Here is a 55,442-nt window from a genome sequence, read left to right as displayed (position 1 = left end):
GCGCGCCCAGCATCAGCACCTTGGTGCTGTGCTGCTCTATTTCGGGATGGCTCGATTGGTCGACGGGTTCTGCCTCAGCACCATTGGCAAGGGCCATGGACGACACTCCGATAAAACGCGCGGTGCTCTACGCTTGCTGCGGTGCAATATCAAGTGCCCCCACGTAAGGGCTCCCCTGCCGCCGACGCAGGGCTTTCAATATACGGTACGCGCAGGCTTCTTCATCCGGCGTAGATCGAGGCTATCAGATCGCTACCTGCGTGCCGATCTCCACGACACGCCCCGTCGGGATCTGGAAATACTCGGTCGCATCCGCGGCCGAGCGCGCCAGGCTGATGAACAGCCGGTCCTGCCAGACCGGCATGCCGGAATTGGGCGAAGCCTTCAGCGAGCGCCGCGACAGGAAGAACGACGTCGTCATGATGTCGAACTTCCAGCCCTGCTTGCGGCAAATGGCCAGGGCGCGCGGAATGTTGGGCTGTTCCATGTAGCCGAAGGTCAGCGTCACCCGCATGAACAGCTCGTTGACCGTCTCCATCTTGACGCGCTCGCTGTCGGGCACCACCGGTTGCGGCGCCGTCACCACCGAGAGGATGACGTTCTTTTCGTGCAGCACCTTGTAGTGCTTCAGGCTGTGCATCAGCGCCGTCGGAGCGCTCAGCGGATCGCTGGTCAGGAACACGGCGGTGCCTGAGACCAGCTGCGGCTTTTTCTTCAGGAGATTTGCCGCCAGGAAGTCGAGCGGTATCTCGTTGCGGCGCGTCTTGTCGAAAAGGTAGCGGGTTCCGCGGATCCAGGTCCACATGATCAGGCCCATGAGGCAGGCGACGGTGATCGACACCCAGCCGCCTTCGACGATCTTGACGACATTGGCCGAGAAGAAGCCGAGATCGATGACGCCAAACAGCATTGCCAGCGCCAAAGCGGCGGCAACCTGCCATTTCCACAGCCAGCGCATCACCACGAACAAAAGGATCGTCGTCATCAGCATCTCGCCGGTGACGGAAATACCGTAAGCGGAGGCAAGCGCGCTCGAGCTGCCGAAACCGACGACCAGAAGCATCACGCCGAGCGCCACCATGAGATTGACCCTCGGCATGTAGATCTGGCCGCTCTGCATCTCGGATGTGTGCTGCACCTCGATGCGAGGCAGAAGGTTGAGCTGCACGGCCTGCCTTGTCAGCGAGAAGGCGCCGGAAATGACAGCCTGGCTGGCGATGACGGTGGCCGCCGTCGCCAGGCCGACCATCGGCATCAGCGCCCACTCGGGCAGCATCTGGAAGAACGGGTTGGTGGGCTTGCCGCCATGCGACAGCACGAACGCCCCCTGGCCGAAATAGTTGAGCAAAAGGCACGGGAAAACGATCGCGAACCAGGCCATCACGATCGGTTTGCGGCCGAAATGGCCGAGGTCGACATAGAGAGCCTCAGCGCCGGTAACCGCCAGGAAGACCGCACCGACGGTGACGAAAGCGCCCGTCGGCGTGGTGGCGAGGTAATAGAGCGCGTAGTACGGATTGATCGCCAGGAAAACCGATGGATCGTCGACGATGTGGTAGAGGCCCGCCGCGCCGATCGCTACGAACCATGTCGCCGTCACAGGTCCGAACACCGCCGCCACTTTGCCCGTACCGAAGCGTTGCACGGAGAAAAGCACGGCCAGGATGACCAGCGTGATCGGAACCACATACGCGTCGAGCGCCGGCGTGACCACTTCCAGGCCCTCGACCGCCGAAAGCACGGAGATCGCCGGCGTGATGATCGAATCGCCGAAGAACAGCGCCGCGCCGCAAAGGCCGATCACTAGGATGAGCTTGGAACCCGGCGGGTAGGCGCTGCGCGCCAGCGACATCAGCGACAGGGTGCCGCCCTCGCCCTTGTTGTCGGCCCTGAGCACGAAGGCGACATATTTGATCGTGACGATGATGGTGAGCGCCCAGACGATCAACGAAAGCACGCCCAGCACGTCATGGCGGGCAACCGAGTTGGACGAAGCATGCAGCGCCTCGCGGAACGCGTAGATCGGGCTAGTGCCGATGTCGCCATAGACGACGCCGAGCGCGCCAAGCATGAGAACCTTGGTGCTGTGCTGCCGCTCGGTTTCGGCGTGGCCCGAGCGTTCGAGGGATTCCGTCTCGCTGGCGTTGGCTAGCACCATGAGCCCCATTTCACCGGATTCGTCACGCTCCGAGGTCGCCGCAACGCGCGGGACACGGGAAAACTGCCGAAACTACGCAAGGCGTCCTACCATCCGCAGGCCCTCAAGAACCGCCCGACCGTTCCGGCCATGCCATACTCCAGCGCATCGGCTGTCAACCCATGTCCGATCGATACTTCGGCCAATGCCGGGATACGCTTGGCCAATGCCGGCAGGTTCTTCACGGTCAGATCGTGGCCGGCATTGACGCCAAGCCCGGCCGCGAAGGCGGCGTCAGCGGTTTTTCCAAGTCTTTCCAGCTCCTTGGCCGCCTTTTCGGAATCGGAATGAAAGCCGCCATAGGGGCCGGTATAGAGCTCGATGCGGTCGGCGCCGGTATCGCGTGCCGCGTTCACCCCGTCAGGATCGGCGTCGGAAAACAGCGACACGCGGAACCCTCCCTTCTTCAGCCGCTTGACGATCGGTGTCAGGAACGCCGCCTGGGCGGCGAAGTTCCAGCCATGGTCCGAGGTTGCCTGCGCCGGGTCGTCCGGCACAAGCGTCACCTGTTCGGGCTGGTTCTTTTCGACAAGCGCCAGGAAATCCTCGGTCGGATAGCCCTCGATGTTGAACTCCGCGGCCGGAAATTCGTCGTCGATCAGCGCCCTGATCTCAGGCAGGTCGGAATGCCTGGTGTGCCGCTCATCGGGCCTCGGGTGCACCGTCAGCCCATGCGCGCCGGCGGCAAGTGCGATGCGGCCAAGTCCGGTCACGCTCGGCCATGGCAGGTCGCGGCGGTTGCGCAGCATGGCGACGGCGTTGAGATTGACCGAAAGCTTGGCGGGCATGAACTGGGGTCCAGTGGATCGGCGGGCATCTATAACGCCTTTAAGGGGAACAGATAGAGGGTTTCGGGTGTTCCAGGGGATAGATGGAGGCTAACATAAGGATTTGCCATTGAATTTCCTCGAAGCTGTGCCGGCGATCCGCCGCATCGAAACCAACCGCGACGCGCTTTTCGCCATCGACGTCGTCGGCGATGTCTCGCCGGCCGATGCGGAAAATCTGTTCGGCCTGCTGGAGGCCGCCTACGCGCTGCATCCGAGGATCGACGTGCTGGTCAGGCTGACCGACGAGGAAAGCGTGGACTGGGCCAATATCTCGCAGGACACGCTTCGCCAGGGCGTCGCCGACGCGATGCAACATGTCGTGCGCTGCGCGGCCATCGGCGAGCCGAGCTGGGCTTCTCTCGTCACGGGCATTTTCCCCAAGGCGCTGCCCTTCGAATTCAGGCGCTTCGATGTCGACGATGAGGAAGCCGCCTGGCAATGGCTTGGCGCGCGGCCGACATGACATTTACAGGCGTCAGCGCACCACCGTCAGCCGCTCGGCGGCGCGGGTGATGGCGGTATAGAGCCAGCGCTGCCGGGTCTCCTTGAAGGCCCAGCTCTCGTCGAACAGCACGACGTCGTTCCACTGCGAGCCCTGCGCCTTGTGCACGGTCAGCGCATAGCCATAGTCGAAATCGTCGAAGCGCTTCTTCTGCTGCCAGGGAATCTCGGCATCCGGGTCCTCGAACGCCGCCTTGAGCAGCTTGATCTTGGCGACGCCGCGATCGGGGTCGTCTTCCTCCGGCGAAACCAGAAGGTTGATGCCAGGCTTCACCGTCTCGCGCGACGAGGTCATCACCTTCCACAACGACCCGTTGAGCAGCCCCTTGGCCGGATCGTTGCGCAGGCAGACCAGCTTGTCGCCGGCCTGCGGGAAGTCCGCGTTGAATCCCTTCAACTCGCGCAGCCTTTGATTGTAGCGCCGACGCGTTCGGTTGGTCCCGACCAGCACCTGGTCGGCCTTGAGCACCAGCTCCTGGTTGACGCCTTCCCTGCCGATCACCTGCGCCGTGCCGTAGTCGCCATGCATGAATTCCCGGCCCTCGCGCACGTCGAGCGCCAGCCGGATGATGGGATTGTCGCGCGCCTGGCGGTGGATCTCCGTCAGCAACACGTCCGGCTCGTGTTCGGTGAAGAAGCCGCCGCCCGAGATCGGCGGCAGCTGGGCCGGATCGCCAAGCACGAGGATCGGTGTGCCAAAGCTCTGCAGGTCGCGGCCGAGCTGTTCGTCGACCATCGAGCATTCGTCGATGACGACGAGCTTGGCACGCGCGATCGGACTTTGCCGGTTGAGCGAGAATGTCGGCGACATCGAGGTCTTGCCGGTCACCTCGTCCTCGACCGATTCCTCGCCCTTCGGCCTATAGATCAGCGAATGGATGGTACGGGCATTGGTCGCCCCCTTGGAGCGCAGCACCTGCGCCGCCTTGCCGGTGAAGGCGGCGAACTGCACCTGCCCATCGACATGCTCGGCGAAATAGCGCGCCAGCGTCGTCTTGCCGGTGCCGGCATAGCCGAACAGGCGGAAGACCTGCGGCCGGCCCTCTTTGAGCCAGCGCCCGACCGCTTTCAAAGCCTCATCCTGTTGCGGAGAGAATTCCATCAGCGCGAGAGACCGGATTCGCAAGGGAAAGACAAGACAGCCGCTCCATCACTCGTATCGCCGGTGATGACCTCATTTGCCACAACCCCGCCACGCTAGCAGGCGCAAACGAGAACGTAAAGGGAACAAGCCTTTTTGAATTTGGCTTACCTTACAGATCCGGGTCATTCTCCAACATGATCGGCTTGCCATGCGGCGTGGCGTGCGCGGCGCGTTCCCAGGCGGCCGCCAACTCGTCCACCTCGCCTTTGCCAGCGATCCCCTTTCGCGACAAAAGCTTTTCCAGCGCCGCCAGCCAGTGCTCATAATAATCGTGCCCGTCGCTCGCGGCGCCCGGCTGCTTGACCTCTGCCGACAAGGCCTCCGCCCACTCGCTCCACGAAAACAGGCCCTTGCCGTGCAGCGCAACCGTCAGGGCGAAGGCTTCGGCCTGCCATGGCTCGGCGAAAGCCGGCTCTTCAAAACCAGCCGGCAACTTACTGTCATGCCGGCTCAAGATAGCTCTCCCAGGCATCGATCGAGACGCTGAGCGTGGGATCGGCGCCCTCGCCCCAGATCTCCGCCCCGTCGAACATCACTGTGTAGACCCATTGCGGGTTCTCGCCCTTGCCATGCGCATTGCTGTCGGGAAAGACGAAGCCGTCGCGAACGGCCTCGATCGTCCCGTTCTTGCCGCGCGCATAGCGCGGCAGGCGCGTATGGCCGGTCGGGTTGAAATTCTTGGTGCGCACCCGATCGCCCGCGCGAAAACGCGCCGGCGTGGCGACCGGCCGGTCGCACGGGCCGCCCTTGGCAAGCACAGTCGGCACATCCGCAGCTTTCAGCACCCGTTTTGGCGTCGCGGCGGCATCGACCGCCTTGCCGGCGGCAAGGTCACGCTCGGTGACGAAGCCATGGCGCTTCAGCAGCGCCTCCAGCGCCTTGATCCAGATCTGGTAGTAGCTCGACGAATAATAATCGGCGGGATGCAGCGATTCCCGCGCATGCCGGCTCTCGTCGATGTTCCAGGCGCCCATGCCGCCTGCGGTGAGCGTGACGCCGAGCGCCCGCCTTTCCCATGCGGCGTGGAAATAAGGCTCGTCCGTCTCGGGCGCGACCGGCCCGAAACCCATCTGCCCGCCGAGATCCTGCGGCCCGTTCATGCGGGTTCCTTCGCGACCGCCGTGCCGATCATCGCATCGCGGCTTACCAGCCCGCCGAGCTGTTCCTCGCTCCAGCCTTCCGTTCCCTTGGGCCGCATCGGCACCACGAGGTAGCGAAGCTCGGCCGTCGAATCCCAGACACGGATCTTCTTCTGCGCCGGCAGCGTCAATCCGAACTCCTCAAGCACGCCGCGCGGATCGATCACCGCCCGCGAACGGTAGGGCGGCGCCTTGTACCAGACCGGAGGCAGGCCGAGCACCGACCACGGATAGCAGGAGCAGAGCGTGCAGACGACGAGGTTGTGCGTCTCCTCGGTGTTGAACACGGCCTGCATGTGCTCGCCCTGGCGGCCGGTATAGGAGAGCGATTCGATCGCCGCGGTCGCGTCGCGCTTCAGCCAATCGGCGTAAGCCGGATCGCTCCAGGCCTTTGCCACCACCCGCGCGCCGTTGCGCGGACCGACCTTGGTCTCATAGGTGTCGACGATGACGTCGATGGCCGCGGGATCGATCAGGCCTTTTTGCGTCAGGATCGTCTCCAGCGCGCGCACGCGCGCCGCGAACGGATCGAGCTCGTTGTCGTGGTCATGATCGTGGGCCATGTCACGAGGTTACGATTGCCCACACCGCGCCGCAAGCATGGCGGCTTGGGCCAGAGCCGCCTACTCGGCGGCGGTCTTTTGCGGGATATCGTCGTTGGTATCGAACAGCGAGCGCTGCTCGCCGCTTTCCAGCACATGCAGCTCCGGGCTGCTCTTCTTCGAGAAGAAGCCGAGCAGCCAGCCCGAGAAATTCTCGAAATAGACGTAGATCACCGGCGTGACGAACAGCGTCAGTGCCTGCGAGGCGAGCAGACCGCCGACCACCGCGACGCCGAGCGGCTGGCGCAACTCGGCGCTGGCGCCGGTGCCGAGCGCGATCGGAAACGTGCCCATCAACGCGGCAAGCGTCGTCATCATGATCGGCCGGAAACGCATCAGGCAGGCCTTGTGGATGGACTCCTTCGCCGACATGCCTTGACGCCTGAGCTCCAGCGCCACGTCGACCATCATGATGCCGTTCTTCTTGACGATGCCGATCAGCATCAGGATGCCGATCACCGCGATCACCGACAGGTCCATGCCGGCGAAGCGCAGTGCAATCAACGCGCCCAGCACCGCCGACGGCAGACCGGTGAGGATGGTCAGAGGGTGGATGAAGCTCTCATAGAGCATGCCGAGAACGATGTAGATCGTCAGGATCGCGCCGCCGATCAGCAGACCCTGGTTGGCGAGCGAATCCTGGAACGTCTTGGCCGTGCCGGCGAAGGTGGTCGAGATCTCCTTCGGCATGCCGATCTGCTCCTTGAGCTGATCGATGCGGGTCACCGTGTCGCCCAGCGACACCCCCTGCGGCAGATTGTAGGAGATCGTCACCGCCGGAAGCTGGCCGAGCTGGTTGACCGTCAGCGCGCCGGCCGTGCGGTCGACATGCGCGAAGGCGCCGAGCGGCACCAGGCTGCCGCTGGACGTCCGCATCTGGATGGCCAGCATTCGCTCCGGCGACCAGTTGATCTTGGGATCAAGCTCGGTGACGACCTCATAGCTATCTGCCGAACCGAAGATCGTCGACACCTGATCGGTGCCGAACCCGCCGTAGAGAGCCGTACGCAGCGTGTCGGTGTCGATGCCGAGCTGGGCGGCCTTGTCACGGTCGATCACCAAAGAAGCCTGCAGCGCATTGTTCTGTAGGTCGCTGGTGACATCCGTAAAGTGCGCGTGGTCGGCCACCATCGCGTCATCGAGCTTCTGCGCCCAGATATCGGCCTGACCGGTATCGAGGCTCTGTACCACGAGCTGGTAGGCGCTGGCCGACGACCGCGAGCCCAGCCTGAGATTCTGCACCGGCTGCATATAGGCCTCGATGCCAGCCACGTTCGAAAGCTGTCGCCTCAGATCGGCCTGGACCTTCTCGATGTCGGGGCGCTGGCTCTTGTCCTTCAACTGCACATAGAGCCGGCCTTGATTGAGCGCGCTTTGGCCACCGCCCACCGACCAGGCGACATGCGTCACATAGGGCGAATGCGCAAAAACGTCGGCAACCTGCCCTTGCAGCTTGACCATGGCATCGAAAGAAATGTCCTGGCGCGCAAGTGTGGAAACCGAGATCTGGCTAATGTCCTCCTGCGGGAAGAAGCCTTTCGGCGAAACCTCGATCAGCCAGACCGACGCGGCAGCCGTGACGACGAAGACGAGGAACACCAGGAAGGTATGCCGAAGGCAGAATCCCAGTAGCCGGTCATAGCTGCGCGTGATGAGGTCGTGCTTGTGGCCGGGAACGTGCTTCTCGCGATCCGCCTTTGTCACCGACAGCAGCCGCGAGCACAACATCGGCGTCAGCGTCAGTGACACGAACATCGAGGCCAGGATGGCGACGGTCACCACGACGGCGAATTCGTTGAAGATGCGGCCGATGACGCCGCCCATCAGAAGCACCGGAATGAACACCGCCACCAGCGAGATCGAGATCGAGATGATGGTGAAGCCGATTTCGCGCGCGCCTTTCAGTGACGCGTCGAAGGCCGACAGCCCGTCTTCTTCCATGTGTCGGAAAATGTTTTCCAGCATGACGATGGCATCGTCGACCACAAGACCCACCGCCAATGTCAGGCCCATCAGCGAGATGTTGTCGATCGAGAATCCGAACAGGAACATGGCGCCGAGCGTGGCGATCAGCGAGATCGGCACCGCCACGGCCGGGATGATGGTCGCCGTCACCCGGCGCAGGAAGACGAAGATCACCAACACCACCAGCGCGATGGTCAAAAGCAGCGTGAACTGGACGTCGTCGACGGCTTGCCGGATCGAGGTCGAACGGTCGTTGAGCAGCTTGATCTGAGCCGCGGCCGGCATCTGCTCCTGGAAGGACGGCAGCATCGCCTTGACCTTGTCGACCACCTCGACGGTGTTGGCGTCGGGCTGGCGCTGGACCGCAAGGATGATGGCGCGCGTGCCATCATACCAGCTTGCCGTCGTCGTGGTTTCGACCGAATCGACGACGCGGGTCACATCGCCCAATCGCACAGGGTGACCATTCTTGGTGGCGATGATCAGGTTGGAGAAACCGGCGGCGTTGTCGAGCTGGGTGTTGGCCGTGATCGTAAGCTGCTGCTTGCTGTTCTGCAGAACGCCGAGCGGCGTGTTGCTGTTGGCCGAAGCGATCGCAGCCTGCAACTGATCGATGGAGATGCCGCGTGCTGCAAGCGCGGTCGGATCGATCTGGATGCGCACGGCATATTTCTGCTGACCATAGATCGAGACCTGCGCCACGCCGTCGATGGTCGACAGCGACGGCGAGATGACGTTTTCGGCAAAGGCGTCGAGATCGGTAAGCGGGACCGTGTCGCTGACCAGCGACATCAGAAGGATCGGCGCGTCGGCCGGATTGACCTTGCGGTAGCTCGGCGGCGACGTCATCTGCGGCGGCAGCGATTTCTGCGTGCGCGCGATGGCGGCCTGCACGTCCGCCGCGGCGGCGTCGATGTTGCGGTTGAGCGCGAACTGGATGGCGATCGAGGTCTGGCCGAGCGAATTGGTCGTCGAGATCGAATCGATGCCGGCGATGGTGGCGAACTGCTTGATCAGTGGCGTCGCCACCGATGTCGCCATCGTCTCGGGCGAAGCGCCGGGCAAGCTGGCCGAAACGTTGACCACCGGAAATTCGGCGCTGGGCAGAGCCGCCACCGGCAGGAATTTATAGGCAAAAATACCGCCCAGAATGAGGGCGAACGACATCAAAAGGGTGGCGACGGGCTTGCGGATGCAGAATTCGGAGATCATTGGCTCGCCCCGCCGGCCTTGTCGGCCTCCGCGACCTTGGGCGATGCATGGTCACCGGATCCGGTCGCGGCTTTGCCTTCATGCACCGCCGCGCCGTTTTTCAATCGTGTCTGGCCTTCGATGACGACCTTCTCGCCGCTCTTGAGACCATCGCTGATGGCGCTGTTTTGCCCCTCCGTCAGCGCCACCTGCACCGGCCGCATCTCCACCGTGTTGTCCGGCTTGACCACATAGACGAACGGACCCTTCTGGCTGGGCTGCACCGCGACCGTCGGAACCGAGGTCATCTGCGGCATCGTGCCGGCTTCGAGCACCACGTTCACATACTGGCCGGGCCACAGCGAAAGATCCGAATTCGGTATGCTCGCCCGCGTGGCGATGGTGCCGGAAGCCGTATCGACGCTGGAATCGACGAAATCGAGCGTGCCCTTGCCGATCGGCGTGGGATCGCCATCCTTGGTCAGCGTCACGTCGCCTTGCTGCGGGTCGGCGAGCGCCTTGTGCAACAGGGCAAGGTTGCTCTCGGGCAGCGTGAAGTTCACCTGCAGCGGGTCTATCTGCGTGATGGTGACCAGCGGCGTCGAGCTGCTCGAGTTGCCGTTGCTGGTGGTGACGAGATCGCCCACCGAGACGTTGACGGCCCCGAGCCGGCCCGCGATCGGCGCCGAGATGGTCGCGTAGCTCAATTGCACGGTGTCGGCATCGATGGTCGCCTTGTCGGCGTCGATGGTGGCGGCCGCGGCCTTCTGCGCCGCCAGCGCCTGATCGTAGGTCTGCTGCGTGCCGGCCTGCTTGGCGACGAGGTCCTTGGCGCGCTGCAGATCGGCCTGGGCGCTCACCAGCATCGCCTGGTCCTTGACCAGCGTCGCCTGGTCCTTGGCGAGTTGCGCCTTCAGCGCACGGTCATCGAGCGAAATGAGAAGGTCGCCGGCCTTGACCATCTGCCCGTCCCTGACCGCGATCGACACGATCTGGCTGGAAACACGGGCATTGATGCTCACCACCGCCGGCGACGAGACGAAGCCGATGGCATAGCGGCGTATCGGGAAATCAGCAGTCGTCGCGGTCGCCGCAACGATCGAGGCTGAACGCCCCCCGCCGCCTTTCGCGGTGTCCGACGCATTGGCCGTCTTGTCGCTGCCCCCTGTTTTGTCAGCGCTTGCCGTCTTGTCCGCAGCGGCTTGCTTGCCCGAAATGAGTTCCTGGACCCTGGCCAAGGTCGTGGGCGAAAAATAGAGCCCGGCGCCCACCAGACAGGCGACCGCTACAACTGCAAAGGCGATTTTTCCGCGCATCGACAAAACAAGCCCTCTACCCGACACGCCGATCCCGGTGGTCCATCTTAGCTCGATTCACGGCCCTTCGCCGCGATTTTCGCCGAATAGATAGGACAAGGCTTTGGCGGAAAAGGGCCAAAACGCGGGATTACGAAGATTTAATGTGCAGTGCACAAATGTTAGGCAGCCGGCAAATGAGCAGGACCAGGTGCCCTCATCCAATCGAAAGTAGGCCGAAAATCAGGCCAGACATGCCCCTTCCGGGAACGGGGCGAGCGTATTCAATACAGGTGAGACGGGAAGCCGTGGACCGGCATCACCTGAGTATCAACACATCTTTACTAGCGCAGCATCGGCCACAGCGTCGCCGCCAGCAATAGACCCATGGCGATATTGAACCATTTCAGCCGCACCGGATCCGACAGGAAGCCGCGCAGCGCCGTGCCGAAGCCGGCCCACACCGAGACGCTGGGCAGGTTGACGATGGTGAAGGCGATCGAGATCAGCACCACCGAGACGAACGGGCGATCGGAATTGGTGTAGACGGCCATGGCGGTGATGGCCATCACCCATGCCTTGGGATTGACCCACTGGAACGCAGCGGCGTCGATGAAGCGCATCGGCCGCCCCTCCGCCCCTTTTCCGTCGCTTATCGAGCGCGACATGGCGATCTTCCAGGCGAGGTAGAGCAGATAGGCGGCGCCCGCGATCTTCAGCGCCGTGTGCAGCGCCGGGAACGCCGTCAGCACCGCGCCGAGCCCGAAGCCGACGGCGAGCAGCAGAACCAGAAAGCCGATGCTGATGCCCAGCATGTGCGGAACCGTCCTGGCGATACCGAAATTGACGCCGGAAGCGAGCAGCATGAGGTTGTTCGGCCCCGGCGTGATCGAAGTCACGAAGGCATAGACCAACAGGGCAAGGAATGTGTCGAGCGACATGTTATCCTCCCGGATATGTCAGCCTTACTGTCCCTTTAGCAAATGCGCAAAAAGCCAGAGACGGGCAACCGCCGTGCCAAAGCTTGAAACAGGACGGTCGTCCTGTTCACATTCCCTGTGGGCCGCGGTTCATCGCGGCGACGCCGGTGCGGCAGATCTCGACCAGGCCGAGCGGCTTCATGATGGCGATGAACTGGTCGAGCTTGGAGCCCTTGCCGGTGATCTCGAAGATGAAATGCTCGGTGTTGGCGTCGATGACCGAGGCGCGGAAAGCATCGGCGAGGCGAAGCGCCTCGACCCGGGCATCGCCGGTGCCGGCGACCTTGACCAGCGCGAGCTCGCGTTCCAGCGGCCGCTCCTGGCCAAGCTCTTGCGAACGGACGGACAGGTCGACCACCCGGTGCACGGGCACGATGCGCTCGAGCTGATGCTTGATCTGCTCCATCACATGCGGCGTGCCGCGCGTCACGATGGTGATGCGCGACAGATGCTTCTCATGCTCGGTCTCGGAAACGGTAAGGCTCTCGATGTTGTAGCCGCGACCGGAAAACAGGCCGATGACGCGGGCAAGCACGCCCGGCTCGTTGTCGACCAGCACGGAGAGCGTATGCGTTTCCGGCTTCTCGGTTTCCTTGGCGATGAAATAGGCGGAGCCGGTCGGTTGAAGGTGCTGTGCGTTCATGAGGTGAATCTCGATTTCAGACTTTTGAGCTAATTCTCTGTTTGTGCACGGCTTTCTCTCGACAGCCCCGCCTTGATGGCTGCCTACACCAGTTCCCTGCCCTTGGCGTCGATGGCGTTGGCCACCGCCTCGTCGGTCGCCTCGTCCGGCAGGAGCATCTCGTTATGCGCCTTGCCCGACGGGATCATCGGGAAGCAGTTGGCCAAGGTCGCCACGCGGCAGTCGAACAGCACCGGCTTCTTCACCGAGATCATCTCCTTGATCGCGTCGTCGAGCTCGTCCGGCTTGTCGCAGCGTATGCCGTGGCCGCCATAGGCCTCCGCCAGCTTGACGAAGTCCGGCATCGCCTCGGTATAGGAATGCGACAGCCGGTTGCCGTGCAGGAGCTGCTGCCACTGCCGCACCATGCCCATATACTGGTTGTTCAGGATGAAGATCTTGATCGGCGCATTGTACTGCACCGCCGTGCTCATCTCCTGCATCGTCATCTGCACCGAGGCGTCACCGGCGATGTCGACGACCAGCGCATCCGGGTGCGCGATCTGCACACCGAGCGCGGCCGGCAAGCCGTAACCCATGGTGCCGAGGCCACCCGACGTCATCCAGCGGTTCGGCTTGTCGAAATGATAGTGCTGCGCCGCCCACATCTGGTGCTGGCCGACCTCGGTGGTGATGTAGGTGTCCTTGTCCTTGGTCAGCTCGTAGAGCCGCTGGATCGCGTATTGCGGCATGATGACGTCGTTGTTCATCTTGTAGGCGAGCGAGTCCCGCGCGCGCCATTTCGCGATCTGCTCCCACCATGGATAGAGCGACTTCTTGTCGGTCTTGGCGGTCGCCCGCCACAGCCGCACCAGGTCTTCCAGGACGCGTCCGACATCGCCGATAATCGGCACGTCGGTATGAACGTTCTTGTTGATCGAGGACGGATCGATGTCGATGTGGATCTTCTTCGAGTTCGGCGAGAACGCGTTGAGACGGCCGGTGATGCGGTCGTCGAAGCGCGCGCCGATGCAGATCATCACGTCGCAGTCATGCATGGCCATGTTGGCTTCATAGGTACCGTGCATGCCGAGCATGCCGACCCAGTTCTTGCCCGACGCCGGATAGGCGCCGAGTCCCATCAGCGTCGAGGTGATCGGGAAGCCGGTGAGGTCGACCAGCTCGCGCAGCAAGTGGCTCGCTTCCGGACCGGAATTGATGACGCCGCCGCCCGAATAGATGATGGGCTTCTTGGCGGCTGCCATCAATTCGACGGCGGCCTTCACCTTCTCCAGGTCGCCCTGGACCTTGGGTTGATAGCTGGTGCGGGGCGCCGTCTGGGGCGGCACATAAATGCCCCTGGCGAACTGCACGTCCTTGGGAATGTCGACCACGACCGGGCCGGGACGGCCGGTGGTCGCGACATGGAAAGCCTCATGGATGGTGGCGGCGAGTTCGTTGACGTCCTTCACCAGCCAGTTGTGCTTGGTGCAGGGGCGCGTGATGCCGACGGTGTCGCATTCCTGGAATGCGTCGGAGCCGATCAGCGATGTCGGCACCTGGCCGGTGAGGCAGACCAGCGGAATGGAATCCATCAGCGCGTCCTGCAGCGGCGTCACCGCGTTGGTGGCGCCGGGACCGGACGTCACCAGCATGACGCCGGCCTTGCCGGTCGAGCGCGCATAGCCTTCGGCGGCATGGCCGGCGCCCTGCTCGTGCCGGACCAGGATGTGCTCGACATCGTCTTGTTGAAAAATTTCATCATAAATTGGGAGAACGGCGCCGCCCGGATAGCCGAAGACATGCTTGACGCCGTTGTCCTTCAGCGCTTGCACCACCATTTCGGCGCCTGTCATTTCGCGCCGCTCGTTCTGTCCGTTGCTCATCGGTCTGGTCCCGTACTGTCCGCCATCTGGCGATTTGCTGGTCGTTTAGTCGTGTTTCAGGCAATAAAAAAGGCCCCCGAGGGAGCCTGTGTGATGCGCATGGGAGGTTTTCGCCCGGCGGTTACACCGCCTTGCCCACGCGCCTGCCTACGAGAATGAGTGCCGTTTTCATGGGCGCGGACAATAAGGGCGAAAATGCGGGCTCGTCAATGGGGTCCGGCGCGAATTCACCCGCCTGTGAGAACGGCGTCGGAGCGCGCTCCCATCGCACAGCTACCATAGTACAGTTGAGCGTGCCTGTCCGACGCACCACTATGCGCCGACAAAGGACGTGCGAGGAGGACGCATGGCTGGCGAACGGGAGCATATTCGCGAGAGCGAGCAGGTGTTGTCCGGCGCGCGATCGGCCCGCGACGATATCGTCGTTCAATCCTGGCTGCGTTGCATCGATACCCATCGGCTCGACGCGGCGCGGCCGACGGATGCCTATATCGTCCTAACGGATTGATTTCATTGTAATCCCTCATGAGCACCACGATTGGCACGCCGCCTACTGCTCATGCCGGACTCTAGCAAGTGGAGGACAACAAATGCTCGAGAGAACACCCACCACCAAGGCGCAGGCGCTGCTCGACAAGTTCGGCAAGGCACTGGAAGCCGGCGACATCGACAGCGCCGTCAACTGCTTCCAGGCCGACTGCTACTGGCGCGACCTCGTCACCTTCACCTGGAACCTGAAGACGATGGAAGGTCAGGAACAGGTCCGCGACATGCTGCGGGCAACGCTGGCCAGCACCAAACCCACCGACTGGGCGGTGGCCAAAGGTGAGGAAGCAAGCGAGGACGGCGGCATCATCACCGCCTGGGTTACCTTCGAGACGAGCGTGGCGCGCGGCTTTGGCCTCGTGCGGTTCAAGGGCGACCTGATCTGGACCCTGCTCACGACGATGGCGGAGCTGAAAGGCCATGAGGAGAAAGCGGGCTTCACCCGCCCGCTCGGCGCCAAGCATGGCCATGGCAAGGACCGCAAGACGTGGCGCGAGGAGCGCGACGACGAGATCGCCGAGCTCGGTCATACCAAGCAACCCTATGTCGTCATCATCGGCGGCGGCCAGGGTGGAATTGCTCTTGGAGCCAGGCTGAAACAACTCGGCGTGCCGGCCATCATCATCGAGAAGAACGAACGCCCAGGCGACTCCTGGCGCAAGCGCTACAAGTCGCTCTGCCTGCATGACCCGGTCTGGTACGATCACCTGCCCTATATCGACTTTCCGAAGAACTGGCCGGTCTTCGCGCCGAAGGACAAGATCGGCGACTGGCTGGAAATGTACACCAAGGTGATGGAGCTCAACTATTGGAGCTCCACATCAGCGAAATCCGCCGAATATGACGAGAAGGCCAAGGAATGGACGATCGTTGTCGAGCGCGACGGCAAGGAGGTTGTGCTGAAGCCGAAGCAGCTGGTGCTGGCGACTGGCATGTCGGGCAAGGCCAACTGGCCGAAATACAAGGGCCAGGACATCTTCAAGGGCGAGCAGCAGCACTCCTCGACCCATCCCGGCCCGGACAAGTACCGCGGCAAGAAGGTGGTGGTCATCGGCTCCAACAACTCGGCGCACGACATCTGCGCGGCGCTGTGGGAAGGTGGTGCCGACGTGACCATGGTGCAGCGCTCGTCCACGCACATCGTGAAATCCGACACGTTGATGGATATCGGCCTCGCCGCGCTCTACTCCGAGCAGGCGGTCGAGAACGGCATGACGACGCGCAAGGCCGACATGATCTTCGCATCGCTCCCCTACCGCATCCTGCACGAGTTCCAGATCCCGCTTTACGAGCAGATGAAGGAGCGCGACGCGAAGTTCTACGCGGATCTGGAAAAGGCCGGCTTCATGCTCGACTGGGGCGACGACGGCTCGGGCCTGTTCATGAAATACCTGCGACGCGGGTCCGGCTATTACATCGATGTCGGCGCCTGTGACCTCGTCATCGACGGTTCGATCAAGCTGAAGAGCGGGCCAGGCGCCGCGGTGCAGGAACTCACCGAAACCGGCGTAAAATTCGTCGACGGCACCGAATTGCCGGCCGACCTGGTGATCTATGCGACCGGCTACGGCTCGATGAATGGCTGGGCCGCGGACCTCATTTCGCAGGACGTCGCCGACAAGGTCGGCAAGGTCTGGGGTTTGGGTTCCGGCACCACCAAGGACCCCGGCCCCTGGGAAGGCGAACAGCGCAACATGTGGAAGCCGACGCAGCAGGAAGCGCTGTGGTTCCATGGCGGCAACCTCCACCAGTCACGCCACTACTCGCAATATCTGTCGCTGCAGCTCAAGGCCAGGCAGGTCGGCTTGCCGACACCTGTCTATGGGCTGCAGGAGGTCTATCACAAGGGATAGCTGCCCGCCCGTGCAAAAGACCCGCGCGGCGTCTCCGCCGCGCGGGTTTCAGTTCAGGCCCTGAGCACCACGCCCCTCGCCTTGGCCCAACGCTCGACAACCTTGCGCTCCTCCGGCAAGGCCAGACGGTTGCCAAAACCGCGCACCTGGACCGCGCGGTTCTGCGGATCGAGCTCGATCGTCAGGAGCCGCTCGATCTTGCCCAGCGACGTACGCCGCAACACCCAGATCGAGGCGTTGCCGGCGATGCATTTGGCCGCGTACATCGACACGCAGTGATGCATCGCGCGGCTCTCGGCGACCAGATCCTCGGCCGTCTTGAGCTGTCGGACGAAGAAGCGCTCGCCGCGCACCGTCGCCTCCTTCGCCGATGGCTGCCATTCCCAGTCCTCGAGGCGCGAGCCGTCCCAGGCACCGCGCTCGGCCGGCGTTCCGGCGCCTCGCTGGTTGCGTCCGGCGGCACGCCGGCGCATGGCCTCGATGCGCTCGATCGCGGCGATGTCGCGATGCCAGTCCAACATCTGCCGGCGCAACGAGGCAAGCGTGCGCCCCTTCAGGCTGTAGGCCGCACCACGCTGATGCATGGCGCCGATGTAATCGCACAGATCGTCGATCTCCTCCTTCGAGGCGGAATATCCGCAGAAGAAGCGAGCCACCTCGCGCCAGAATGCCAACTCGTGGCGCGGCGTGCGCGCGATTTTGGTACGCGCAAGCCGAGCCGCCAATCCCTGGTCGTCCGTGTAGGACCGGGCAATCGCCAGCCAGAACGCCTCGGCGAAACCAAAATCGCCGGACACGTTGAGGAAGCAATGCACCTCCTTGCGCGACAGCCATGCGTTGGCGCCGGCCTTGTAGAGCGAGTCGCCACGCGCGATCGTCACATACCAGGACTTGCGAAACGCAATCTCGTTGGCGTCCAGGCCCGTGCTGTCCAGCCAGACGCTCTCGAGCGCGGCCGAAACCGGATAACGCGCATAGAGATAACGTGCCGCGGCCAGCCGCAGTCGCGCGCGGTCGCGCGTCTTCAGCTTCGGACGCCACAGCGCGCCGTCGCGGATCGCCATGCCCGCAAAGCCCGAGCGTGCATCGTCCAGCGCCCGCTCGAAATCCGGAACGGGACGCGTGGCGGCGAAAACCTGCCGCAGCCTTGCATCATAAGCTTCAATGCGTTCGCGCTCGGCGTCCTGCCTGCGCTGGATCATGGACCTTGCCATGGCCGTTCTTCCCTATTGGAACCTTGTCAGCCGCGCGCATTTCCAGCGTCGGCACGGATCGTGACGATCTGGATTGCGGGGTCATTGGCAGGTCTCCTCTCAGGGATGACGGGTTATGGACGGCGGCTCTCTAGGGTCCGAGCAAAGATGACGCAAGCGCCATTCTCTCAATGTTTACAATAGCCTGCTTGAGTGTTGCAAAGGCGCATCTGAGGCTTCCAGGCAGCCGGCATCGTTCGCGGGAAGCGCTCAGCTCACCGTCGTTGGCCCCGCACGGTCGACCGCACGGAAAAGATAACTGCCCACCGCGGATCGCGGTCGGCGCTCGCATCGTCAGGAAGTTTGAAACCCGTGGTAGCGGGTCAACCGGTCCGTCCGCCGCGAAGGCGCGTAGTGCGTGAACAGGATCTCATCGTCGCCTCCATCAAAAGCGTTGTGGGTGCCGGCACGGCCATTGAAAACCAACTGGCCGCATGTAGGGCGCGGCTAATACATCTGTTTGAGCACGACAGCAAGGCACCGGCTATGCTCGGCATCGCCGGGTTCGAACGAGGCCTCGACATTCCGCCCATTCGGACTGGACGCAATTGGCGCGAACACTTGCAACCTGGAGGCGGTCGCGGGAGCCGTCTGGCCGGTATCCAATCCGGTTATACTCGGCTAGGCCGCCTTTTCCGCCGCGAACTTTTTCACGACGCGCTCCAGCAGCGGCACGTAATCGCGAAAGGCGCGCGTCTTCATGTCGGCGACCTTGCCGCCCTCGTCCCAGATGCGCACCCGCACCGCTTCGTCGTGGAAGGGATTGCTGCGAAACTCAGCCACTTCCTCCGCGCTCATCGGTCCGCCCTGCAGCGACAGCGTATGCACCGAGGCCGGCGACAGCTTGCCGAAATAGGTCGGATCGGTGGCGCACAGATAGCGCTTGGCCGAGACGTGCAGCCTGACGCACTCGACGATGACCGGCGGAAAGAAAGGCGCAAGCACCTCGCCGCCCGCCTCGTCATGGTGCTTGTCCTCGACGTCGTCGGGCGAATAGGTGCCGAACTCGCTGGTATAGTGGCCGATATCGTGCAGCAGCGCCGCCGCGACAAGCTCCTCCGGCGCGCCGTCCTGCTCGGCCAGCCACGCGCCCTGCAGCATATGTTCCGACATGGTGACGGGCTCGCCGAGATAGGACTCGGCACCGCGGCGCTCGAAGATATCGGCGATGAATTCGACGATGTTGCCCGTGTTCAATTCGTTCGGGTTCATTCCGCCGCCTCCTTGAAACCATGCTCGATCGCCGCCAGCGTCGAAAGCAGGCCATCCTTGTCGGCGTAGCAGCCCTGCAGCCAGCGCTTGCCGCCGCCGGAAAAGGCCTTGCGCGCATGCATGACACGCGTGTTGTCGACGATGAAGGACTGCCCGGCCTCGAGCTTGAACGTCACCTCGAAGGCCGGATCCTCGATCAGCTCGGCGAACCGGCGGTAGGCCGCATAATACTTGTCCATCGCGGCGAACGGCACATCCACGACCGGCGCCAGCGAGCGGTTGTTGAAGCGGATGCAGATGAGCTCGCCATCAGGTCCAAGCTCGATCATCGGCCGCTTGGACTGGAGCCGCACGCCCGACGAGCCGGCATATGCGAAGCGCGCCGGATAGGCAGAGAGCAGCCGGAAGCCGTCGGGGTTTTCCGCCTGAAGCGCCGCCGCCACCGCGAACCCGTCGACGACGCTGGATTCGCCGCCTTCGACCGTGTTCTCGATGCAGGCCAGGATCTGCAGCGTCGGCACCGGATCGCGGTAGGGATTGTCGGTATGCGCCTGCAGGCCGAGATTGGTGTAGGCGAGATTGTTCGGATTGACCTCGGCGCGCACCTCGAACCAGCGCCCGTAATTGGTCTCCCTGATATAGCCGAACAGATCGGCCACCTTGCACAGCGAACCGGATTCGGCAGGCAGGCCGTCCATGACGGCAAAGCCGTAGCTGCGGACAGCGGCCAGCCATCGCAGCAGCACATTGCCGTCGCGGCTGGCGTCGGCATAGGCCGCACGCGGCACGGAATTCTGCATCGAGGCTTTCGTCCAGCGCTGTATGTCGCCTCCCGTCCAGCCGGGCTCGCGAGCCTCCTGGCGATCATAGGCATGGCTGCGCAGCCAGCCGGCGGGAAAGCCGACGCTCTTGCCTTCGGGAGCGAACGTGACTTCGAGCAACTCGCCCTCGATCGAGGCTGAGCCGATCCGCGTCTCGGCCGGAATGTCGAGAATGGTGATCAGCCGTTGGCCGTTGCCGGCGCTGCGCGTCTTGTCGTCCAGCGCATTGTCGCGCAGCCACATGGCGTGGAAGCGGCTCACCGTTCCGTCTTTCCAGCCAAGCTCGATCGTTCGTCCGTCGTCGCCCAGCGTTACCGTCGTCAACATATCCTGAAAGCTCCCATCCCTTAACGCCACCGCAGGTACGGATTGCATGGTGGCTTCACCGACGGCATAATTCAAATTATCGTTTTGTGGGTAATGGCACTAAATTTGTGATGGCTGGAAAAGCTTTCGACACAATGCCTCCGCTCGACTGGCTGCGCAGTTTCGAGGCCGCCGCCCGCCTGTCGAACTTCACCGCCGCGGCCGCCGAGCTCGGGCTCACCCAGGCTGCGGTCAGCCAGCACATCCGTTTCCTGGAAGAGCGGCTGAGGACGCGATTGTTCGCGCGCCTGGCGCGCGGCGTGGCTCTGTCGCCGGAAGGCGCGGCCTATCTTCCCCACATCCAGTCGGCATTCGCGACCATCGGCAACAGCACGAACGAGCTGTTCGAGCCGCGCGCCGTGCAGACTGTCGGTATCCGCGTCCCCATTTCCTTCGCACTGCTGGTGCTGGTCCCGGCTCTTCCAGACCTGGCAAAGGCGCTGCCGCGCGTCAGGCTCGATCTGGTGACCATCCATCGGCCGACCGACTACGACCAGCCGGGCTCGGCGCTCGACATACGCTTCGGCAACGGGTCCTTTCCCGGGCGCGAGGCCGACCGGCTGACAGTCGAGCGGCTTGTTCCGGTCGCGGCTCCAACGCTCGCCCATGGTGGCGATTGGACATCGTTGCCGCTGCTCCTGGTGGCAGGCGCGCGCGAAATGTGGGCGGAATGGTTTGCCGCCGCGGGGCTTGCCGGCCATTCCCGGCGCTCGCATCGCTTCGACAGTTTCGTCGCCGCCTTGGAAGCGGCCAAGACCGGCGCCGGAGCGCTGCTCGGCTCCCGGCCGCTGGTCGACGCCGCGCTCAGGGACAATGCTCTCGTCAGGCTTTCGGATTTCGAGCTTTCGAGCCCGTCGGGCCATTTCCTGACAAGGCCGTCATCGTCGCGACTGTCCGGCGCCGAGCAGGATTTTCGCCGCTGGCTTCTGTCGCGCATCGCCAGGATTTCGGGATAGCGCGTCGGCCGCTATCCCTATCCGTTTCCAGTAGATAAGAGTGCCGGTCAGCCCGCCATGCGGCTTGAGCGCGAAATCGGGGATCTCACCGGTCAGCGTGAAACCCAGTTTCTCATAAAGCCCGGCCGCGCCCTCTTCGCTCGCCGTGTCCAGCACCAGCAGCGTACGACCTTTCTCGACGGCCAATTTCTCCGCTGCTCGCATCAGGCCGGTCGCGACGCCTTTGCCGCGATGGTCGCGGCCGGTCATCAGCTTCGCGATCTCGGCGCGGTGCGGTTGATTGGGCGGGAAGTCGAGCAGCAGCGTGACTGTGCCGGCAAGCGCCCCGCCCTGCCATGCACCGAGCACCGCCCGTTCGCCGCGCGCGGCCGCGGCAAGCGACTTGCGCCAGAACTCCCGCGCTGCCGCCGGCGACAATGGATGCATGAAGCTCACCGATCCGCCGGCGGCGACCGTCTCGATCAAAAGATCGGACAGGTGGGCCGCGGTTGCCGCGTCGTGGATCAACGCCCGGATTTCAAGGGAGTTCATGCTGGTGCTCTCCAGAGGTCTCGGAAACGAGGTCATTCGAAATGGCTGGGCCTCTTGCGTCGTCGCGCCCGCCTGATTTCGGCGATACGGTCGGCATCGTCCTCGTTGAGATGGCGCCCGCGCTCCAGGATCTCGAGCGTATATTCCTCATAGGTCAGCCCGAGCCGCTCGGCCCGTTCCAGGCGTATCAGCATGACGGCGTGGCTTGGCGCCTTCCAGGCCTTGTCGTGCGCGGCGCGCCAAGCGAGGAAGATGTAAGCGTCGCCCTTGCCCCAGGGCGGGCCGTCATAGTCGTCGAGCGGCGGCCCGCCATTATGCGAGCGCTTTGGCCGGCGAGACATCGCAATCAGTCCCTGACCAGCGCCACGAGATACTCCGCCGCATCCGGTCCGGGAGCATGAAAGACACAATCCGAGGGCGCCCCCAGCGCCAGGCAGTCGCCGGGGTCGAGCCTGTGCAGCAAATCGCCCTCGGTGAAGTCCAGCCTCCCGTCGATCAGCCATATCTGCTGCTTGATGAAGGTGTAGGATGCGGCTGGAAGGCTGACCTTGGCGCCCGCCGGCAGGCTGACCCTGATCAGTTCGAGCGGCATCCGCGATGCCGGCGACAGATGACGTCTGATGTAACCGGTTGCCGGATCCTGCCAGACCGGCTGCTCGTCCTTGCGCGAAACGCCGCCGCCCTGCATCTCGGCTCGTGCGATCAACGTCGACAGCGTCATGCCGAAGGCCACCGCGATACGCACCAGGAGCGCCGCGGTCGGACTGGTCGTACCGCGTTCGATGGCGCTCAGCATCGCCTTCGAAACGTCCGAGCGCTCGGCCAATTCGGCCAGCGACCAGCTCCTCACCGTTCTCTCGGAGCGTATCCGTCTGCCGATCGTGGCACTGATGTCGTTCGATATATCATCCATTCGTCCAATATATCGGAATTCCTCGCACTGGGAAGAGGCTGTTCGATCGAATTGTGGCGGTTGCCTTAACGCTGCCTACACCATTCGACCTCACCTGACTTTAACCCCGATTGGATAGGGTTGCCGCTCCAGGGGAATGGGACCAGGGCATTATGTTTGTTGAACGCGAAGCCTCCGTCGGGGAGCCAACCTCGCAGGAACGCCGCAACATCCAGCAGAACGACAAGCGCATTCTGGGCAATGTCGTGCAATGCGACGGCGCGCGCGCCACCATCAGCGCCCATGCGGACGACACCGAAGGCGCGGTCACCGGCCTTTGGACCGTCGGCAAGATGATCTCCATCAATCTCGGTTCAACAAGAACGGTCGGCCTTGTCTATGCCATCGGCAAATCGGACCTTGCCTGGAACCACGGAGGGCAGAACCCGATCGAGGTCAGCGTCGAACTGGTCGGCGAGGTACGCGACGGCGCCGAACCCGGCGCCAAGCCGGTCTTCGACCGCGGCATCACCACCTATCCGCATATCGGCGCCATTGCCCACAGCATCCGCAGCCGCGACCTGCAGGCGGTCTACGATCTGGCCGGGCGCCATTCGGTGACCATCGGCACGTTGTCGCAGGATGAAGCGATCGATGCCAACATCGCCATCGACGACACGCTGGCGCGCCATTTCGCCATCGTCGGCACCACCGGCGTCGGCAAATCGACGGCGGTGTCGCTGCTGTTGCGCAAAACGATCGAGGCGCGCCCGGACCTGCGTGTGCTCATCCTCGACCCGCACAACGAGTTCGCCGCCTCGCTGCCGGAATATTGCGTCAAGGTCGATTCCAAGACGCTCGACCTGCCGTTCTGGATGTTCAGGCTGGAGGAGTTCGCCGAAGTGCTGTTTCGCGGCCGCGAGACGGTGCCCGAGGAAGTGGATGTCCTGCGCGACCTGATCCCGGCCGCCAAGAACCTCTACCGCAACCCGAGTTCCGGCACCTATGTCAGGCGCGGCAGCGACGCGCTGACGGCGGACACGCCGGTGCCTTACCGCATGGCCGATCTCATCAAGCAGATCGACGAGCGCATGGGCATGCTCGAAAGCAAGAACGACCGACCGACCTTGAAGTCGCTGAAAACGCGCATCGAATCGGCGGCGGCCGATCCGCGCTACCGCTTCATGTTCAATTCGCGCCTGATCGAGGACACCATCCACGAAACGATCGGCAACATTTTCCGCGTTCCCAGCCATGGCCGCCCGGTCACTTGCTTCGAGATGGCGGGCATGCCTTCGGAAGTCGTCAATTCGGTCTGCTCGGTGCTGGCGCGCCTGGCCTTCGACCTGGCCTTGTGGAGCGAGGGCCGGCTGAGGCTGCTCCTGCTTTGCGAGGAAGCCCACCGCTATATGCCCGCCGATCCGCGTCTCGGCTTCGCGCCGACCCGCCATGCGCTGTCGCGTATCGCCAAGGAGGGCCGCAAATATGGTTGCTATCTCGGCGTCGTCACCCAGCGCCCGGGCGAGCTCGACCCGACCATCCTGTCGCAATGCTCTACCTTTTTCGCCATGCGCCTCGCCAACGAGCAGGACCAGGCGATCATCCGCTCGGCGATCGCCGACTCCTCGGCCTCGACGCTGGCTTTCCTGTCCTCGATGGGGCAGCGCGAAGCCATCGCTTTCGGCGAAGGCGTGGCGACGACCATGCGGCTGAAATTCGAGAAGCTGCCGCAACAATTCATCCCCGGCACCGCGAAAGGCGAGCAGGTCGAGCCCTCCGTGGATGGCAGCGACGTCGATCTTGCCATGATCGTCGAGCGGCTTCGCAACGTGCCGAAGCCGCAGCAGTCCATGGCTTTCGCCGAGACCGTGGACTCGACCCGCCAGGCCGGCGACCCGGACTACAAGAAGCCGGCCACCGGCGCTTCCCGCGTCCAGCCCGACGACGACTTCGACACACGCTACGGCCTGAAGCCCTCGACCTTCGGCATGCGCCAGCTCAACGATTGAGTTTCCGCTCTGCCTGAAGCCCCGCTTGAATGGGTAAATCTCGTCAGGAAATTCGTCAGGCTGAGTCGGCTGGAGCCGTTTTCGAGAACCGGAGCGGAGCGGACATTTGGGTCCGTGAGCACCGGAAGCGCAGAGAGCGGCTCCAGGCGGCCAGCCTCACGAATTTAGTGGTGGAATTTTAGGCGCAGACGCGGTTGCGGCCTTGCTTCTTCGCCTCATAGAGCTGGCGGTCGGCGCGGCGGTAGAAATCCTCCGCGCTCTCCTTGTGGTCCCAGACGGCAAGGCCGACGCTGGTGGTGACCTTCAGCCGCACATTGCCCGACATGATCGACATGTTGGCGATCGCCTTGCGGATGCGTTCGGCGAACCTGGCGAGCAATTCGACATCCATATTGGGGGTGACGACGGCAAACTCCTCGCCGCCCAGCCGCGCCACCACATCGTGATAACGCGTCATGCCCCTCAGACACGCGGCGACGGCCCTCAACACCTCGTCGCCGACGTCATGGCCATGCGTGTCGTTGACCTGTTTGAAATGATCGAGATCGAGGATCATCAGTCCGACCGGCCTGTCGATGCGGCGAAACTCGTGGAGATATTCGCGCAGTGCATCGTCGAAATAGCGGCGGTTCTGCATTCCGGTGAGACCGTCGGTGAGCGCCGCCTGCTCGAACGTCTGCGAACGGGCGCTGAGCGAAACCGTCATGGCCCTGAGCTTGCCCTCTTCCCGCACCTGGCCGCGGATCAGCGGATAGATGAAGAAGGTGCCGAAGAACAGCGCGGTCGCCAGCAGCGCCCCGGTGACGAACAGCAATTTGTTGAGATAGACAATTTTGTCGACGCGCGATGCGGCGTCGAGGTCGGCGGCGATGTCCTGCAATTGGCCATAGGCGTGGAAAGTCACCAGGCCCGCGGCCAGGATCACGAAAATAAAGACGAAAAATGCGGATTCCGCCTTATGGAAACGCATCTACTCCCCGCGGCACTGCAACCCTTGAGGTTATGGCATGGCGGACCTTACGGACGGTTAACCCGGACAACCTTGGCGAGAATTAGAGCCAGGGATTTTAAGGTGCTGATTGAAAAAGCTTTTCGTCAGTCCGGGAGCGCCGGTTCGTCGCCCGGCCGCAGCCTGCGCCACTCCGCGCCCAACTGGTGCCTGAACCAGGTCGACTGGCGCTTGGCATACTGCCGGGTCGCGATCTTGGCGCGTTCGATCGCTTCGGGAAAACCCGACTGTCCGGCCATTGCCGCTTGCAGCTCGCGCACGCCGATCGCTTTCATCGCCGGCAGGTCCGCGTCGAGGCCGAGCGCGATGAGCCGGCGCACTTCGTCGAGCGCGCCCTTGTCGAGCATCTGGTCGAAACGCGCCTCGATGCGCCGCACGAGGTGCTGCCGGTCCGGCTCGATGACCAGGAAACGCGCGCTGTCGCGATCGATCAGCGGCCGGCCGCGCGCGGCGTGCCATTCCAGGATCGAGCGCCCCGAAGCGTCGAGCACCTCGAGTGCCCGCACGATACGCTGGCCGTCGGTCGGCCTGAGCTGCATGGCGGCGCTCGAATCCTCACGCATCAGCAGGCGGTGCAGCCTTTCGGCCCCTTGTTCCTTGAGTTCGTAGCGCCAGCGCTCGCGGACGGACGCCGGAATGTCCGGCATGTCCGAGATTCCTTCGGCCAGCGCGCGGAAATAAAGCCCGGTGCCGCCGACGAAAACGACCGGCCGGCCCGACAGCGCGCCGTCTTCTATCAGCTTCGTGACGTCGCGCAGCCAGGCGCCGGTGGAATAGGCCGTGGAGGGATGGACATGGCCGTAAAGGAAATGCGGCGCGCGTGCCATTTCGGCGGCGCTCGGCCGCGCCGTCAGGACATCGAGCACCGAATAGCCCTGCATGGAGTCGGTGTTGACGATGACGCCGCCATCGCGTTCGGCCAGATCGAGCGCCAGCGCCGACTTGCCGCTGGCTGTCGGCCCGGCTATCAGGATCGCGTTCTTGACGCGGCCTTCGCCCGCCTGTCTGCCGGAATGTTCGATGCCGCTGATCGCCACTTTAGTGTCCCGTCCAGAAGCCCGCGCCGTGCCGGCCTCGCTTGCGAATATGGCCTTGCGGGCCGCCGGCGCAAGCGCCGTTGATTGGCTGGCCGAGGACATTGCCTGCGATCTTGTTTTGCCGCGGACGCCCGATATCGGCGAAATGACCGCCAATCTGCGTGCCGCATTGGCTTCCGAGCCGGTCGACGTCATCGTCCAGCCCGCCGAAGGCAGGCGCAAGAAGATCCTGCTTGCCGATATGGACTCGACGATGATCGACCAGGAATGCATCGATGAGCTTGCCGACGAAATCGGCGTCAAGGATCATGTGGCGGCGATCACCGCGCGCTCGATGAATGGCGAGATCGCGTTTGAGCCCGCTTTGCGTGAACGCGTCGCCTTGCTGAAAGGCCTCGACACAGCCGTGGTTGACCGTATCATCGCCAACCGGCTGACGCTCGCCTCCGGCGGCCGCGCGTTGGTGCAAACGATGCGCGCCAACGGGGCCTGGACGGCGCTGGTCTCCGGCGGCTTCGACGTCTTCACCAGCCGCATCGCCGCCATGCTGGGCTTCCAGGAAAACCGCGCCAACCGGCTGATCGAGAAAGACGGCATATTCACCGGCATGGTGGCCGAGCCGATCCTCGGCCGCGCCGCCAAGGCCGAAGCGCTGCTCGACATCGCGGCGCGGCTTGGACTAGCGACCGACGATGCCATCGCGGTCGGCGACGGCGCCAACGATCTCGATATGATCCGCCTTGCCGGCACCGGCGTCGCGCTCCACGCCAAGCCGGCGGTGGCGGAGCAGGCCCGGATCCGCATCGATCATGGCGATCTGACGGCGCTGCTCTATCTCCAGGGCTACCGCCGGGATGAATTCGTCTTGTGAGGTCTCCAATGACGCCGATACGCACCGAGCGTCTCATCCTGCGCAATTGGGAAGAGCGCGACCGCGAGCTTTTCCATCGCATCAACTCCGACGAGCGCGTGATGGAATTCTTCCCGTTCCGCCGCGACCGTGCCGCGGCGGATGCCAAGATGGACGAGGTCCGCGGCTGGATCGATGAGGATGGCTACGGCTTCGCCGCGGCCGAAATCGCCGCGACCGGCGAATGCATCGGCTTTGTCGGTTTGTCCGGAACGGAAGACATCGACGTGCTGGCGCCCGGCACGATCGAGATCGGCTGGCGGCTGACACCCGAATTCTGGGGCAAGGGCTATGTCACCGAGGCGTCCGAAGCCTGGCTCGCCTATGGTTTCGGAACGCTTGGCGTCGGCGAAATCGTGTCGTTCGCGGTTGCTGGCAATCATCGCTCCATCGCCGTCATGAAGCGGCTCGGCATGCGAGCCGATGCAGGCGCCGATTTCGACCATCCGAGCGTTCCCGACAGCCATCCGCATCTCAAGCGGCATGTCATGTACAGGCTGTCGCGCGAGGATTGGCAGACACGAAAAAGGGCGGCTCGCTAGCCGCCCTCTTCGTTGAAGTCCAGTTAGTTGGGCGCCTTTCCCGACTCAATCCATCCGGATCGTCACGAAGCGCAATTCCCCGGTCTTCGAGGCCAGCATCAAGAGCGCGTTCTTGCGGCCCTGCTCCTTCAGCGCGCCGATCCGGTCCATCACGTCCTTCGGCGTGCCGACCGATTCCTGCGCGATCTCGGTGATCACCTCGCCAGGCTGGATGCCGCGCTCGGCTGCCGCCGAATCCTTGGCGACATCGGTGATGACCACGCCGGACACGTCCGCCGCGATGCCGAACTTCTGCCGCGTCTGGTCGTTGAGCTCGCCGACCGTCATGCCGAGCACCGAAGCCGTCGATACCGGAGGCGTCGCCTTGTCGCCCTTGCCCTGGTCGGTGTTGCCGTTCTCGCCGCTTGCCAGCTTCTCGCCGTCCTCGAGCCGTCCGAGCGTCACCTTGACGGTCTGCTCGACGCCCTTGCGCACGATGATGACGTCGACCGCCTTGCCGACCGGGCTTTCGGCCACGACACGCGGCAGGTCGCGCATTTCATGGATGTCCTTGCCGTCGAACTTGATGATGACGTCGCCGGCCTGCACCGAACCGTTGTCGACCGGCCCGCCCTTGATGACGCCGGCCACCAGCGCGCCCTTTGCGGTCGCCATGCCAAGGCTTTCGGCGATGTCCGCCGTCACCGGCTGGATGCGCACGCCAAGCCAGCCGCGCCGCGTCTCGCCATACTGGCGAAGCTGGTCGACGACGCCGGCCGCAAGCTGCGAGGGGATGGAAAAACCGATGCCGATCGAGCCGCCCGACGGCGAGATGATCGCCGTGTTGATGCCGATGACCTCGCCCTCGGCATTGAACAGCGGGCCGCCGGAATTGCCGCGGTTGATGGCGGCGTCGGTCTGGATGAAGTCGTCATAGGGGCCGGAATTGATGTCGCGGTTGCGCGCCGAGACGATGCCGACCGTCACCGTGCCGCCCAGGCCGAACGGATTGCCGATCGCCATCACCCAGTCGCCGACGCGCATCTTGGTGGAATCGCCGAATTTCACCGCCGTCAGCTTGTGGCCCTTGGGGTCGACCTTCAGCACCGCGACATCGGTCTTGGTGTCGGTGCCGACGAGCGTCGCCTTCAGCGTGATGCCGTCGGAGAAATTGACCTCGATATCGTCGGCATCGGCGATGACGTGGTTGTTGGTCACCACGATACCCTGCTCGGCGTCGACGACGAAGCCGGAGCCGAGCGACTGCACTTTTTGCGCGGCACCGCCCTTGTCGCCGCCACGGTTCTTGAAGAAATCGTCGAAGAAGTCCTGGAACGGCGAGCCCTCTGGCAACTGCGGCATCGGCACCGCGCCCGGCCCTTCCGTGCCCTTCACCGTCTGCGAGGTCGAGATGTTGACCACCGCGCCAAGCAGGCGCTCGGCCAGATCGGCGACCGAAGGCGGTCCGTCGGAGGCGATCGTCGGCGTGACGAAGGACGGAACGGCAACAATGCCGACTGCGAATGCCGTGGCGCCGGCGAAGAAGGTGCGCCGCGCCGCGCGCAACAGGGTGTCGGATATCATCGTGGCCTCCCGGTGTTTCAGAAAAGGAACGGCGCATCCGCAAAGGCGCCTGTCCGATTCATGTTGGCAAGAAATAAGGCACGTTTGCGGCTATAGCTATCGGCGGAAGATAAATCGTCAATCGCTTCGGCACCAAGGAATTTCATCAACCGCGGACCAGCCAGACGATGCCTACGCCGATGGCGATCGCCGCCAGCCCGCCGATCCGCAGCGCATTTTCCGGCACCGACAGCACTTCAGTAGCGAGTTTCCGGGCCAAAGCCGGAAACCCTCCATAGACCAGCCCTTCGATCACGAGGACCAGGCCGATTGCCGCCAGAAAATCCTGCACCGCCCGCTACTGGGCGGTGCCGGGTTGCGTTGCAGGTGGTGTCGCAGGCGCGACAGGTGCCGGCCCGGGCTTGCTGTCCGGATCGCGGAAGTAGCGGAAGAACTCGGATTGGGGCGAGAGCACCATCGTCGTTCCGGTGTTGTCCAACGCCGTGCCGTAGGCGTTCATCGAGCGATAGAAGTCGAAGAAGGCCGGATCGCGCTTATAGGCGTCGGCGAAGGTCGCGCTGCGCTGCGCCTCGCCCTCGCCGCGCAGGATTTCCGATTCCTTCTGCGCCTCGGCGATGATCTCGACGACCTCGCGGTCGGCTCGCGCCTTGATGCGCTGCGCCGCCTCGTTGCCGCGAGCCCTCAGGCGCTCGGCTTCCGCCAGGCGCTCGGCCTTCATGCGGTCATAGGTCTGCTGCGAGACCTCCGCCGTCAGATCGGTCCGGCGGATGCGCACGTCCTCGATGTCGAGGCCGAGCGAGGTCGCGTCGGGGCGAAGCTGATCGCGCACCTCGCGCATCATATTGCCGCGCTCTTCCGAAAGAGCGGCTTCGAAGTCGCGCAGGCCGTAGACACGGCGCAGCGCCGCGTCGAGACGCGTCCTGAGGCGGGCTTCGGCCAGTTCAACCTGACCGGACACCGCCGCGCGGAAGGTGCGCGGATCCGAGATGCGGTAGGCGATGAAGGCATCGACCTCGTAGAACTTGCCGCCCGAGACCTGGACGCGGATGTTGTCGAGGTCGAAGCGCATCACCCGCTTCTCGACCATTTGCACGCTGTCGGCATCGAAGAAGGCGAACGGCGCCTTGAAGTAGATGCCGGGCTCGCTCTTGACGTCGATGATCTCGCCGAACCTGAGCACGATGGCCTGCTGGCCGGCATTGACCACGAACACCGACGAATAGAGCAAAAACAAAAGGACGGCAGCGATGACCGCGATGATGGGAAGACGGTTGGCCATCACTGGTTACCTCCCGTCGTGACGCCGCCCATAGGGGCCGGCGCCGGCTGTGCTTTCGGCTGCAATGCCGGCAGCGGCAGGTAAGGCAGCACGCCCTGACCGTTGCCCTGCTCGACGACGACCTTGTTCGAGTCCTTCAGGATCTTCTCCATGGTTTCGAGATAAAGGCGCTTGCGCGTGACGTCGGGCGCCTTGGCGTACTCGTTGTAGACGGAGATGAAGCGCTGCGCCTCGCCTTCCGCCTCCTGAACGACGCGGTTCTTGTAGGCCGCCGCATCCTCGCGGACCTGAGCCGCTTCTCCGCGCGCCTGCCCTAGCTTCTGGTTGGAATACTGGTTGGCCTGCTCGACGAACTTGTCCTCGTCCTGCTCGGCGCGCTGCACCTCGTCGAACGCATCGGCCACCTCGCGAGGTGGTGCCGCGTCCTCGATCGAGACTGCGTTCACCTGGAGACCGGTCTTGTAGCCGTCGAGCGTGCCCTGGATGATCTCGCGCACCCCGGTTGCGATACCCTGGCGGTCGTCGCGGAAGATGTCCTGCGCCGGCCGTCGGCCGACGACTTCGCGCATGGCGCTCTCGGCGACCTGCGCCAGCATGCCGTCGGGATCGGAGACGTCGAACAGATAGGCTTTGGGATCGGAGACCTGGTAGGCGACCGAGAACTGGACGTTGACGATGTTCTGGTCGCCGGAGAGCATCAGCCCGGAGCCGCTGCTCGAGCCGCCGCCGACGCTGACCAACTGCTCGGAGATCTTGGCGGTTTCGACCGTTTCGATCGGCCACCAGTGGAAATGCAGGCCTGGTTGCGAAAGCTCGGCTTTCGGCTGGCCAAAACGCAGTTCGACCGCAACTTCGTCGGGCTGCACGGTGTAGATCGCCTTGAACGCCCACAGCACGATGAGGGCCAGCGCGATCAGCCCGAGCACGGCCGGGCTGGTGCCGCCGCCGCCCGGAAGCGCGCGCCGCAGCCTGTCCTGGCCGCGGCGGATGATATCCTCAAGATCGGGAGGCGAACCCTGCGGGCCGCTTGGCCCTTTCGGTCCCTGCCCCCAGGGCCCTTGATTGCCGCCGCCGCCCCATGGGCCGCCGCCACCGCTCTTGTCGTTCCAGGGCATGAATGTCCTTTCGCTCCGGTTCCCTCAGGCCTTGCGGCGCAATCCTAACGCATGACCCGGAAAACCCATATCGGTTTTCGAAAAGGAATCATGCGCCAAAATCAAAGTATTACGGCGGCCTCTTGCGCGTCCGGTTGGACGTTGTACCGCTGCACACCGTTCTTCTATAGGGACGCCTTGACCCGCTTTCAACGCGATGTGCCACCGTCCCCATGCGATTTGGATCGGTAGCGACCCTTTGTCGTCGTCAACGATCGTCGCGCCGGCGCTCGTAAACCGTATAACGCGTGGCGTGGCTGTCCTTCTCTCCGGCGGGAAAATCCTCGGCGCTGACGGCTTGCCAGACATTTGGGTCGATCGGTGGGAAATGCGCGTCGCCATCGACGCTGGCCAGCACGTGCGTCACATGCAGCCGGTCGGCGAGCGGCAAGGCCTGGGCGTAGATCTCGCCGCCACCGACCACGCAGATCTCCTCCGCTCCCGCCATGCAGCGGCCGCGCACCCTGGCCAGCGCGATCGCGTCATCCAGCGAGTGGGCCACCTCGATGCCCTCGGCCCGCCAGGTTTTATCGCGCGTCACCACGATGTTGAGACGGCCGGGCAGCGGCCGGCCGATGCCTTCATAGGTCTTGCGGCCCATGATGATCGGCTTGCCCATCGTGTCGGCCTTGAACCGCTTGAGATCGGTGGAGAGCCGCCACGGCAGGCCGCCTTCGCGTCCGATCACGCCGTTTTCGGCGATGGCGACATAGATCGCGATGTCCATCAGCCGCCATTCCCGCCGTTGTCCGACGGCTCCAGCAGCAGGATGTCGATGTCGTGCTCGGGATAGAAATCCTTCGCGGTGATCTCGAACGTCGTCGGCCCGATCTTTTTGACATTGTCACCGCAGAAGGAGACGAGGTTTTTGGGGCCGCCCTTGTCGATCGTCAGCTTGAAATTGCCGATATTGCCGGAGGCCCAGTTACCCCCCGTGCTCAGGATGTAGGCGATCCGGCTCTCGTAATATTTCGGATAGCCGTCGGGATTCTCCTTGGCCGCCTTGCGGACCGCATTCTCGAATGCGCCGTCCATGCAATAGCGGGTCTTGTAGGCCGCATACTGGCCCTGGAACTGGCCGTCGGAGAAGAAACTGACCGAGGAAGTGCCGCCGACGCTGGGCTTATAGCGATGCGAAACATGGACTTCCTTGTTGGCCGGGAAGGTCGAGCGCCACCAATAGGTCGAGCGCAATTGCCAGAACGGCGCATAGGCGGTTTTCGTGCCCGAGCCGTCATCGGCGGTATCCTCGATGATGATGCCACGGTTTTCCCAATCCTCGGCGACATCCTTGGGCAGTTTCGCCAGCGCCGCCTTGGCGGCGTCGCCGAACGGATAGAGCGGTACGTTCTGCGCCTTGAGATCCGCGGTGATGTCGATGCCCAGCGCAAACGCCCTTTGCTCGAGCTGAGGCTTCGCGTCGACGCCGTCGATCGTCACCTCGAAGCCGAGGAAATTGTCGCTCTGCGCTTCCGGGATCGCCGGCATCTCGTTCGGATCGCCCTCGATGTCAGGCATCGGGAACGCGACGATGGAGCTGACATCCTTGTCGGTGTTGTTGCGGAACACATAGTCGACCGTCACCTTCTCCGGCGAGATGAAAAGATCCTCGCTTTGCATGGCGACGGCATCGCTTCGCGACAGGATCAGGCCGCCGGTGCCGAGCTCGGCGACGGAATCATTGGCGCAGGCCGGAGCGGCCATGATTGCCAGCGCTGCGGTCAGTACGGTGCGTAACATGGACCCCTCCTCGACGGCGATACCGGGCGTCTTTTCATCTACCGTTTCAGGGCGCCGTTTCAAAGCCCTTCGTCATCGGGCATCGGGACTTCTGGACACCGCGCCATCGATCGGGCAGGAGAGCGCCATGCGCAAGCTTCTCGTCATCGGCACCGGCGCCGGCAATCCCGACCACATGACTGTACAGGCCATCAACGGCCTGAACCGTGCCGACGTGCTGTTCATTCCCGACAAGGGAGCGAAGAAGAACGATCTTGCCGATTTGCGCCGGCAGATATGCGACCGCTTCGTCACCAATCCGAAATCGCGCCGTGTCGAGTTCGATGTGCCGGTTCGGGCCGAGCCGACATCGTCTTACCGGGCAACCGTCGACGACTGGCACGAGGCGATCGCCGAGATCTATGAGGCCTTGATCCGCGACGAGCTTGCCGACGACGGTTGCGGCGCGTTCCTCATCTGGGGCGATCCGTCGCTCTATGACAGCGCGCTGCGTATCCTCGAACGCGTTCGCCTCAGAGGCAATGTCGGTTTCGAGCTCGAAGTCATCCCCGGCATCACCGCGATCCAGGCGCTGGCCGCCGCCCACGCGACCGCGCTCAACCGCATCGGCGATTCGATCCTGGTCACCACCGGCCGGCGGCTGACCGAGGAAGGCCTGGCCGCCAATGCCGGCTCGACCGTGGTCATGCTCGACGGCAAATGCGCCTTCAACACGCTGACGGACCAGGACGTCCTCATCCAGTGGGGCGCCTATCTCGGCACACCGGACGAGATCGTCATTTCCGGCCGGCTGGGCGATGTCAGCGCCGAAATCGAAAGGGTTCGCGAGGAAGCCCGGCGAAAGAAGGGCTGGATCATGGACACCTACCTGCTGAGGAAGCCAGGGGATTAGGCAGTAGGCAGTAGGGAATAGGCAGTAAGATAATGGAGGCGATAGGGGCCCCGCTTTCGAGCATCCAGGACATCATACCCTACTGCCTACTGCCTACTGCCTACTGCCTACTGCCTCATCCCGCATCGATCTCCGCCTGCAAGGCCTGCATATGAATGGCGGCGGCCGATGAAGCGGCTCGCTCTATGGCGCGAAACCGGCTGACCACGGCCAGCCCCACCGATGTCAATTGCGCCCCGCCGCCCTTTCGGCCACCGGTCTGCGCCGCGACCAGCGGCTTGCCGAACACACGGTTCATGTCCTCGACCAGATCCCAGGCATGCTTGTAGGACATCTCCATGCCGCGCGCCGCGGCCGAGATCGAGCCGAAGGCGGCAATCTGCTCCAGGAGTTCAATCTTGCCCGGGCCGATCCGGCCGTCGGGATCGAGATTTATCCGCAGGCTGAGCGACGGCATTTCATCTCCTCGGATTTCACGGCACGACAATAGTCCCTGCGGGAAGATAGCGCTATTCCAAATATACATAGCGACATGATCGAGCTCCTCAAACGTCGGCTTCGGCCGGCAGGCCGGCGCCGGTGTTTGCGCGATCGAAGCTCACAGTCTTGATGACCGCGAAGACCTGGCTTCCCAGCTTGAGACCAAGCGCCTGCCGCGATTGTTCGGTGATCCGCGCGATCACAACCGCGCCGCGGCAATCGATGCCGATCTCGACCTCGGGCCCCTCGCCCGGCTTCATGCTGACGATTGTTCCCGGCAGGATGTTGAGCGCGCTGAGTCCGGCGGGTTTCTCGATGGCGACCATCACGTCGCGGGCGCGGACGCGAATGCGAACCGGAGCGCCGGCCGCCCGCGCCAGTTTCGGCACGCGGATCTCGCCGGCCTGCGAGGCAAGCACCGTCATACCAAAGGCCTCGTCGTGGCGCAGAACCTCGGTGTCGAGCAAGGCGCCCCCTTCGGCACGCTCTTCCGCCGGCAACAGATCCAGCCGCCGTATGATCGCCTCGGTCGGGCCCGACGCCGCGACCTTGCCCTGCGAAAGCACCACCACGTCGCTTGCCAGCCGCGCCACCTCGGCGACGGAATGGCTGACATAGCCGATCGGGATCTTCGTCTCGTCGCGCAACCGCTCGATATAGGGGAGGATCTCGGCCTTGCGCGCCTCGTCGAGCGAGGCGAGCGGTTCGTCCATCAGAAGCATTTTCGGGCTGGCAAGCAGCGCGCGGCCGATCGCGACCCGCTGCCTTTCGCCGCCCGACAGTTTCGCCGGCCGCCGGTCGAGCAGGTGACCGATGCCGAGCAGGTCGACCACCGCATCCATTTTGGCGTAGCGCTCGAAAGCCGGTGTGAACCAGCGGCCGTAGCGCAGATTGCCGGCGACGCTCATATGCGGGAACAGTCGCGCGTCCTGGAACACCATGCCGATTCGCCGCTTGTGCATCGGCACGAAGATGCGCGCGGCGGTGTCGACCAGCACCTTGCCGTCGACCGAGATACGGCCTTTGTCCGGACGGATCAGGCCCGCGATCAGATTGATCAACGTCGACTTGCCCGAACCGGACGGCCCGAACAGCGCCGTCAGCCGGCCGGCGCTCTCGAAACGCGCCTCCACGGCGAAATCGCCGAGGCGATGCTGGATATCGACGGAGAGCGTCATTCGATGTCCATTCGCCGGCCGACCCGCCGCGCCAACACTTCCGAAGCGACCAGCGCGACCATCGAGATCACGATCGAGATCAGCGTCAGCCTGAGCGCGCCTTCATCGCCGCCCGGCACCTGCGTGAAGGTGTAGATCGCCGAGGGCAGCGTCTGCGTCTCGTTGGGGATGTTGGAGACGAAGGTGATGGTGGCGCCGAATTCGCCCATCGCCTTGGCGAAGGAAAGGATCGCGCCTGCGATCAGGCCGGGCAGGATCAGCGGCAGCGTGATGGTGGCGAAGACCCAGAGCGGATTGGCGCCGAGCGTGCCGGCGGCGGCCTCGATTCTGCGGTCGACCGCCTCGATCGACAGCCGGATGGCCCGCACCATAAGCGGAAAGCCCATCACACCGCAGGCCAGTGCCGCGCCCGTCCAGCGGAACGAGAAGACGATGCCGAAATGCTCGGCAAGGAAGGCGCCGGCCGGGCCACGCCGGCCGAAGGTGAGCAAGAGCAGATAGCCGGTCACCACCGGCGGCAGGATCAAGGGCAGATGCACCAGCCCGTTGAGCAGGGTCTTTCCCCAGAAACGCCCCCGCGCGAGCAGGAGCGCGAGCAGGATGCCGGGCGGCAGGCTGGCGAGCATCGCCACCGTCGCCACCTTGATCGACAGCCGGACCGCATTCCATTCGTCGGGAGTGAGGTCCAGCAGCCAGTTCATAGCTATGCTTGCGCGCTCTTTCTCAGTTGCTCGGCGCGAGCACCGTGAAACCCTGCTCCTTGAAGAGCTCGGCGGCCCTGGCCGATTCGACGCATTTCAGGAAGGCAGCCGTATCCTTGTCCTTCGAATCCGCGGTCTGGGCAATCGGGTAGATGATCGGCGGATGCGAATCTTCCGGGAAGGTGCCGACGACCTTGACGCCCTTTTCGGCATGCGCGTCGGTGGCATAGACGATGCCCAGCGCCGCCTCGCCCGTCGACACCAGCTTCAGTGCGGCGCGCACATTCTCGGCCTGCGCGACCTTGCCCTCGACCGACGACCAGACGCCCAGCGATTCCAGCGCCGCCCTGCCGTATTTACCGGCGGGCACGGCCTTGAAATCGCCCATGGCAAGCTTGCCGTCGCCGATCAGCTTGGCGAGGTCGAAGCCCTTCTCGACTTTGGTCTCGACCGTGGAATCCTTCGGCGCCACCAGCACGATCTGGTTGCCGAGCAGCTTCACCTCGGTATCGGGCTTGGTCAGCTTTTTATCGGAGAGATACTTCATCCAGTCGAGGTCGGCCGAGACGAAAATGTCGGCCGGCGCGCCGCCTTCGATCTGCTTGGCCAGTGCCGAGCTCGCCGCGTAGGAAATGGTGGCGGCTTCGCCGACTTCCGGCTCGCAGGCCTTGTTGACCGCGTCGAGCGCGTCCTTGAGGCTCGCCGCGGCAAACACGATCACCTCGTCGTCGGCATGGGCAGCCGGCACTGCCGCCATCAGCATTGCCGCCAGACCGCCGATAGCTGCCGCCTTCAACCCAAAACCCTTGCCCGTCATGGAATCTCTCCCTGGTTTCAAAATCCGTACGGCCCAAAGCCTCGGATCGATATATCCGCATGAACATAACAAGGGAAGGCTTTTCGCCTGCCACGGCATTGTGCGCCGGCGTGGTCTCAGCCTACGATGAATGCGAAACGGAACGGCGAAGCTCAAAGGACAGACGCATGAAGATCAGCGCCCGCAACATCCTCAAGGGTAAGGTCACCGAGATCGTCAAGGGAGCCACCACCTCGCATGTCAGGATCGACATCGGCGGCGGCGTCATCGTCACCTCCTCGATCACCAACGAAGCGGTCGCCGACCTCGCGCTCGAGAAAGGCAAGCAGGCCTATGCGGTGATCAAGGCCTCGGACGTCATGGTCGGCATCGACTGAGCCGGCGAGGCTCACTCATACCGCGATCGGCGCCTTGATGTTGGCATCCGCGAAATAGTTCTCGAGGCGGAAATCCTCGAAGCGGAAGGCGAAAAGGTCTTTCACCTCCGGATTGATCCACATCGTCGGCAAGGCCTTTGGCGTGCGCCGCATCTGCTCGCGCGCCTGCTCGAAATGGTTCGAATAAAGATGCGCGTCGCCCAGCGTGTGGACGAAATCGCCGGGCTTCAGCCCGGTCACCTGCGCCACCATCATGGTGAGCAAGGCATAGGAAGCGATGTTGAACGGCACGCCGAGAAAGATATCGGCCGAGCGTTGGTAGAGCTGGCAGGAGAGCCGGCCTTCCGAAACGTAGAATTGGAACAGGCAGTGGCAGGGCGGTAGCGCCATCGCCTCGACTTCGGCCGGGTTCCAGGCCGAGACGATCAGCCGGCGCGAGCTAGGATTCTTGCGTATCTCCTTTAAAAGATTCGCGATCTGGTCGATCTCGCCGCCATGCCCGTCCGGCCATGAGCGCCACTGCTTGCCGTAGACCGGTCCAAGATCGCCATTCTCGTCGGCCCACTCGTCCCAGATGGTGACGCCATGGTTGTTGAGATATTTGATGTTGGTGTCGCCGGCCAGGAACCACAAAAGCTCGTGGATGATCGACTTCAGATGCAGCTTCTTCGTGGTCGTGACCGGAAAGCCGCGCGAAAGATCGAAGCGCATCTGGTAGCCGAACACCGAGCGCGTTCCTGTCCCGGTGCGGTCGCCGCGGTCGGCGCCGTTCTCCAGCACATGCTTCAACAGGTCGAGATATTGGCGCATCGGCTCTGCCTCGATTCGGGTAACAGACAATCATACCCGACCGACAGCCGATCGAACACCGCAAAGCAGATTGCGGATATGGATCGCGCCAAAAAACCCACGGCACCGGCACGGTTTCGTGCCGGCCGCGGGGTGGCTGTGCCTTACAGAAATCCGAGTTTGCCGAGGTCCTTGGCAACCAGATAGTAGAAGGTCACGCGGCTCTTGGTGTTGTCGGCATGCATCGCCTTGCAGGTCTTCTCGATCGAGGCATTCGCCTTTGCGGCATCCGCGATGCCGAGCTTCTTGCCGATCCAGTTCTCCCGCACGCGGTCGAGCTCCTTCGGGTCGGTGCAGGACACCAGCGAGGAATCGCGGTTCCTGAGCGCAATGCCCAGATGCTTGACGATCTTATCGACCGCGTCGGCGCTGGCGCTGGCATCGTATTTCTTCACATCCGCAAGATAGTCGGCCATCAAACTTCCCCTCGTCGGCGCCACCGATCCGATCGGTGAGGGTTGTGGCGCGCTACGCAACCTGTGCGTTAGGTCGGAGACTCCTCACCGGCAGCGAGATTTGATTGAGTGGCCGCGCAAGTCAACCCTTGGCTGCGCAGTTTGGCATAATCGGATAAGCGCCGGTTTGGCCTTTCTTTTTCCGTTATCGATCCCTATATTCGTTTCGTCGGCTTGACCGACTATGGCGATAAACAGGCGATGAAATAAGCCGTTCGGACCCGGGGGCGGTACCCGGCGCCTCCACCAAAAACCGCTCTGGCTGACGGAGCGGCTTTTGCTGGGGGCGAAATAGGATCGACGAAGGTGTAAAGATCGTACTTTTGCCCGGCATTGTACCACCGTCATCGGGCTAAACTTATAGTTGCCAACGACAACTATGCGGAAGCTCGTCTCGCTGCTTAATGCGGCGCGAACGCTTCAAATCAAGCCCTAGCGGTTCGCACTTCTAGGCGGGGTTCGGAGGTACCTGGCAACAGAAACCTCCACCTTCCCCTCTTTTGCTTCTTCCCGCCAACCGAACGGCCAAGGCTCGTCCGGCGCTCGATGCGCGGCGTACAGCCTTGCCGCCCATCCTCAATGGACAAGCGATGCAAAACGATTGCGGCCGATTCTTCGTGCTGACCGGCGGTCCAGGTTCCGGCAAGACCACCTTGATCGAAGCGCTGCGGGCCCAGGGCTTCGCGACGGCGCCCGAGGCCGGTCGCGGTATCATCCGCGACCAGATGGCCATCGGCGGCCCTGCCCTTCCCTGGCAGGATCGCGCGCTCTTTGCCGAACTGATGCTGTCGTGGGAGCTGCGCTCATGGCACGCCGCGCATGCCGAACCACCGGGCCCGATCTTCTTCGATCGCGGCGCGCCCGACTCGGTCGGCTATCTCAGGCTCTGCGGCCTGCCGGTGCCGGACCACCTCACGAGCGCTGCGAGGAAATTTCGCTACGCGCGCCGCGTCTTCGTCGCGCCGCCCTGGCCGGAGATCTTCACCCAGGACGAGGAGCGCAAGCAGACGCTCGACGAGGCCGAGCGTACATTCCGCTCGGTGACCGGCGTCTATGTGGAGCTCGGTTACGAACTGGTGCCGTTGCCTCTCGCTCCGGTCGAGGAACGGTTGCGCTTCGTCATCGATCAGGCCGGCTTGCAACAGACATGAAAAAGGCCGGGCATGCCCGGCCTTTCTGTCTTGTCTGTGATTGCTTACTCCGCCGCCTCGACCGCTTCGCGCGAGCGGCCGAGCGTCAGCTTGGCCAGCGTGAAAGAAATCACCGCGCAGAGCGTTATGCCCGCCACCATCGGCAGCGGCGTGCCGTCGAAGAAGATGCCGGCGACGCCCATCGCCAGCGCGCCGATGGCGAAATGCAGCGTACCCATCAGCGCCGAGGCCGTGCCGGCGATCTCGCCATGTTCTTCCATCGCCAGCACCGAGGTTGTCGGGATGACGAGGCCAAGGAAACCGTAGCCGACGAAGAGCAGTGCGGCCATCACGTCGAGCCGGTCGACACCCGAGGCCATGATCGCGAACAGCGCCACCATCACCGTGGCATAGCCGGTGACCGCCACCCAGACGACGCGCTTCAACCCGAAGCGATCGGCCAGCATCCCGGTCAGCTGCGACATGCCGATGAAGGCGACCGCGTTGATCGAGAAGAACACGCTGTAGACCGACGGCGACAGGCCGTAATGGTCGATCAGGATGAAGGACGAGCTCGACAAATAGACGAAGAAGCTCGCAATGCCGAAGCCCGCGATCGCCACGAGGCCAAGGAAGTTGCGGTCGCCCATCAGGTAGCGGTAGCCGGCAAGCGCCGTGCCGAAGGACGAGCCGGCGCGCTCTTCGACCGGCCGCGTCTCCTTGAGCGAGGTGGCGAGCAGAATGGTGGCCAAGGCAGCGGCACCCGTCACCGTCCAGAACACGGCGCGCCAACCAAAACTCTCGATGATCTGGCTGCCGGTCAGCGGCGCCAGGATCGGCGACACCGAGAACACCAGCATCAAAAGCGACATCAGCTTGGCGGCTTCATTGCCGGTGTGCAGGTCGCGCACGATGGCGCGCGGCACCGCCATGCCGGCGCTGGCGCCAAGCCCCTGCAGGAAGCGGAAGGCGATCAGCCACTCGATGGTCGGCGCCATCGCCGAACCGACACCGCCGACCATGAACAGCGCAAGGCCGGCGTAAAGCGGCGCCTTGCGGCCGACCATGTCGGAGATCGGGCCGACGACGATCTGCCCGAAGCCCATCGACAGGAAGAAGATCAGAAGGCTCATCTGCACGGCGGCTGTGCCGGCATGCAGATCCTGGCCGATCGAAGGCAGCGCGGGAAGATACATATCGATCGCAAACGGGCCGATCGCGGACAACAAGCCGAGCACGACCGCGATGCGGAGGAATTTTGGACTCATGATTAAGGCTCTTTTCGGATCTGGTTGCCGCCGCGAATATCGGCGTCTGAACCCAGGACGTTCCATCCCGCGGAAATCCGACACCTGAGAGCGAATTCATTCGTCACTAGAGCGAACTTGTTCGTCTCGGCAGCGCAGACTTCCTGTTATTGTGTCCACAAATTTAGACAGGCTTGTCCAATTCGTCAATCACCGCTATATAGATTTTCATGAAACACGGCATTTCTCCTGACACTTTCCCGCCACGCAGCCACGAGGCCAAGCGGGTGTCGGTGGTAGAGGCTGCTGCCTCCGTATTCTGCCGGGAGGGCTATGCAGGCGCCAATATCGACCTGATCGCGGCCGAGGCCGGCGTTTCACGCCAAACCGTCTACAACCATCACGGTGATAAGGAAAAGCTCTTCGTCGCCGTCGTGCGCGACCTGACGGAGCGCTGCAATGCGGGCATCTTCGCCACCATCGCCAGCTTTCCCGATCAGCCCACGGACCTGGAAGCCGACCTGGTCGCCTTTGCGGTGCGCATGAACCGCAATTGCATCTGCAACCGCGATGGCCGTTTCCTGCGCAAGCTGATCCAGGCCGAAGGCGGGCGTTATCCGGAACTGTTTGCCGAATGGCGCGAACAAGGCCCGGGCCGCACCTGGTCGGCGCTTGCCGCGCGCTTCGCCCGGCTTGCCTTCGCCGGTCACCTGTCGATCGGCGACCCCGACGTCGCGGCGCGTCAGTTCCTCGCCCTCGTCAACGCCGAGCTTCAGATCACGTTCATGCTGGGCGGCGCACCGACCGAGGAAGAGATGCTAAGCTCCGCCACCAATGGTGTGCGGACCTTCCTCAGCGCATTCGCGAGGAAGAAATCGCCAGCCGGCAAACAGGCGGCGCTCGTTCATGCCTGAGCGATCAAATCGCCGGTACCCCTCTTGGCCTCACGGCTTTGCGCCTATATGCGGTTTACGCCGCGCTCAAGCTTGATTACAGCTATGCGGACGATTCAACGGAACCCGACCATCAGATGGCCGACGACCACATCCGCTACGACATTCTGGCTCAGGAAGCTCTGCGCGGTGTCATGCGCAAGGTCCTGGCCGAAGTCGCGCGCACGGGCCTTCCGGGCAATCATCATTTCTTCATCACCTTCCTGACCGGCGCGCCGGGGGTGCGCATCTCGTCCAGGCTGCGCGAGCGCTATCCCGAGCAGATGACCATCGTCATCCAGTTCCAGTACTGGGACCTCAAAGTGACGGATGCCGGCTTCGAGGTCGGGCTTTCCTTCTCCGACGTGCCGGAAAAGCTCGAAATCCCCTTCTCCGCCGTGCGCGGCTTCTACGATCCGTCGGTCAATTTCGAGCTCGAATTCGACGTCAAGACGGAGGGCGCTGAAGACGAGGCCGCCGCTCCTGCGCCTGAGCCGATCGCCGTCGTCCCCGAGAAGAAGGCCGAAACGAAGAAGAAGGCTGCCGAGGCCGAGAAGAAGCCGGCGGTCGCCGAGACCGGCGGCAAGGGCGCCGACGTCGTTTCGCTCGACGCCTTCCGCAAGAAGTAGCCCGGCGCCATGGGCGAGGTCGTCAATCTCCGCCAGGCCCGCAAGCACAAAGCGCGCATCGAGAAGGAACGCCAGGCCGGCGAGAACCGGGCGCTGCACGGCCGCTCGAGGACGGAGCGCGAGCGTGACCGGCTGGCATCGCAAAAGGCCGAGAAATTCGTGGCTGGCCATCGCCGGGAAAAACCCGACGACCCCGGCGAGCGCTGAGTCCGTGCAATGGCCGCGGTCGAAAAACGTTCTGTAACGATCCGCGGTCACCGCACCAGCTTTTCCCTGGAACAGCCTTTCTACGACGACCTCATCGCCATCGCCACGCAGCGTTCGCTGTCGCTCGCGGCCCTGGTCGCGGAGATCGACGAGACGCGCACCCGCGACGCCAACCTGTCGTCCGCGCTGAGGCTCTATGTGCTGGCCTGGGCGAAGCGCGGCGGCGCGGCGTCGTGATGCCTAAGCCCGATCGCCCACGCTTTGCTCTACCTTGCGCTTGGCGCCGAAGCTGAGCAGGGCCGAACGGTCGCGCTCCTCCGCCTGCTTTTTCGACCTTACCCGCATCATGTCTTTCCAGCCGATATAGCCGACGAGCCGTTCATCCTCGCGTGAGACGACCGGCAGATGCGAGACATTGGCGAGCAGAAGCTTGTCGGAAAGCGCCTCCAGATATTCGTCCGGATAAGCCAGCGTGATCTTGCTGCCGGCGAGCAATTCGCCGAGCGTCGTGCTGCGATGCTTGCCGGCGCGCCGCCAGCGCAGGATCGCGGGCGGATCGATGACGCCGAGCACATGCCCCTCCCCGTTGACCACCGGGAAGCTCGGGTGCCGCGTGTCCGGCGCGGTCAGGAACGTCGCCGCGCCGTGCAGCGTCATCGTCGCCGGCACGCTCTCGACCTTGGTCGTCATCACTTCCTTGACCCTTGTCAAAGCGAAAGGATCGACGCGGTATTCGCGCACGAGGTGATGCCCGCGCCGCGCGACTTTCTCGGTTAGGATCGAGCGCTTCATCAACAGCACGGTGACCGCGTGAGCGGTGGCGCAGGCCGCGATCAGCGGCACCAGGACATGTGTGTTGCCGGTGAGCTCGGTGGCGAAGAAGGTTGCGGTGAGCGGCGCGCGCATGGTGCCGCCCATGGTCGCGGCCATCGCCAGCAGCGGCCAGAAGCCGGGACTCGCCTCGGGCAGGATGCCCGACAGCACCGCTCCCATCGCGCCGCCCATGATGAGCAGCGGCGCCAGCACGCCGCCCGAGGTCCCGGACCCCAGCGCAACCGACCAGATGATGGCCTTCACCACCAGAAGCAGCAGCGCGGCGGTCGCGACGATGCGGCCGTCGAGCATATTGGCGATGTTGTCGTAGCCGACGCCAAGCGCGTGCGGCTCGATCAGACCGCCGATGCCGACCATCAGGCCGCCAATCATCGGCCACCACATCCAGTGTATCGGCAGCTTCAGGAAGGCGTCCTCGCAGGCATAGACCAGTTGCGTCAGCAGACCCGAAAGCAGCCCGGCAGCAATGCCGACCAGCACCCAGCCGCCCAGTCCGGCGATCGAGACCTCCATGGTGCCTGAGAACGGAAAGATCGGACCCGGCAGGTGCAGCAGGCTGCGCTCGACTTCCGCGACGATCGCGGCGACGGCGACCGGGATGAAGCTGCGCGGCGTCCATTCGAACAGGAGCAATTCGACGGCGAGCATGATGGCGGCGATCGGCGTGCCGAACACCGTCGTCATGCCGGCCGCCGCACCCGCCACCAGCAGCGTCTTGCGCTCATTGTCGCTGACCGGCAGCATCTGCGCGATCAGCGAGCCGATGGCGCCGCCGGTCATGATGATCGGGCCTTCGGCGCCGAACGGTCCGCCCGAGCCGATCGAGATCGCCGACGACAGCGGCTTCAGCACCGCGACCTTGGCGTCGAGCCGCGAACGTCCGAGCAGAATCGCCTCGATGGCCTCGGGAATACCGTGGCCGCGGATCTTCTCGCTGCCGAAGCGCGCCATCAGGCCGATGATCAGCGCGCCGATTACCGGGACGATCACGGCGGCATAGCCCAGCCGCGAGTCCTCGAGCTTAAGTTCGGCCAGCGAGAACTGGCCGAAATAGGCGATGTTGGTGGCAAGACGGATGAGCTGCAGAAGCACGATGCCGGCGAAGAGCCCAGCAGTCGCCACCACGACGGCAATGGCCGCGATCAGCAGAACACGCGGATCGGTCGTGAAGTCGCGAAGATTGCCGTTGCCGGCGCGAGCAGGTTTCATTTTGGGAGCCTGAACTTTCTGGCGGCGCGAAGGCCGTCCGGTTTCAGGCGGTCTAATATCGTAATACGATATAAATCCGCAAGGCTGTTTCAATCGCTGCATCGCGTCATTTTGGACAGGGACCGCGACGGGCAGTTGAGCTTTTTCGGGAAAAGACCATAAGTCGGGAAATGACGCCGCCGAAATCACGCCCCGCCATCAGCCAGGCCGACTACCAGCGGCTATCCCAGTTCCGTTATCTGATCCGCCGCTTTCTCGAATTCAGCCAGGTCCAGGCGAACGAGGCGGGCCTCACGCCGCGCCAGCACCAGGCGCTGCTGGCGATCAAAGGGTTTCCAGGCGGCGGACCGGTTGCGGTGGGCGAGCTTGCCGAGCGGCTGCGCATCCGCCATCACAGCGCGGTGGAGCTGGTGAACCGCCTTGCCGAGGCGGGCCTGGTCATACGCGATCAGGACAAGGGCGATCACCGGCGTGTGCTGCTGCAACTGACACCCTTGGCCGACGACCGCCTGGCCGATTTGTCGGCCGTGCATCTCGACGAGCTTTCTCGCATTGAGCCGATGCTGCGGCGCCTGCTCTCGCGCCAGGAACAGTCCTGAGCGCGGTGGCTAATTCGCTACGCGTGTGACGTGTGTTCAACCGCCGTCGAGCGATTTCAGCAGATTGTCGATCGTGAACGGGTTGGCCTTCGGCTTCGCCGGCGCTGAAGTCGAACCATCATTGACGCCGGGCAGCGCCTCCTCGGCCTTTGGCGTTTGCGCGGCCGCCTTGCGTGCCGCTTCCAGCTTCGCCTGCTCGGCCTTCTTGCGATCGGCCTGTGCCTTGGCCGCCTCGTCCGCGGCCCGTTGCTCGGCCTCGGCCTTCGCCTGTGCATCGGCCTTCGCCTTGGCGTCCGCTTCGGCCTGAGCCTCGGCGTCGGCTTCCGCCTTGGCCCTGGCCTCTTCATCCGCTTTGGCTTTCGCGTCGGCTACAGCCTTTGCCTCGGCTTCCGCCTGTGCTTCCGCTTCCGCTTCGGCCTTCGCCTTGGCGTCCGCCTCGGCCTTCTGCCGCGCCTCTTCTTCTTGCCGGCGCAACTCCTCGGCCGCGTTGTCGCGCTCCGTCTGTAGCGCCGCGTAATAGCGTACCTCGCGCCGCAGCCGCTGCTTCTCCAAGAGCGCTGCCTGCATCGCCTCGACGCGCTGCTGTTCCTTCTCCAGCGCGCGCTGCGTCAGGAACTGCGCCAGCGGGCCGCTGTCGAACCGGGGCGCGGTAGCCCCAAGCGGACCGGCCAGGCTGAAATTGACGGCCGGTTCGGAACCGACCAGCGCCTCGTCGCCGGGACGGTAGGTCAGCGCCCCCTTTGCCGTGACGGTGCTCGTGTTGAGATCGGCCGTCACGTCGGCGGACAAGGTCGCGCCGGGATTGTCGAGGCTGATCGGCGGCGCCCGCAACGTGCCGTTGGCGATGGTGAAGGCCACATCGGTATCGCCGGCGGCGAAGCTGCCCTCGCCGGCGATCTGGGACGCGAACTCCGCCGTCTTGGCCGTGTCGATGTCGCGTCCGATCGCGTCGGCCTTGGCGATCATGGCGGCAAAGCCTTCGGGATTGATGCCGTCCACTTTCAATCCCTTCAGCGCCGCCGTGCCGGATCCGGACAGGGCCGCAATCATGGCGTCGACGGATTTGCCGCTGGTCGACAGCGCCGTCGAAAGATCGCCGCTGCCGCCGATACCGGCGCCGGGCAGAACCGCGGAAAGATCGCTGCCGGCCAGCCTCATCTGGCCGGAGAACAGGCCGGTGCCCTCCGTGTTCTTCAGGTCGAACAGGCCGGTCAGATCGCCGCCGTAGAGCTTCGCCTTGAGGTCGGAGACGTGGATGCCTTCGCGATCGAGCTTCAGCGAGAATGAAGCGTCATGCGCCGTGGCGAAGGGCCCGACGGCGAGCGCCGATGTGTTGAGATCGAGATCCGCGTTGAACGGCAGCGTCGACTTCTGGCTGAACGGCGTCGTTGGCCAGCCGCCCTTGGCGGGGGCGAAAGCCTGGTCGCCGAACAGCGAGACCGCCAGCGGATCGAGGTCGAGCTCGTCGAGCGCCAGCGCCCCGGCAAGATGTGGCAGCCCATCCTTGGCGTCGATGTTGATGTCGCCGGACACCGCCGCCTTGTTGATCGAACCGGTGAGACCGCTCAGCACTAGGAGCCCATTGCCGAAATCGGCATCGGCCGCCAGCGACGTTGCTGTCCCGGTTCCCATGCCGGGCAGGCCTACGCCCGTCGTCATCAGCCACGGCTCGATATCGGCGGCATCGAGACTGACCTTGCCCTTGGCGGTGGGGCCTTGCGCCGTCGAGGCGACTGTTCCGTCGAAGCCTGCCCTGAAATCATCGGCCGTCAGGTTGAAGCTGGTCGCGAGACCGCCGGCAACCGAGCCCTTCGCCGAGACGTCGGTATTGGCGTGGCCGAGCATGCCGAGCGGCAGCGCAGGCAGGCCGTAAAGCGCAAGCAGCGTGGTGGCATTGTCGTTGCGGGCGTTGAAGGTGATCGACACGGGCGCCTCGGAGAGCTTGTCCGCGGTCCCCTTGCCGGAAAGCGACGCCGAGAAGGCCGAGCCGCCGGCCTTCCCCTGGGCTGAGAGCGCCAAGCCCGTGGTGCCATCGCCATTGTCGGCGGCGCTGGTCAAGAGATCAATGCGCGCGTCCTGGAACAGTTCGGGATAGGCCGCCGCGCGGCTGGCCAGGCCTTTGAGCACGCCATTGTCGGGATAGTGCTGTGCCGCGACATCGATTAGCGGCTTGAGGTCCATCGCCACCACGGAAGCGTTGAGCTTGCCGGTCGGGCTCTGCGGGAAATCCTTGACCCGGCCCGTGGCACTGATCGAGGCGCCGGCCAGGCCGCCGATCGAAAGCCGATCGATCTCGAGCAGGCCCTCGCGCAGCCGCAGCGCCGTGTCGACGGTGTCGGCGCTGAGCCCGGCAGCGCTGACTGGACCCGCCTTGATCTGGAAATCGAGATCGCGGTCCGAAAACCGGTTAGCGCCCTTGTCGCTGATGAAGATCGAGGCGAAAGCGGCGAGCCCGTCCAGGTCCATCTCGCCGCCCGTCAGCCGCATCAGCACCGACGGCCTGGCGCCATCCGCCTGGCTGGAATCGATGCTGCCCGCAAACTTCGCCTTGCCGAGGATGAGCTCGAGATCGCTGAAGGACTGCCGGTTCTCGCTGAGATCGACCTTGGCCTTGAAGCCTGCCGCGGGCAGCCGGCGTATCGCCTCGTCGACATCCTTCGACAGCCAGGCGGCAAAGCCGGATGGCTGTCCGACGGCGAGCAGCAACGAGCCGGTGAAGCCGAAATGGTCTTCCACGCTCAACATGCCGTCGGCTTCGAGCGTCGTGCGGCCCGGCAGCGTCGCGGCGAGCGACTTGACCGACCAGCCCCCTTCGACCGGCTCGGCCGACAGCCGCACGTCGCGCACCGTCGTGTCGCCCGCCACCACCGCCGGCAGCCTGACCTCGACCGTGCCCGGTATGGTCGGCTTCGGCATGTGCTGCAGCGTCCTCTCGAATGCAGCGATGCGCTGGTCGAGCGTCAAGCCGGCGCCGGCGGCCCCGCCGACGGCCTCGTCGAACTGCACCTGCGCGCCGCTGGCCTCGACCGAGAAATGCGGCTTCAGGCCGAGATCGACCGAGGCCTTGCCGTCGGCGGTATAGGGATTGTCGAGCGGCCCTGTCTCGAAGCGGAACTCGTCGACATCGAGCTTCTGGTGGTCGAGCGCGAACTTGCCGTTCAGCCGGAAGCCTGGGTCGGGCTTGCCGGTGCTGATCTTGACCGGCTGGCCCTCGTTGCCGCGCAGTTGGGCCGAATTCCTGTCGTCACCCGAAATCTTGAACTGGCCGGAATAGACCGCGGCGCCCTTGACGATGCCGGCATTGCCGTCGGTTTCGATGATCAGCGGATAGGCATCGGGATCCGCTTTCAGCCTGAGCCGCATCTGGCCGTCCGGCTCCGCCTTGCCGGTCGAAGCCGAGACGTCGGCGCGCAGGCCGTCGAAGCGCAGCGTTCCGTCCATGCGCCATGGGCCGGTGAGCGCCTTGGCCGAAATGGTCGAGTTGATCTCCGAGATCAGATGGCTGCGCCCGCCGGCGGCGTGGCGCAATTCGATCTGCCCTTCGGTTACCGACAGCTTCTCGATCGCGATCTGGCCTGGGTCGAAGGGCGTCGAGGGCCGGAGCGTCCAGTCGACGGTGCCGTCGCCGGCTACGTTGATGGTGGCTTTCGGATGCACCAGCCGCATGTCGAAGATCAGCACCTCGCCGCGCAGGAATGGCGCAAGCTCGGCATCCATGGAAAAGGTCTCGACCGTCATCGCCGGCTGGCCTTTCGGCCCTCCCGCCACCTCCACATTGGAGAAGGTCACCGACGGAAACGGCAACAGCCGCGCCGTCGCGTCGCCCTTCACCGTCACCTTGCGGCCGAGGATGGCGCTCGCCTCGCGCTCGAAATCGCCTCGGTAACCCGTCCAGTCGATGAAATACGGCACCACCAGCGCCGCGCACAGCACCAGCACGAACAGGCCACCGAAGATCACGAACAGGCGGGCGAGCATCTGTTTCCCGGGTTGAAAGTCAGCCGCACTCTACCCGCATCCGCGTGTCGATAAAGAGGCAATTCAGCGTGCGACAGCCGCCAACGTCTCCAGTTGCGTGACCGCTCGCGGTCGCGATATCTCTTTTGCAAATTCCTGCCCTTCCGGCCGCGTCCTTGGCCACCATGAATCTGAACCCAACACGGAGTGTTCCCGATGTCAGGCAAGAACTGGGATAGAGTGCCGATCGACGCGCAGAGCGTCGACGCGCCGCTGTCGCAAGCCGCGATTTTCCTTGTTGTGACCGTCGGCAGCGACAGGGCGGCGCTTTCGAATGTCGCTTCGGTGCTGGGCGAGCTCGACGACCTCGTCAAGAATGTCGGCTTCCGCGACCTGTCGGGCCGGCTGTCCTGCATCGCCGGCGTCGGCGCCGGGCTCTGGAACCGCCTGTCGCCCAACCGCCGGCCACGCGAGCTGAAACCCTTCGCGCCGATCGAGGGCTCGGCGCATTCGGCGCCCTCGACGCCGGGCGATCTCCTTTTCCACATCCGCGCCGAGCGGCCCGACATGTGCTTCGAGTTCGAGCGCATCATACTGAACAGTCTTGGTGCCAGCGTGACCGTCGCCGACGAGGTGTCCGGCTTTCGCTATTTCGACGCGCGCGACCTGCTGGGCTTCGTCGACGGCACCGCCAATCCGACCGGCCTCGACCTGCCCGACTCCGCCTTGGTCGGCGACGAGGACGGCGACTTTGCCGGCGGCAGCTACGTGGTCGTGCAGAAATACCTGCACGACATGGCCGCTTGGGGCAAAACGCCGACGCATGTCCAGGAAGAAATCATCGGCCGCACCAAGATCGACAACATCGAGATCGATGATGACGACAAGCCGCGCAAGTCGCACAAGTCCTTGGCCACGATCGAGGACGACGCCGGCAACGAATACGACATCCTGCGCGACAACATGCCGTTCGGCCGCCCCGGCCAGAACGAGTTCGGCACCTATTTCATCGGCTACACGCGCTATCTGTGGGTGATCGAGAAGATGCTGCAGCGCATGTATGTCGGCGAACCGCCAGGCGCTTACGACCGGCTGCTCGACTTCTCGACGCCGCATACCGGCACGACGTTCTTCGCGCCGACACGGCCCATGCTGCAGAAATTGACCGAAGGGGTGCAGGAATAAGCTGCACCAGCCCAGGAGAGTTTCTTACCGCGCGTCGCGCTTGGCCTGAGCCACCGCCGCCGCTTTTCGCTGACGGCCACGCTCCGCCGGCCGAACCAGGCTCTGCGCCTTTTTGCTTGCTATCGCCCGCGCGCCTCCGTGCGCCGTGCGCGTGTTGAAGTCCGGCCCATTGGCGACGGCCTTTTTGCTGGCCAACGCCTTGCGGGCGTTCTCGACCAACGAGAGGCGCGAAGCGAGCTGACGGCGTCGTTCGGCTTCGCCGTTCAACCGCCGCATGGCCATTGCGAGGACTTCCAGCTTCAACCGGGATCCGCCGTCGGCCTTCGACGCCACGGCGCCCTTCGGAGCACCCTTGCCGCGCATTTCCCGGCGCCGCCGATGCGCCTCGGTTTGCGCTTTGTCGCGCCGTTCCCGCAACAGCTTGACCAGATTGGCAAGTTCGGCGTCCGCAAGCTCCTGAACCACGGGATGATGCGACTTCGCAACGAGATCCTGTTCATCCACGCTAAGCGCGCGAGCCTCTTCCTTGCGTGAAATCGCCATCGCTTCGATCCTCCGTTATGAAGCCTGCGCCCGTCTCGGATCTCCGGGACCGAGTCTGCGACCAAACGGCGATGCAATCAAGCGGGAGAAATATCTACGTCGACGGCAGTATCTTTCCGGGATTCATGATGTTCAGCGGATCGAGCGCCTGCTTGATCGTGCGCATGACATCGACGCCATGGCCGAGTTCGTGCCGCAGGAAGCCGACCTTGCCTTGGCCGATGCCGTGCTCGCCGGTGCAGGTGCCTTCCATGGCGATCGCGCGCATGTTGAGCCGGGCGACGAATTTCTCGGCGAGCGCGATCTCTTCAGGATTGTCGACATCCATCAGCACCAGCACATGGAAATTGCCGTCGCCGGCATGGCCGACGATCGGCGCGACAAGCCCCATCTCGGCAATGTCGGCCTCGGTTTCCATGACGCATTCGGCAAGCCGCGAGATCGGCACGCAGACGTCGGTCGACAGCCCCTTGGCGCCGGGGCGCAGCGTCAGCGACGACCAATAGGCGTCGTGCCGCGCCTTCCAGAGTCTTGTCCGCTCCTCCGCGACGCTGGTCCACAGGAACGGCCCTCCTCCATTCTCCTCGGCGATCATGCCAAACATCTCGGCCTGCTCGGCCACGCCGGCCTCGCTGCCATGGAACTCCACGAACAGGCACGGGCTCTCCGGATAGTCGAGCTTGGAATAATTCTTCATCGCCCGCATCTGCAGCGCGTTGACCAGTTCGATGCGCGCCACCGGGATGCCCATCTGGATCGTGGCTATCACCGTGTTGCAGGCGGCCTCCAGGCTTGGAAACGGGCAGACGCCGCCTGAGATCGCCTGCGGAATGCCCTGCAGTCTCAGCGTCAGCGAGGTGATAACGCCGAGCGTGCCTTCCGAACCGACCAGAAGCCGCGTCAGGTCGTAACCGGCCGAGCTTTTCTTCGCCCGCTTGCCGGTCGTCACGGTCTCGCCATCGGCCATGACGGCGGTCAGCGACAGCACGTTTTCGCGCATGGTGCCGTAGCGCACCGCGTTGGTGCCGGAAGCCCTTGTCGCCGCCATGCCGCCCAGCGACGCGTTGGCGCCCGGATCGATCGGAAAGAACAGGCCGGTGTCGCGCAAATGCCGGTTGAGGTCCTCGCGCGTCACCCCGGGCTCGACGGTGCAGTCGAGATCCTGCGGATTGACGGCGAGGATCCGGTTCATGCGCGACGTATCGATGGAAATGCCGCCGCCCGGCGCGTTGGTGTGGCCCTCGAGCGAGGAGCCGACGCCGAAGGCGATGACCGGCACGCGGTGGACAGCGCAGGCGCGTACGATCTCCTGCACGTCCGCGGTCGTCTCGACGAAAGCGACGCCGTCGGGCGCCTGGGTCGGGATATAGGTGGTGGTGTGCGCGTGCTGGCCGCGTATCGCCTCGCCGGTCTGGAAGCGCTCGCCGAAGCGCTGCTTGAGGATGCCGAGCACCGCGGCGATGCCTTCCTCGTTGCGTTCGACCGGACTGAGGTCGCTCAAAGCCATGAATTCCTCCGCGAATGGACCAGCGGCCACCCTTGTTATGCAGCTATGGATGATGCGTAAAGCAATTCCAGGAAAAGTGCGAAGGGTTAGGCTCGGCCTCTCGCCGGAGCCCTCCAGCCGGAATTGCGCCAGAACAAAGAGAACCTCACCAACTACGCTCTGTCCAGCGACGCTCAAGGAAACCATATGACGATCCCCGCGCCCATCATTTCCCGCCCATTGGCGATCGAGAACGACTGGATCGACTATAACGGCCATCTCAACATGGCCTATTACAACGTGCTGTTCGATCGCGGCACCGACGAAGCGTTCGAAATGATGGGAGTGGACTCGAGCTATACCAAGGAGCGCCGCCTCAGCGTCTACACCGCGGAAGTCCATGTCTGCTACGTACGCGAGCTGCATCTCCACGACACGGTCAAGGTATCGTTCCAGCTCATCGATCATGACGACAAGCGGTTGAGAACTTATCAGGAAATCCGCCATGTCGACGGCTGGCTTGCCGCCACATCCGAAACGCTGTCGCTGCATGTCGACATGGAAGGACCGAAGGTCGCCCCCTTCCCCGCCGACGTGATGGCCAAGTTGGAGGCCATGCGCGCCGCCCATGCGGCGCTGCCGATGCCGGAGCGCGCCGGTCGCTCGATCGGCATCAAGCGCAAGAGTGCTTGAAAACCCGCGCGCCCGCGTTAACCTTACCAAGGTTTTAACGTGAACAAGTCGGTTGAGTCCGTTGAACGACTCACCGGTGCGTTCGAAAACCGCCCTACCGGGTTTACGCGCGGGCGGCTGGCGGAATGCGGTGCGAGGACAGTGCATGAAAACCGACATCAAGGTCGAAGTGGAACGGTTGGCGGCCGATCCACGCATCACCGACTATGATTTCTGGCGATCGCTGAAGAACGTCAACAATGAGATCTTCCACATCGCCAACAACAACGAACCTATCCCGTTCGACATGATCCGCTGGCGCGCCATTCTGAAGCAGGCGCGCATGAAGCGCGGCCACGCTTGATCCATCGTCGGTGCCTCATCATCGCTGCCCAGTCATAGCTGCCCGGTCATAGCTGCTTGAACCCGCCCAGCGGCGAGCGCGGCTCGACCGGTGACGACTGGATGATGGCGGTGTTGGTCATCGCATAGGGGATAATCCGGTCGATCACCCGCTCGAGGTCGCTTACAGAGCCGACATGGGCGAGCGCGATGAAGCAGTCCTCGCCGGTGACCCGGTCGCATTGCGCGATTTCCGGCAGCTCGCGGATGATGTCCGCTACCACCGAAAGCTGTCCCGGCACGGGCCTTATTCTCAGCCATGCCGACAGCTTCATGCCGAGAGCGGCCGGATTGATCCTGACCGTATAGGCCTCGATCACGCCGTTCTCCTGCAGCTTGCGGATGCGCTCCGCCACGCTCGGCGCCGACAGCCCGACCGCGCGCGCCAATTCCGCCATGCTGATGCGCGCGTCCTTTTCCAGCAGACGCAGGACCTTCAAATCGATCGCGTCGAGGTCGACATTTTCACTTCGAAGGTTTTTCAAATCGAATCTCTTCCATCAGAAAGCGAAACCACGCACCCAGCTGTTTATTGCGCATGTATTCCGTGAATTTTGCCTGCGATAATGCTCCTATGAAAGTTCAAACGCAAATTCCGGCTGCAAAGCAGGCCAGCGGTGATATCGATGCCCGTCC

General features: G+C 63.8%; 56 protein-coding genes and 1 other RNA gene (1 of these 57 running past the window's edge). 19 read left to right on the top strand and 38 right to left on the bottom strand.

What is annotated here, in order from left to right; genetic code table 11:
• The 3 genes from FJW10_RS15840 to FJW10_RS15830 all read right to left on the bottom strand — a co-directional run.
• Window positions 1–97, bottom strand: the 5' end (the start) of a protein-coding gene (locus tag FJW10_RS15840) for a potassium transporter Kup (RefSeq protein ID WP_140829204.1). 1,820 nt of this gene lie to the left of the window's left edge; 97 of the gene's 1,917 nt are visible here — the first part of the coding sequence; the start codon lies at window positions 95–97; its stop codon lies beyond the left edge, outside the window.
• A 147-nt stretch (window positions 98–244) separates the two neighbouring features.
• Window positions 245–2,158, bottom strand: coding sequence for a potassium transporter Kup (locus FJW10_RS15835; RefSeq protein ID WP_140829202.1), 1,914 nt, complete (start codon window positions 2,156–2,158; stop codon window positions 245–247).
• 86 nt (window positions 2,159–2,244) lie between these two features.
• The gene (locus FJW10_RS15830) at window positions 2,245–2,985 is read right to left on the bottom strand and encodes a pyridoxine 5'-phosphate synthase (protein WP_140900810.1); all 741 of its coding nucleotides are present in this window, start codon (window positions 2,983–2,985) and stop codon (window positions 2,245–2,247) included.
• A gap of 109 nt (window positions 2,986–3,094) precedes the next feature.
• On the opposite strand from FJW10_RS15830, the gene FJW10_RS15825 reads away from it, so the two are divergent.
• On the top strand, window positions 3,095–3,490 hold the full coding sequence (locus tag FJW10_RS15825; RefSeq protein ID WP_140655184.1) for an STAS/SEC14 domain-containing protein: 396 nt from the start codon (window positions 3,095–3,097) through the stop codon (window positions 3,488–3,490).
• Between the two features lie 12 nt (window positions 3,491–3,502).
• Here the strand turns inward: FJW10_RS15825 and FJW10_RS15820 are convergent, their stop codons facing one another.
• The 9 genes from FJW10_RS15820 to FJW10_RS15780 all read right to left on the bottom strand — a co-directional run bounded on the left by FJW10_RS15820 (window position 3,503) and on the right by FJW10_RS15780 (window position 14,352).
• Window positions 3,503–4,630: an ATP-dependent RecD-like DNA helicase gene (locus tag FJW10_RS15820; protein WP_140829198.1), complete on the bottom strand. Its 1,128-nt coding sequence runs from the start codon at window positions 4,628–4,630 to the stop codon at window positions 3,503–3,505.
• A gap of 151 nt (window positions 4,631–4,781) precedes the next feature.
• Window positions 4,782–5,126, bottom strand: coding sequence for a nitrile hydratase accessory protein (locus FJW10_RS15815; RefSeq protein WP_140900809.1), 345 nt, complete (start codon window positions 5,124–5,126; stop codon window positions 4,782–4,784).
• Window positions 5,113–5,772 carry a nitrile hydratase subunit beta gene (nthB, locus tag FJW10_RS15810; protein WP_140900808.1) on the bottom strand — a complete coding sequence of 220 codons (660 nt, stop codon included), beginning with the start codon at window positions 5,770–5,772 and terminating at the stop codon, window positions 5,113–5,115. The genes FJW10_RS15815 and nthB overlap by 14 nt, the downstream gene beginning before the upstream one ends.
• Window positions 5,769–6,374 carry a nitrile hydratase subunit alpha gene (gene nthA, locus FJW10_RS15805; RefSeq protein WP_140900807.1) on the bottom strand — a complete coding sequence of 202 codons (606 nt, stop codon included), beginning with the start codon at window positions 6,372–6,374 and terminating at the stop codon, window positions 5,769–5,771. Before nthA ends, nthB begins: the two co-directional genes overlap by 4 nt.
• A gap of 60 nt (window positions 6,375–6,434) precedes the next feature.
• Window positions 6,435–9,590 (bottom strand): efflux RND transporter permease subunit, encoded by a 3,156-nt coding sequence (locus FJW10_RS15800; protein ID WP_140900806.1) that lies wholly within the window; start codon window positions 9,588–9,590, stop codon window positions 6,435–6,437.
• On the bottom strand, window positions 9,587–10,885 hold the full coding sequence (locus tag FJW10_RS15795; protein ID WP_140900805.1) for an efflux RND transporter periplasmic adaptor subunit: 1,299 nt from the start codon (window positions 10,883–10,885) through the stop codon (window positions 9,587–9,589). Before FJW10_RS15795 ends, FJW10_RS15800 begins: the two co-directional genes overlap by 4 nt.
• 323 nt (window positions 10,886–11,208) lie before the next feature.
• Window positions 11,209–11,805, bottom strand: coding sequence for a LysE family translocator (locus FJW10_RS15790; RefSeq protein WP_140900804.1), 597 nt, complete (start codon window positions 11,803–11,805; stop codon window positions 11,209–11,211).
• Between the two features lie 106 nt (window positions 11,806–11,911).
• Window positions 11,912–12,487, bottom strand: a complete 576-nt coding sequence (ilvN, locus tag FJW10_RS15785) for an acetolactate synthase small subunit (RefSeq protein ID WP_140705828.1) — start codon at window positions 12,485–12,487, stop codon at window positions 11,912–11,914.
• 83 nt (window positions 12,488–12,570) lie between these two features.
• A complete protein-coding gene (locus FJW10_RS15780; RefSeq protein WP_140829182.1) occupies window positions 12,571–14,352 on the bottom strand; it encodes an acetolactate synthase 3 large subunit in 1,782 nt (593 codons plus the stop codon).
• Window positions 14,353–14,698: 346 nt separating this feature from the next.
• Here FJW10_RS15780 and FJW10_RS30455 point away from each other — a divergent pair, with 346 nt between their 5' ends.
• Window positions 14,699–14,860, top strand: coding sequence for a hypothetical protein (locus FJW10_RS30455; protein WP_181177547.1), 162 nt, complete (start codon window positions 14,699–14,701; stop codon window positions 14,858–14,860).
• Window positions 14,861–14,942: 82 nt separating this feature from the next.
• Complete coding sequence (locus FJW10_RS15775) at window positions 14,943–16,751, top strand: NAD(P)/FAD-dependent oxidoreductase (RefSeq protein WP_140900803.1); 1,809 nt, start codon at window positions 14,943–14,945, stop codon at window positions 16,749–16,751.
• A 53-nt stretch (window positions 16,752–16,804) separates the two neighbouring features.
• On the opposite strand, the gene FJW10_RS15770 is transcribed toward FJW10_RS15775, so the two are convergent.
• The 3 genes from FJW10_RS15770 to FJW10_RS15760 all read right to left on the bottom strand — a co-directional run bounded on the left by FJW10_RS15770 (window position 16,805) and on the right by FJW10_RS15760 (window position 20,364).
• A complete protein-coding gene (locus FJW10_RS15770; RefSeq protein ID WP_140900802.1) occupies window positions 16,805–17,965 on the bottom strand; it encodes a PcfJ domain-containing protein in 1,161 nt (386 codons plus the stop codon).
• A gap of 660 nt (window positions 17,966–18,625) precedes the next feature.
• Window positions 18,626–19,216, bottom strand: coding sequence for an HD domain-containing protein (locus FJW10_RS15765; protein ID WP_140900801.1), 591 nt, complete (start codon window positions 19,214–19,216; stop codon window positions 18,626–18,628).
• Entirely contained in the window at window positions 19,213–20,364 is a 1,152-nt protein-coding gene (locus FJW10_RS15760) for a gamma-butyrobetaine dioxygenase (protein WP_140900800.1), read from the bottom strand. Before FJW10_RS15760 ends, FJW10_RS15765 begins: the two co-directional genes overlap by 4 nt.
• Window positions 20,365–20,474: 110 nt before the next feature.
• Here FJW10_RS15760 and FJW10_RS15755 point away from each other — a divergent pair, with 110 nt between their 5' ends.
• Entirely contained in the window at window positions 20,475–21,359 is an 885-nt protein-coding gene (locus tag FJW10_RS15755; protein ID WP_246674278.1) for a LysR family transcriptional regulator, read from the top strand.
• Here FJW10_RS15755 and FJW10_RS15750 read toward each other — a convergent pair.
• From FJW10_RS15750 to FJW10_RS15740, 3 genes are read right to left on the bottom strand one after another with little or no spacing between them, the layout of a single operon-like run.
• Window positions 21,282–21,890: a GNAT family N-acetyltransferase gene (locus FJW10_RS15750; RefSeq protein WP_140900799.1), complete on the bottom strand. Its 609-nt coding sequence runs from the start codon at window positions 21,888–21,890 to the stop codon at window positions 21,282–21,284. The genes FJW10_RS15755 and FJW10_RS15750 overlap by 78 nt on opposite strands.
• Window positions 21,891–21,922: 32 nt before the next feature.
• Window positions 21,923–22,231 (bottom strand): hypothetical protein, encoded by a 309-nt coding sequence (locus tag FJW10_RS15745; RefSeq protein ID WP_140829170.1) that lies wholly within the window; start codon window positions 22,229–22,231, stop codon window positions 21,923–21,925.
• Between the two features lie 5 nt (window positions 22,232–22,236).
• A complete protein-coding gene (locus FJW10_RS15740) occupies window positions 22,237–22,803 on the bottom strand; it encodes an XRE family transcriptional regulator (RefSeq protein ID WP_140900798.1) in 567 nt (188 codons plus the stop codon).
• Window positions 22,804–22,955: 152 nt separating this feature from the next.
• On the opposite strand from FJW10_RS15740, the gene FJW10_RS15735 reads away from it, so the two are divergent.
• Window positions 22,956–24,791, top strand: a complete 1,836-nt coding sequence (locus FJW10_RS15735; protein WP_140829167.1) for an ATP-binding protein — start codon at window positions 22,956–22,958, stop codon at window positions 24,789–24,791.
• 178 nt (window positions 24,792–24,969) lie between these two features.
• Here FJW10_RS15735 and FJW10_RS15730 read toward each other — a convergent pair whose 3' ends face one another.
• The gene (locus FJW10_RS15730; RefSeq protein ID WP_140829165.1) at window positions 24,970–25,761 is read right to left on the bottom strand and encodes a GGDEF domain-containing protein; all 792 of its coding nucleotides are present in this window, start codon (window positions 25,759–25,761) and stop codon (window positions 24,970–24,972) included.
• 125 nt (window positions 25,762–25,886) lie between these two features.
• Window positions 25,887–26,831, bottom strand: a complete 945-nt coding sequence (gene miaA, locus FJW10_RS15725; protein ID WP_140900904.1) for a tRNA (adenosine(37)-N6)-dimethylallyltransferase MiaA — start codon at window positions 26,829–26,831, stop codon at window positions 25,887–25,889.
• Between miaA and serB the strand changes: the two genes are divergently transcribed.
• Together serB and FJW10_RS15715 are read left to right on the top strand one after the other, a co-directional pair.
• Window positions 26,821–27,708: a phosphoserine phosphatase SerB gene (gene serB / locus FJW10_RS15720; RefSeq protein ID WP_140900797.1), complete on the top strand. Its 888-nt coding sequence runs from the start codon at window positions 26,821–26,823 to the stop codon at window positions 27,706–27,708. The two genes, miaA and serB, sit on opposite strands and share 11 nt — an antisense overlap.
• Window positions 27,709–27,716: 8 nt before the next feature.
• A complete protein-coding gene (locus FJW10_RS15715; protein WP_140900796.1) occupies window positions 27,717–28,289 on the top strand; it encodes a GNAT family N-acetyltransferase in 573 nt (190 codons plus the stop codon).
• Between the two features lie 45 nt (window positions 28,290–28,334).
• Here FJW10_RS15715 and FJW10_RS15710 read toward each other — a convergent pair whose 3' ends face one another.
• The 6 genes from FJW10_RS15710 to FJW10_RS15685 form a co-directional block, all read right to left on the bottom strand.
• A complete protein-coding gene (locus FJW10_RS15710) occupies window positions 28,335–29,852 on the bottom strand; it encodes a DegQ family serine endoprotease (protein WP_140829148.1) in 1,518 nt (505 codons plus the stop codon).
• A gap of 145 nt (window positions 29,853–29,997) precedes the next feature.
• Window positions 29,998–30,183 (bottom strand): DUF2065 domain-containing protein, encoded by a 186-nt coding sequence (locus tag FJW10_RS15705; protein WP_140829143.1) that lies wholly within the window; start codon window positions 30,181–30,183, stop codon window positions 29,998–30,000.
• 6 nt (window positions 30,184–30,189) lie between these two features.
• On the bottom strand, window positions 30,190–31,131 hold the full coding sequence (locus tag FJW10_RS15700) for a protease modulator HflC (RefSeq protein WP_140829139.1): 942 nt from the start codon (window positions 31,129–31,131) through the stop codon (window positions 30,190–30,192).
• The gene (gene hflK / locus FJW10_RS15695) at window positions 31,131–32,246 is read right to left on the bottom strand and encodes an FtsH protease activity modulator HflK (protein ID WP_140829134.1); all 1,116 of its coding nucleotides are present in this window, start codon (window positions 32,244–32,246) and stop codon (window positions 31,131–31,133) included. The genes FJW10_RS15700 and hflK overlap by 1 nt, the downstream gene beginning before the upstream one ends.
• 247 nt (window positions 32,247–32,493) lie before the next feature.
• Complete coding sequence (locus FJW10_RS15690; protein WP_140829131.1) at window positions 32,494–33,012, bottom strand: dihydrofolate reductase; 519 nt, start codon at window positions 33,010–33,012, stop codon at window positions 32,494–32,496.
• The gene (locus tag FJW10_RS15685; RefSeq protein ID WP_140900795.1) at window positions 33,012–34,025 is read right to left on the bottom strand and encodes a DUF4424 domain-containing protein; all 1,014 of its coding nucleotides are present in this window, start codon (window positions 34,023–34,025) and stop codon (window positions 33,012–33,014) included. Before FJW10_RS15685 ends, FJW10_RS15690 begins: the two co-directional genes overlap by 1 nt.
• A 127-nt stretch (window positions 34,026–34,152) precedes the next feature.
• Between FJW10_RS15685 and cobF the strand changes: the two genes are divergently transcribed.
• A complete protein-coding gene (cobF, locus tag FJW10_RS15680; protein WP_140900794.1) occupies window positions 34,153–34,917 on the top strand; it encodes a precorrin-6A synthase (deacetylating) in 765 nt (254 codons plus the stop codon).
• A 115-nt stretch (window positions 34,918–35,032) separates the two neighbouring features.
• Here cobF and FJW10_RS15675 read toward each other — a convergent pair whose 3' ends face one another.
• The 4 genes from FJW10_RS15675 to modA form a co-directional block, all read right to left on the bottom strand.
• Entirely contained in the window at window positions 35,033–35,374 is a 342-nt protein-coding gene (locus FJW10_RS15675) for a winged helix-turn-helix domain-containing protein (protein WP_140755223.1), read from the bottom strand.
• Between the two features lie 88 nt (window positions 35,375–35,462).
• Entirely contained in the window at window positions 35,463–36,575 is a 1,113-nt protein-coding gene (modC, locus tag FJW10_RS15670) for a molybdenum ABC transporter ATP-binding protein (protein WP_140900793.1), read from the bottom strand.
• The gene (gene modB, locus FJW10_RS15665; protein WP_140829122.1) at window positions 36,572–37,276 is read right to left on the bottom strand and encodes a molybdate ABC transporter permease subunit; all 705 of its coding nucleotides are present in this window, start codon (window positions 37,274–37,276) and stop codon (window positions 36,572–36,574) included. Before modB ends, modC begins: the two co-directional genes overlap by 4 nt.
• 22 nt (window positions 37,277–37,298) lie before the next feature.
• Complete coding sequence (modA, locus tag FJW10_RS15660; RefSeq protein WP_140900792.1) at window positions 37,299–38,093, bottom strand: molybdate ABC transporter substrate-binding protein; 795 nt, start codon at window positions 38,091–38,093, stop codon at window positions 37,299–37,301.
• 167 nt (window positions 38,094–38,260) lie between these two features.
• On the opposite strand from modA, the gene FJW10_RS15655 reads away from it, so the two are divergent.
• On the top strand, window positions 38,261–38,470 hold the full coding sequence (locus tag FJW10_RS15655; RefSeq protein WP_040995706.1) for a molybdopterin-binding protein: 210 nt from the start codon (window positions 38,261–38,263) through the stop codon (window positions 38,468–38,470).
• A 15-nt stretch (window positions 38,471–38,485) separates the two neighbouring features.
• On the opposite strand, the gene FJW10_RS15650 is transcribed toward FJW10_RS15655, so the two are convergent.
• Window positions 38,486–39,280 (bottom strand): thymidylate synthase, encoded by a 795-nt coding sequence (locus FJW10_RS15650; protein WP_140900791.1) that lies wholly within the window; start codon window positions 39,278–39,280, stop codon window positions 38,486–38,488.
• Between the two features lie 143 nt (window positions 39,281–39,423).
• Entirely contained in the window at window positions 39,424–39,735 is a 312-nt protein-coding gene (locus FJW10_RS15645; protein ID WP_140900790.1) for a DUF2853 family protein, read from the bottom strand.
• Window positions 39,736–39,903: 168 nt separating this feature from the next.
• Here FJW10_RS15645 and ssrA point away from each other — a divergent pair.
• Together ssrA and FJW10_RS15635 are read left to right on the top strand one after the other, a co-directional pair.
• Window positions 39,904–40,264: a transfer-messenger RNA gene (ssrA, locus tag FJW10_RS15640) on the top strand.
• 100 nt (window positions 40,265–40,364) lie between these two features.
• A complete protein-coding gene (locus tag FJW10_RS15635; protein ID WP_140900789.1) occupies window positions 40,365–40,925 on the top strand; it encodes an AAA family ATPase in 561 nt (186 codons plus the stop codon).
• A 44-nt stretch (window positions 40,926–40,969) separates the two neighbouring features.
• Here FJW10_RS15635 and FJW10_RS15630 read toward each other — a convergent pair whose 3' ends face one another.
• On the bottom strand, window positions 40,970–42,172 hold the full coding sequence (locus FJW10_RS15630; protein ID WP_140900788.1) for a multidrug effflux MFS transporter: 1,203 nt from the start codon (window positions 42,170–42,172) through the stop codon (window positions 40,970–40,972).
• A 209-nt stretch (window positions 42,173–42,381) separates the two neighbouring features.
• On the opposite strand from FJW10_RS15630, the gene FJW10_RS15625 reads away from it, so the two are divergent.
• From FJW10_RS15625 to FJW10_RS15610, 4 genes are all read left to right on the top strand, one after another.
• Window positions 42,382–43,065, top strand: a complete 684-nt coding sequence (locus FJW10_RS15625; protein WP_140829111.1) for a TetR/AcrR family transcriptional regulator — start codon at window positions 42,382–42,384, stop codon at window positions 43,063–43,065.
• Window positions 43,066–43,181: 116 nt separating this feature from the next.
• The gene (locus FJW10_RS15620) at window positions 43,182–43,712 is read left to right on the top strand and encodes an SspB family protein (protein WP_140829109.1); all 531 of its coding nucleotides are present in this window, start codon (window positions 43,182–43,184) and stop codon (window positions 43,710–43,712) included.
• 9 nt (window positions 43,713–43,721) lie between these two features.
• The gene (locus FJW10_RS15615; protein WP_140900787.1) at window positions 43,722–43,919 is read left to right on the top strand and encodes a DUF4169 family protein; all 198 of its coding nucleotides are present in this window, start codon (window positions 43,722–43,724) and stop codon (window positions 43,917–43,919) included.
• A gap of 9 nt (window positions 43,920–43,928) precedes the next feature.
• On the top strand, window positions 43,929–44,156 hold the full coding sequence (locus tag FJW10_RS15610) for a ribbon-helix-helix domain-containing protein (RefSeq protein ID WP_140900786.1): 228 nt from the start codon (window positions 43,929–43,931) through the stop codon (window positions 44,154–44,156).
• 3 nt (window positions 44,157–44,159) lie between these two features.
• Here FJW10_RS15610 and FJW10_RS15605 read toward each other — a convergent pair whose 3' ends face one another.
• On the bottom strand, window positions 44,160–45,962 hold the full coding sequence (locus FJW10_RS15605; RefSeq protein ID WP_140900785.1) for a chloride channel protein: 1,803 nt from the start codon (window positions 45,960–45,962) through the stop codon (window positions 44,160–44,162).
• A gap of 170 nt (window positions 45,963–46,132) precedes the next feature.
• On the opposite strand from FJW10_RS15605, the gene FJW10_RS15600 reads away from it, so the two are divergent.
• Window positions 46,133–46,561: a helix-turn-helix domain-containing protein gene (locus tag FJW10_RS15600; RefSeq protein WP_140900784.1), complete on the top strand. Its 429-nt coding sequence runs from the start codon at window positions 46,133–46,135 to the stop codon at window positions 46,559–46,561.
• A 36-nt stretch (window positions 46,562–46,597) separates the two neighbouring features.
• Here FJW10_RS15600 and FJW10_RS15595 read toward each other — a convergent pair whose 3' ends face one another.
• Complete coding sequence (locus FJW10_RS15595; protein ID WP_140900783.1) at window positions 46,598–50,539, bottom strand: AsmA family protein; 3,942 nt, start codon at window positions 50,537–50,539, stop codon at window positions 46,598–46,600.
• Between the two features lie 195 nt (window positions 50,540–50,734).
• Between FJW10_RS15595 and FJW10_RS15590 the strand changes: the two genes are divergently transcribed.
• Window positions 50,735–51,703 carry a Dyp-type peroxidase gene (locus FJW10_RS15590; RefSeq protein WP_140900782.1) on the top strand — a complete coding sequence of 323 codons (969 nt, stop codon included), beginning with the start codon at window positions 50,735–50,737 and terminating at the stop codon, window positions 51,701–51,703.
• A 24-nt stretch (window positions 51,704–51,727) separates the two neighbouring features.
• Here the strand turns inward: FJW10_RS15590 and FJW10_RS15585 are convergent, their stop codons facing one another.
• Complete coding sequence (locus FJW10_RS15585) at window positions 51,728–52,246, bottom strand: hypothetical protein (RefSeq protein WP_140900781.1); 519 nt, start codon at window positions 52,244–52,246, stop codon at window positions 51,728–51,730.
• Between the two features lie 94 nt (window positions 52,247–52,340).
• Window positions 52,341–53,753 (bottom strand): FAD-linked oxidase C-terminal domain-containing protein, encoded by a 1,413-nt coding sequence (locus FJW10_RS15580; protein WP_140900780.1) that lies wholly within the window; start codon window positions 53,751–53,753, stop codon window positions 52,341–52,343.
• 186 nt (window positions 53,754–53,939) lie between these two features.
• Here FJW10_RS15580 and FJW10_RS15575 point away from each other — a divergent pair, with 186 nt between their 5' ends.
• Window positions 53,940–54,425 (top strand): thioesterase family protein, encoded by a 486-nt coding sequence (locus FJW10_RS15575; RefSeq protein ID WP_140829092.1) that lies wholly within the window; start codon window positions 53,940–53,942, stop codon window positions 54,423–54,425.
• A 145-nt stretch (window positions 54,426–54,570) separates the two neighbouring features.
• Complete coding sequence (locus FJW10_RS15570; protein ID WP_027168755.1) at window positions 54,571–54,768, top strand: hypothetical protein; 198 nt, start codon at window positions 54,571–54,573, stop codon at window positions 54,766–54,768.
• 46 nt (window positions 54,769–54,814) lie between these two features.
• Here the strand turns inward: FJW10_RS15570 and FJW10_RS15565 are convergent, their stop codons facing one another.
• A complete protein-coding gene (locus tag FJW10_RS15565) occupies window positions 54,815–55,291 on the bottom strand; it encodes an Lrp/AsnC family transcriptional regulator (RefSeq protein WP_140900779.1) in 477 nt (158 codons plus the stop codon).
• Window positions 55,292–55,442 lie beyond the last annotated feature (151 nt).

The organism is Mesorhizobium sp. B4-1-1 (assembly GCF_006439375.1).
In the GTDB taxonomy this organism is placed as follows: domain Bacteria; phylum Pseudomonadota; class Alphaproteobacteria; order Rhizobiales; family Rhizobiaceae; genus Mesorhizobium.
Note: the sequence above shows the minus strand (reverse complement) of the source record. Positions and strands in the feature narration are given on the sequence as shown.

Coding starts and splice junctions, on each gene's coding strand:
- FJW10_RS15835 (WP_140829202.1), bottom strand. CDS start 2,158: ATGGTGCTAGCCAACGCCAGCGAGACGGAATCCCTCGAACGCTCGGGC.
- FJW10_RS15830 (WP_140900810.1), bottom strand. CDS start 2,985: ATGCCCGCCAAGCTTTCGGTCAATCTCAACGCCGTCGCCATGCTGCGC.
- FJW10_RS15820 (WP_140829198.1), bottom strand. CDS start 4,630: ATGGAATTCTCTCCGCAACAGGATGAGGCTTTGAAAGCGGTCGGGCGC.
- nthB (WP_140900808.1), bottom strand. CDS start 5,772: ATGAACGGGCCGCAGGATCTCGGCGGGCAGATGGGTTTCGGGCCGGTC.
- nthA (WP_140900807.1), bottom strand. CDS start 6,374: ATGGCCCACGATCATGACCACGACAACGAGCTCGATCCGTTCGCGGCG.
- FJW10_RS15800 (WP_140900806.1), bottom strand. CDS start 9,590: ATGATCTCCGAATTCTGCATCCGCAAGCCCGTCGCCACCCTTTTGATG.
- FJW10_RS15795 (WP_140900805.1), bottom strand. CDS start 10,885: ATGCGCGGAAAAATCGCCTTTGCAGTTGTAGCGGTCGCCTGTCTGGTG.
- FJW10_RS15790 (WP_140900804.1), bottom strand. CDS start 11,805: ATGTCGCTCGACACATTCCTTGCCCTGTTGGTCTATGCCTTCGTGACT.
- ilvN (WP_140705828.1), bottom strand. CDS start 12,487: ATGAACGCACAGCACCTTCAACCGACCGGCTCCGCCTATTTCATCGCC.
- FJW10_RS15780 (WP_140829182.1), bottom strand. CDS start 14,352: ATGAGCAACGGACAGAACGAGCGGCGCGAAATGACAGGCGCCGAAATG.
- FJW10_RS30455 (WP_181177547.1), top strand. CDS start 14,699: ATGGCTGGCGAACGGGAGCATATTCGCGAGAGCGAGCAGGTGTTGTCC.
- FJW10_RS15775 (WP_140900803.1), top strand. CDS start 14,943: ATGCTCGAGAGAACACCCACCACCAAGGCGCAGGCGCTGCTCGACAAG.
- FJW10_RS15770 (WP_140900802.1), bottom strand. CDS start 17,965: ATGGCAAGGTCCATGATCCAGCGCAGGCAGGACGCCGAGCGCGAACGC.
- FJW10_RS15765 (WP_140900801.1), bottom strand. CDS start 19,216: ATGAACCCGAACGAATTGAACACGGGCAACATCGTCGAATTCATCGCC.
- FJW10_RS15760 (WP_140900800.1), bottom strand. CDS start 20,364: ATGTTGACGACGGTAACGCTGGGCGACGACGGACGAACGATCGAGCTT.
- FJW10_RS15755 (WP_246674278.1), top strand. CDS start 20,475: ATGGCTGGAAAAGCTTTCGACACAATGCCTCCGCTCGACTGGCTGCGC.
- FJW10_RS15750 (WP_140900799.1), bottom strand. CDS start 21,890: ATGAACTCCCTTGAAATCCGGGCGTTGATCCACGACGCGGCAACCGCG.
- FJW10_RS15745 (WP_140829170.1), bottom strand. CDS start 22,231: ATGTCTCGCCGGCCAAAGCGCTCGCATAATGGCGGGCCGCCGCTCGAC.
- FJW10_RS15740 (WP_140900798.1), bottom strand. CDS start 22,803: ATGGATGATATATCGAACGACATCAGTGCCACGATCGGCAGACGGATA.
- FJW10_RS15735 (WP_140829167.1), top strand. CDS start 22,956: ATGTTTGTTGAACGCGAAGCCTCCGTCGGGGAGCCAACCTCGCAGGAA.
- FJW10_RS15730 (WP_140829165.1), bottom strand. CDS start 25,761: ATGCGTTTCCATAAGGCGGAATCCGCATTTTTCGTCTTTATTTTCGTG.
- serB (WP_140900797.1), top strand. CDS start 26,821: ATGCCGCTGATCGCCACTTTAGTGTCCCGTCCAGAAGCCCGCGCCGTG.
- FJW10_RS15715 (WP_140900796.1), top strand. CDS start 27,717: ATGACGCCGATACGCACCGAGCGTCTCATCCTGCGCAATTGGGAAGAG.
- FJW10_RS15710 (WP_140829148.1), bottom strand. CDS start 29,852: ATGATATCCGACACCCTGTTGCGCGCGGCGCGGCGCACCTTCTTCGCC.
- FJW10_RS15700 (WP_140829139.1), bottom strand. CDS start 31,131: ATGGCCAACCGTCTTCCCATCATCGCGGTCATCGCTGCCGTCCTTTTG.
- hflK (WP_140829134.1), bottom strand. CDS start 32,246: ATGCCCTGGAACGACAAGAGCGGTGGCGGCGGCCCATGGGGCGGCGGC.
- FJW10_RS15690 (WP_140829131.1), bottom strand. CDS start 33,012: ATGGACATCGCGATCTATGTCGCCATCGCCGAAAACGGCGTGATCGGA.
- FJW10_RS15685 (WP_140900795.1), bottom strand. CDS start 34,025: ATGTTACGCACCGTACTGACCGCAGCGCTGGCAATCATGGCCGCTCCG.
- cobF (WP_140900794.1), top strand. CDS start 34,153: ATGCGCAAGCTTCTCGTCATCGGCACCGGCGCCGGCAATCCCGACCAC.
- FJW10_RS15675 (WP_140755223.1), bottom strand. CDS start 35,374: ATGCCGTCGCTCAGCCTGCGGATAAATCTCGATCCCGACGGCCGGATC.
- modC (WP_140900793.1), bottom strand. CDS start 36,575: ATGACGCTCTCCGTCGATATCCAGCATCGCCTCGGCGATTTCGCCGTG.
- modB (WP_140829122.1), bottom strand. CDS start 37,276: ATGAACTGGCTGCTGGACCTCACTCCCGACGAATGGAATGCGGTCCGG.
- modA (WP_140900792.1), bottom strand. CDS start 38,093: ATGACGGGCAAGGGTTTTGGGTTGAAGGCGGCAGCTATCGGCGGTCTG.
- FJW10_RS15655 (WP_040995706.1), top strand. CDS start 38,261: ATGAAGATCAGCGCCCGCAACATCCTCAAGGGTAAGGTCACCGAGATC.
- FJW10_RS15650 (WP_140900791.1), bottom strand. CDS start 39,280: ATGCGCCAATATCTCGACCTGTTGAAGCATGTGCTGGAGAACGGCGCC.
- FJW10_RS15645 (WP_140900790.1), bottom strand. CDS start 39,735: ATGGCCGACTATCTTGCGGATGTGAAGAAATACGATGCCAGCGCCAGC.
- FJW10_RS15635 (WP_140900789.1), top strand. CDS start 40,365: ATGCAAAACGATTGCGGCCGATTCTTCGTGCTGACCGGCGGTCCAGGT.
- FJW10_RS15630 (WP_140900788.1), bottom strand. CDS start 42,172: ATGAGTCCAAAATTCCTCCGCATCGCGGTCGTGCTCGGCTTGTTGTCC.
- FJW10_RS15625 (WP_140829111.1), top strand. CDS start 42,382: ATGAAACACGGCATTTCTCCTGACACTTTCCCGCCACGCAGCCACGAG.
- FJW10_RS15620 (WP_140829109.1), top strand. CDS start 43,182: ATGGCCGACGACCACATCCGCTACGACATTCTGGCTCAGGAAGCTCTG.
- FJW10_RS15615 (WP_140900787.1), top strand. CDS start 43,722: ATGGGCGAGGTCGTCAATCTCCGCCAGGCCCGCAAGCACAAAGCGCGC.
- FJW10_RS15610 (WP_140900786.1), top strand. CDS start 43,929: ATGGCCGCGGTCGAAAAACGTTCTGTAACGATCCGCGGTCACCGCACC.
- FJW10_RS15605 (WP_140900785.1), bottom strand. CDS start 45,962: ATGAAACCTGCTCGCGCCGGCAACGGCAATCTTCGCGACTTCACGACC.
- FJW10_RS15600 (WP_140900784.1), top strand. CDS start 46,133: ATGACGCCGCCGAAATCACGCCCCGCCATCAGCCAGGCCGACTACCAG.
- FJW10_RS15595 (WP_140900783.1), bottom strand. CDS start 50,539: ATGCTCGCCCGCCTGTTCGTGATCTTCGGTGGCCTGTTCGTGCTGGTG.
- FJW10_RS15590 (WP_140900782.1), top strand. CDS start 50,735: ATGTCAGGCAAGAACTGGGATAGAGTGCCGATCGACGCGCAGAGCGTC.
- FJW10_RS15585 (WP_140900781.1), bottom strand. CDS start 52,246: ATGGCGATTTCACGCAAGGAAGAGGCTCGCGCGCTTAGCGTGGATGAA.
- FJW10_RS15580 (WP_140900780.1), bottom strand. CDS start 53,753: ATGGCTTTGAGCGACCTCAGTCCGGTCGAACGCAACGAGGAAGGCATC.
- FJW10_RS15575 (WP_140829092.1), top strand. CDS start 53,940: ATGACGATCCCCGCGCCCATCATTTCCCGCCCATTGGCGATCGAGAAC.
- FJW10_RS15570 (WP_027168755.1), top strand. CDS start 54,571: ATGAAAACCGACATCAAGGTCGAAGTGGAACGGTTGGCGGCCGATCCA.